The 57671-nt window shown below is 30.7% G+C and carries 54 protein-coding genes (1 of these 54 running past the window's edge); 28 read left to right on the top strand and 26 right to left on the bottom strand.

What is annotated here, in order from left to right; genetic code table 11:
- Together CX675_RS09800 and CX675_RS09795 are read left to right on the top strand one after the other, a co-directional pair.
- A protein-coding gene (locus CX675_RS09800; protein ID WP_130735056.1) for a DNA topoisomerase IV crosses the window boundary here: on the top strand, positions 1-87 show its final stretch. It extends 297 nt beyond the left edge of the window; the window shows 87 of its 384 coding nt (coding positions 298-384); its start codon lies off the left edge, out of view; the stop codon is at positions 85-87.
- A gap of 51 nt (positions 88-138) precedes the next feature.
- Positions 139-993: a TerC family protein gene (locus CX675_RS09795; RefSeq protein WP_130735055.1), complete on the top strand. Its 855-nt coding sequence runs from the start codon at positions 139-141 to the stop codon at positions 991-993.
- 53 nt (positions 994-1046) lie between these two features.
- On the opposite strand, the gene CX675_RS09790 is transcribed toward CX675_RS09795, so the two are convergent.
- The 9 genes from CX675_RS09790 to CX675_RS09750 form a co-directional block, all read right to left on the bottom strand.
- The gene (locus CX675_RS09790; RefSeq protein WP_130735054.1) at positions 1047-2825 is read right to left on the bottom strand and encodes a cytochrome-c peroxidase; all 1779 of its coding nucleotides are present in this window, start codon (positions 2823-2825) and stop codon (positions 1047-1049) included.
- Positions 2826-2844: 19 nt separating this feature from the next.
- Positions 2845-4290: an alkaline phosphatase PhoX gene (locus CX675_RS09785; protein WP_130735053.1), complete on the bottom strand. Its 1446-nt coding sequence runs from the start codon at positions 4288-4290 to the stop codon at positions 2845-2847.
- A 25-nt stretch (positions 4291-4315) separates the two neighbouring features.
- Positions 4316-5359: a M57 family metalloprotease gene (locus CX675_RS09780; protein WP_130735052.1), complete on the bottom strand. Its 1044-nt coding sequence runs from the start codon at positions 5357-5359 to the stop codon at positions 4316-4318.
- Between the two features lie 159 nt (positions 5360-5518).
- Positions 5519-7768 (bottom strand): multicopper oxidase domain-containing protein, encoded by a 2250-nt coding sequence (locus CX675_RS09775; protein ID WP_130735051.1) that lies wholly within the window; start codon positions 7766-7768, stop codon positions 5519-5521.
- Between the two features lie 4 nt (positions 7769-7772).
- Positions 7773-10286, bottom strand: coding sequence for a heavy metal translocating P-type ATPase (locus tag CX675_RS09770; RefSeq protein ID WP_130735050.1), 2514 nt, complete (start codon positions 10284-10286; stop codon positions 7773-7775).
- A 79-nt stretch (positions 10287-10365) separates the two neighbouring features.
- Entirely contained in the window at positions 10366-10929 is a 564-nt protein-coding gene (locus CX675_RS09765) for an AraC family transcriptional regulator (RefSeq protein WP_130735049.1), read from the bottom strand.
- Between the two features lie 3 nt (positions 10930-10932).
- On the bottom strand, positions 10933-11412 hold the full coding sequence (locus CX675_RS09760; RefSeq protein WP_205728622.1) for a DUF305 domain-containing protein: 480 nt from the start codon (positions 11410-11412) through the stop codon (positions 10933-10935).
- Between the two features lie 106 nt (positions 11413-11518).
- A complete protein-coding gene (locus CX675_RS09755) occupies positions 11519-12352 on the bottom strand; it encodes a DUF3347 domain-containing protein (RefSeq protein ID WP_130735048.1) in 834 nt (277 codons plus the stop codon).
- An 87-nt stretch (positions 12353-12439) separates the two neighbouring features.
- Positions 12440-12802 carry a hypothetical protein gene (locus tag CX675_RS09750; RefSeq protein WP_130735047.1) on the bottom strand — a complete coding sequence of 121 codons (363 nt, stop codon included), beginning with the start codon at positions 12800-12802 and terminating at the stop codon, positions 12440-12442.
- Positions 12803-13025: 223 nt separating this feature from the next.
- Between CX675_RS09750 and CX675_RS09745 the strand changes: the two genes are divergently transcribed.
- Positions 13026-14888, top strand: coding sequence for a serine hydrolase (locus CX675_RS09745; protein WP_130735046.1), 1863 nt, complete (start codon positions 13026-13028; stop codon positions 14886-14888).
- Between the two features lie 55 nt (positions 14889-14943).
- Here the strand turns inward: CX675_RS09745 and CX675_RS09740 are convergent, their stop codons facing one another.
- Both CX675_RS09740 and CX675_RS09735 read right to left on the bottom strand, forming a co-directional pair.
- On the bottom strand, positions 14944-17640 hold the full coding sequence (locus tag CX675_RS09740; protein ID WP_130735045.1) for a DNA gyrase/topoisomerase IV subunit A: 2697 nt from the start codon (positions 17638-17640) through the stop codon (positions 14944-14946).
- A 72-nt stretch (positions 17641-17712) separates the two neighbouring features.
- Complete coding sequence (locus CX675_RS09735) at positions 17713-19569, bottom strand: DNA topoisomerase IV subunit B (protein ID WP_130735044.1); 1857 nt, start codon at positions 19567-19569, stop codon at positions 17713-17715.
- A gap of 211 nt (positions 19570-19780) precedes the next feature.
- Between CX675_RS09735 and CX675_RS09730 the strand changes: the two genes are divergently transcribed.
- Both CX675_RS09730 and CX675_RS09725 read left to right on the top strand, forming a co-directional pair.
- Positions 19781-20020 carry a DnaJ domain-containing protein gene (locus CX675_RS09730; protein WP_130735043.1) on the top strand — a complete coding sequence of 80 codons (240 nt, stop codon included), beginning with the start codon at positions 19781-19783 and terminating at the stop codon, positions 20018-20020.
- 404 nt (positions 20021-20424) lie between these two features.
- On the top strand, positions 20425-21261 hold the full coding sequence (locus tag CX675_RS09725) for a zinc-ribbon domain-containing protein (protein WP_165396016.1): 837 nt from the start codon (positions 20425-20427) through the stop codon (positions 21259-21261).
- 74 nt (positions 21262-21335) lie between these two features.
- On the opposite strand, the gene CX675_RS09720 is transcribed toward CX675_RS09725, so the two are convergent.
- On the bottom strand, positions 21336-22262 hold the full coding sequence (locus CX675_RS09720; protein ID WP_130735041.1) for a winged helix-turn-helix domain-containing protein: 927 nt from the start codon (positions 22260-22262) through the stop codon (positions 21336-21338).
- Between the two features lie 115 nt (positions 22263-22377).
- Here CX675_RS09720 and CX675_RS09715 point away from each other — a divergent pair, with 115 nt between their 5' ends.
- A complete protein-coding gene (locus tag CX675_RS09715; RefSeq protein ID WP_130735040.1) occupies positions 22378-22947 on the top strand; it encodes a hypothetical protein in 570 nt (189 codons plus the stop codon).
- A gap of 8 nt (positions 22948-22955) precedes the next feature.
- On the opposite strand, the gene CX675_RS09710 is transcribed toward CX675_RS09715, so the two are convergent.
- From CX675_RS09710 to ychF, 7 genes are all read right to left on the bottom strand, one after another.
- On the bottom strand, positions 22956-23645 hold the full coding sequence (locus CX675_RS09710; RefSeq protein ID WP_240723618.1) for a TIGR02117 family protein: 690 nt from the start codon (positions 23643-23645) through the stop codon (positions 22956-22958).
- A gap of 40 nt (positions 23646-23685) precedes the next feature.
- Positions 23686-24162, bottom strand: coding sequence for a hypothetical protein (locus tag CX675_RS09705; RefSeq protein WP_130735039.1), 477 nt, complete (start codon positions 24160-24162; stop codon positions 23686-23688).
- Between the two features lie 45 nt (positions 24163-24207).
- Positions 24208-24690, bottom strand: coding sequence for a hypothetical protein (locus CX675_RS09700; RefSeq protein WP_130735038.1), 483 nt, complete (start codon positions 24688-24690; stop codon positions 24208-24210).
- 29 nt (positions 24691-24719) lie between these two features.
- The gene (locus CX675_RS09695) at positions 24720-25373 is read right to left on the bottom strand and encodes a hypothetical protein (RefSeq protein WP_130735037.1); all 654 of its coding nucleotides are present in this window, start codon (positions 25371-25373) and stop codon (positions 24720-24722) included.
- A gap of 8 nt (positions 25374-25381) precedes the next feature.
- Positions 25382-25855, bottom strand: coding sequence for a hypothetical protein (locus CX675_RS09690; RefSeq protein ID WP_130735036.1), 474 nt, complete (start codon positions 25853-25855; stop codon positions 25382-25384).
- Positions 25856-25924: 69 nt separating this feature from the next.
- A complete protein-coding gene (locus CX675_RS09685; RefSeq protein WP_130735035.1) occupies positions 25925-26584 on the bottom strand; it encodes a response regulator transcription factor in 660 nt (219 codons plus the stop codon).
- A gap of 100 nt (positions 26585-26684) precedes the next feature.
- Positions 26685-27779: a redox-regulated ATPase YchF gene (ychF, locus tag CX675_RS09680; RefSeq protein ID WP_130735034.1), complete on the bottom strand. Its 1095-nt coding sequence runs from the start codon at positions 27777-27779 to the stop codon at positions 26685-26687.
- 165 nt (positions 27780-27944) lie between these two features.
- Between ychF and CX675_RS09675 the strand changes: the two genes are divergently transcribed.
- Both CX675_RS09675 and CX675_RS09670 read left to right on the top strand, forming a co-directional pair.
- A complete protein-coding gene (locus tag CX675_RS09675) occupies positions 27945-30569 on the top strand; it encodes a TonB-dependent receptor domain-containing protein (RefSeq protein WP_130735033.1) in 2625 nt (874 codons plus the stop codon).
- Positions 30570-30712: 143 nt separating this feature from the next.
- The gene (locus tag CX675_RS09670; RefSeq protein ID WP_130735032.1) at positions 30713-31249 is read left to right on the top strand and encodes a hypothetical protein; all 537 of its coding nucleotides are present in this window, start codon (positions 30713-30715) and stop codon (positions 31247-31249) included.
- Between the two features lie 48 nt (positions 31250-31297).
- Here CX675_RS09670 and CX675_RS09665 read toward each other — a convergent pair whose 3' ends face one another.
- Positions 31298-32473, bottom strand: a complete 1176-nt coding sequence (locus CX675_RS09665; protein ID WP_130735031.1) for a hypothetical protein — start codon at positions 32471-32473, stop codon at positions 31298-31300.
- 249 nt (positions 32474-32722) lie between these two features.
- The gene (locus CX675_RS09660) at positions 32723-33073 is read right to left on the bottom strand and encodes a 4Fe-4S dicluster domain-containing protein (RefSeq protein ID WP_130735030.1); all 351 of its coding nucleotides are present in this window, start codon (positions 33071-33073) and stop codon (positions 32723-32725) included.
- Positions 33074-33188: 115 nt separating this feature from the next.
- On the opposite strand from CX675_RS09660, the gene CX675_RS09655 reads away from it, so the two are divergent.
- The 6 genes from CX675_RS09655 to CX675_RS09630 all read left to right on the top strand — a co-directional run bounded on the left by CX675_RS09655 (position 33189) and on the right by CX675_RS09630 (position 38000).
- Entirely contained in the window at positions 33189-34250 is a 1062-nt protein-coding gene (locus CX675_RS09655) for an acyl-CoA reductase (RefSeq protein ID WP_130735029.1), read from the top strand.
- 138 nt (positions 34251-34388) lie between these two features.
- On the top strand, positions 34389-35459 hold the full coding sequence (gene serC / locus CX675_RS09650; RefSeq protein ID WP_130735028.1) for a 3-phosphoserine/phosphohydroxythreonine transaminase: 1071 nt from the start codon (positions 34389-34391) through the stop codon (positions 35457-35459).
- 66 nt (positions 35460-35525) lie between these two features.
- Complete coding sequence (locus CX675_RS09645; RefSeq protein WP_130735027.1) at positions 35526-36482, top strand: D-2-hydroxyacid dehydrogenase; 957 nt, start codon at positions 35526-35528, stop codon at positions 36480-36482.
- Positions 36483-36524: 42 nt separating this feature from the next.
- Positions 36525-37157 (top strand): DUF937 domain-containing protein, encoded by a 633-nt coding sequence (locus tag CX675_RS09640; RefSeq protein ID WP_130735026.1) that lies wholly within the window; start codon positions 36525-36527, stop codon positions 37155-37157.
- A gap of 87 nt (positions 37158-37244) precedes the next feature.
- The gene (locus CX675_RS09635) at positions 37245-37670 is read left to right on the top strand and encodes a DUF6146 family protein (RefSeq protein WP_130735025.1); all 426 of its coding nucleotides are present in this window, start codon (positions 37245-37247) and stop codon (positions 37668-37670) included.
- A 6-nt stretch (positions 37671-37676) separates the two neighbouring features.
- Positions 37677-38000, top strand: a complete 324-nt coding sequence (locus CX675_RS09630; RefSeq protein ID WP_130735024.1) for a DUF6787 family protein — start codon at positions 37677-37679, stop codon at positions 37998-38000.
- A 29-nt stretch (positions 38001-38029) separates the two neighbouring features.
- Here CX675_RS09630 and CX675_RS09625 read toward each other — a convergent pair whose 3' ends face one another.
- From CX675_RS09625 to msrA, 3 genes are read right to left on the bottom strand one after another with little or no spacing between them, the layout of a single operon-like run.
- A complete protein-coding gene (locus CX675_RS09625; protein ID WP_130735023.1) occupies positions 38030-38332 on the bottom strand; it encodes a hypothetical protein in 303 nt (100 codons plus the stop codon).
- A gap of 52 nt (positions 38333-38384) precedes the next feature.
- Positions 38385-39053, bottom strand: a complete 669-nt coding sequence (gene folE, locus CX675_RS09620; protein WP_130735022.1) for a GTP cyclohydrolase I FolE — start codon at positions 39051-39053, stop codon at positions 38385-38387.
- A 13-nt stretch (positions 39054-39066) separates the two neighbouring features.
- Positions 39067-39606, bottom strand: a complete 540-nt coding sequence (msrA, locus tag CX675_RS09615; RefSeq protein ID WP_205728628.1) for a peptide-methionine (S)-S-oxide reductase MsrA — start codon at positions 39604-39606, stop codon at positions 39067-39069.
- A 252-nt stretch (positions 39607-39858) separates the two neighbouring features.
- On the opposite strand from msrA, the gene CX675_RS09610 reads away from it, so the two are divergent.
- The 3 genes from CX675_RS09610 to CX675_RS09600 all read left to right on the top strand — a co-directional run bounded on the left by CX675_RS09610 (position 39859) and on the right by CX675_RS09600 (position 41634).
- The gene (locus tag CX675_RS09610; protein ID WP_130735020.1) at positions 39859-40539 is read left to right on the top strand and encodes an ABC transporter ATP-binding protein; all 681 of its coding nucleotides are present in this window, start codon (positions 39859-39861) and stop codon (positions 40537-40539) included.
- A complete protein-coding gene (locus CX675_RS09605) occupies positions 40536-41300 on the top strand; it encodes a TIGR02757 family protein (RefSeq protein WP_130735019.1) in 765 nt (254 codons plus the stop codon). Before CX675_RS09610 ends, CX675_RS09605 begins: the two co-directional genes overlap by 4 nt.
- A 172-nt stretch (positions 41301-41472) precedes the next feature.
- Complete coding sequence (locus CX675_RS09600; protein WP_130735018.1) at positions 41473-41634, top strand: DUF1328 domain-containing protein; 162 nt, start codon at positions 41473-41475, stop codon at positions 41632-41634.
- 68 nt (positions 41635-41702) lie between these two features.
- Here the strand turns inward: CX675_RS09600 and CX675_RS09595 are convergent, their stop codons facing one another.
- Complete coding sequence (locus CX675_RS09595; protein ID WP_240723617.1) at positions 41703-42791, bottom strand: endonuclease/exonuclease/phosphatase family protein; 1089 nt, start codon at positions 42789-42791, stop codon at positions 41703-41705.
- Positions 42792-42935: 144 nt separating this feature from the next.
- On the opposite strand from CX675_RS09595, the gene CX675_RS09590 reads away from it, so the two are divergent.
- The 8 genes from CX675_RS09590 (at position 42936) to CX675_RS09555 (ending at position 53037) form a co-directional block, all read left to right on the top strand.
- Entirely contained in the window at positions 42936-43835 is a 900-nt protein-coding gene (locus CX675_RS09590) for an ABC transporter ATP-binding protein (RefSeq protein WP_130735017.1), read from the top strand.
- A 10-nt stretch (positions 43836-43845) separates the two neighbouring features.
- Positions 43846-44685 carry an ABC transporter permease gene (locus CX675_RS09585; RefSeq protein ID WP_130735016.1) on the top strand — a complete coding sequence of 280 codons (840 nt, stop codon included), beginning with the start codon at positions 43846-43848 and terminating at the stop codon, positions 44683-44685.
- Between the two features lie 28 nt (positions 44686-44713).
- A complete protein-coding gene (locus CX675_RS09580) occupies positions 44714-46711 on the top strand; it encodes a T9SS type B sorting domain-containing protein (protein ID WP_130735015.1) in 1998 nt (665 codons plus the stop codon).
- Between the two features lie 151 nt (positions 46712-46862).
- Positions 46863-48887, top strand: coding sequence for a T9SS type B sorting domain-containing protein (locus CX675_RS09575; RefSeq protein WP_130735014.1), 2025 nt, complete (start codon positions 46863-46865; stop codon positions 48885-48887).
- Between the two features lie 326 nt (positions 48888-49213).
- The gene (locus tag CX675_RS09570; protein WP_130735013.1) at positions 49214-50230 is read left to right on the top strand and encodes a bifunctional oligoribonuclease/PAP phosphatase NrnA; all 1017 of its coding nucleotides are present in this window, start codon (positions 49214-49216) and stop codon (positions 50228-50230) included.
- Entirely contained in the window at positions 50227-50775 is a 549-nt protein-coding gene (gldI, locus tag CX675_RS09565) for a gliding motility-associated peptidyl-prolyl isomerase GldI (RefSeq protein WP_130735012.1), read from the top strand. The genes CX675_RS09570 and gldI overlap by 4 nt, the downstream gene beginning before the upstream one ends.
- A 37-nt stretch (positions 50776-50812) precedes the next feature.
- A complete protein-coding gene (locus CX675_RS09560; RefSeq protein WP_130735011.1) occupies positions 50813-51922 on the top strand; it encodes a peptidylprolyl isomerase in 1110 nt (369 codons plus the stop codon).
- 11 nt (positions 51923-51933) lie between these two features.
- A complete protein-coding gene (locus tag CX675_RS09555) occupies positions 51934-53037 on the top strand; it encodes a peptidylprolyl isomerase (protein ID WP_130735010.1) in 1104 nt (367 codons plus the stop codon).
- A 49-nt stretch (positions 53038-53086) separates the two neighbouring features.
- On the opposite strand, the gene CX675_RS09550 is transcribed toward CX675_RS09555, so the two are convergent.
- The gene (locus CX675_RS09550; protein ID WP_130735009.1) at positions 53087-53608 is read right to left on the bottom strand and encodes a hypothetical protein; all 522 of its coding nucleotides are present in this window, start codon (positions 53606-53608) and stop codon (positions 53087-53089) included.
- A gap of 56 nt (positions 53609-53664) precedes the next feature.
- Here CX675_RS09550 and CX675_RS09545 point away from each other — a divergent pair, with 56 nt between their 5' ends.
- The 3 genes from CX675_RS09545 to CX675_RS09535 form a co-directional block, all read left to right on the top strand.
- Positions 53665-54114, top strand: coding sequence for a thioesterase family protein (locus CX675_RS09545; protein WP_240723616.1), 450 nt, complete (start codon positions 53665-53667; stop codon positions 54112-54114).
- A 140-nt stretch (positions 54115-54254) separates the two neighbouring features.
- On the top strand, positions 54255-57086 hold the full coding sequence (uvrA, locus tag CX675_RS09540) for an excinuclease ABC subunit UvrA (protein WP_130735008.1): 2832 nt from the start codon (positions 54255-54257) through the stop codon (positions 57084-57086).
- 33 nt (positions 57087-57119) lie between these two features.
- The coding region (locus CX675_RS09535) for a TIGR00730 family Rossman fold protein (protein WP_240723615.1) at positions 57120-57671 on the top strand (552 nt) is incomplete at its 3' end.

Genomic DNA, 57671 nt, shown 5'->3' with positions numbered 1-57671 from the left:
ACAACCAATGCAAAAGGTTATACATTTGAATATAACATTGTAGGTCAAACAAAAAAACAGCGTGGATCTGTAACAAAAAAGGAATAAATTACGTTTAACAACTTTAATTACAATTTACAACAAATAAATTAACTCACTATGGAGATTTTATCAAATCCAGATGCTTGGATTGCCCTGTTAACCTTAACTTTTTTAGAAATTATTTTAGGTATAGACAACATTGTATTTTTATCTATTGTTTCTGGAAAATTAAAAGCCGAAGAACAACCTAAAGCTAGAAGAATAGGATTATTATTAGCTATGGTTTTTAGAATTATTTTACTTTTTGGAATTACATGGGTCATGGGATTGAAAAAATCTTTTTACGACTTTGATTTTGGATTTTTCTCAGGAGGTATTTCGGGTCAGAGTTTGATTATTTTTGGAGGAGGTTTGTTTTTATTATACAAATCGGTTTCCGAAATACACCATAAATTAGAAGGTGAAGAAGAAAGCACAGCTGGAAAAGCAAGTAGCGGTTTATCTGCTGCCATAATTCAAATTGCATTATTAAATATTGTTTTCTCATTTGATAGTATTTTAACAGCAATCGGGTTAGTAAGTTCTGCTGAACCACCAGCTGGTTTTGGTTACGCAGGTTCCTTAGAAATTATGATAATGGCTATTATTCTTTCTATTGTTGTAATGTTAGCTTTTGCTGGACCCGTAAGTAAATTTGTTAATGAACATCCAACCATTCAAATATTAGGATTATCGTTTTTAATTCTTATTGGAGTAATGCTTTTAGCAGAAGGATCGCACTTGGCAAACTTCAAATTTGGTAACGATATTGAAGTACATAGTATTCCGAAAGGATATCTATATTTTGCGATCTTCTTCTCTTTATTTGTCGAATTCTTAAATTTAAAAATGAGAAAGAACAGAAAACCAGTACAATTGAAAAATAGTAAAATAATGGATGAAAAATTAACAAACGACGACTTTTTAGATTAAAACTATAAATCATATAAATAAAAAAACTCCCAAATTTGGGAGTTTTTTTATATTTAAAGCTTATCAGTAAGTGTTTTCATAAACAAGACCAAATCCTCTTTCTCTTGATTCGTTAAGTTGAGTTTATCGAAAGGCAAGGTTTGGTTTTCCAAAGTAAATCCTAAACCAAAACCTCCTCCTTTGTTATAAAAATCTACAATTTCTTCCAAAGTAGTATACACCCCATTATGCATATAAGGAGCCGTTTTTTCAATATTTCGTATGGTAGGCGTTTTGAAGAAATACTTTCTTTCTTCCGTTTTGTAAACACCATAACGTCCTAAATCGTCATCAAGAATTGCTTGTAAAGTATCTTTTGTTTTTGGTACACCAATGAGTTCTAATTCCGACTCTTTAAATGCTACAGGGACCAAACCATTGAATAAAGGTGCAAAATGACAAGTGGCACATTTTGCTTTCCCCATAAACAGATTAAAACCATTAATTTCATTCTTGGTTAAAGTATTTTCTTTGCCTTGCATGTTTAAATCAAACTTAGAATTAAACGGACTAAGTGACATAATATAAGAAGCTATAGCGTTACGAATTAAATGATTATCAATTCCTTTTGCATATACTTTTTTAAAAGTAGCCACATAATCTTCATTTTCTAATACTCTTTTCTCTAAATCATTTAAAGACAAATGAAACTCGTTTGGATTATTTACTACCTCAACAATTTGGCCTTCCAGACTGCCCGTTCTTTTATCATGAAAAAAACCTTTTTGTAAAGCTGCATAAAATAAAGTAGGTGAATTTCGAGTAGTTCCTGGAGATTTGATCAAACCATCCGTAAAATATAATTCCTGTTTATGGCAAGTTGCACAACTTATCGTTTTATTATGAGATAAAGTTTTATCTTCGAAAAGCATTTTCCCTAACTGTACTTTTTCTTCAGCTAAAGGGTTTTCTTTTTGATCGGTAAAATAATTAATGTTAAAAGTATTCTTTTCAAATAAATTGGTTACGTCATAATTAATTGGTTGCTTGAATGGAAAGGTAATATTCCAATCTGTTACGGTTTGGTTCCAAATTCCCAAAGCTTTATGTGTGTGTTCTTTGATAAAAGTATATCTATCAAACGTATTAAAATCTTTTTCTGCTAAAAAAGTAATACTACTTTCAATTTGCTTCATCCAATTGTGATACAAATCTTTATTTTGAAATTGACTTTCGTAAATAGACAGTATTTCTTTTAAAGAAGTGTAAACTATCTTGCTTTCTTCCAATGAATTGGTTAACACAGGAGAATCAAAACCTGTAATTCCAGTTAAAGCCACTCTGTTTAGGGCATCTCTGATAATCCATAAAATATGATGTTCTTTTAAATACTTCAAAGTGAGATTTTTATGTAATAATTTTAATCGCATAGAAGTTATTAACACATTCTGTTTTAGGAACTCAGTATCCAAGTTATCATTATTAAATAATAATTCTTCAATAACTTGAAGGCCTTGTGGTTCATCAATTTTTATATCTGTAAAATCTTCTTCATTAACCTTTATAATATTAGGTTGGTTCAAAAAATTATAATTACTTGCGTCTACAAAACTCAAAATAGGCTCGCATACCTTAAAATTCATTCGTGCTTTTAAATAATAACTGCGTTTATCCTTTATATTTTCAGAAGCATTCAAGGAATCTAAAGCTAAAGCAGTAATCCATAGATTATTTTTAAATTGTATCTCTAATTGTTGTAAAGGAGCAATTGTTTCATACACTTCTTTTTCTTTACAACTAAGACTCATAAATACCAAAAGGCTATATACAAATATAGCCTTTAAGTTTTTCATCTTCAATATTTTAACCATATTAACGTTCTAAACCTTTAATCAAATATAATTGACTTCCTTCTTTTCTAGTTGTATTTGTTATTGCATTTGGATCAACAAAACTATCATTATTCCAACCGTGATTTTGAGTACAAATTAAGAAAGACCCTTCTACCCCAATAATATCTGAAACATCAATCATACCTGTTAATTCCCACATTGAAGATGCGGAACCAATTCCTGCGTTTGCAGCTGCAATTTGATCACATTCTAAAACTACTTTTAATGTTTTTGTATTTAAATTATATTGGTATAAATAGGGAAAATGTGTTTTATCTCCTGTATCTGGATAACCGTTTGGATCTTCCATGATGTATGCATAATCTTTAGTTACCACAATGTTATCTGGGCTATGGAATTGTTTGGCAACACCTGTTAAGTTATCTCCATCTAAAACACAAGTAATAGTTGCTAAAGTTGGATTAGAAGCATCTAAAACTACTTTATAAATTCTACCGTAAAAAGTTCCTTTATCGGTTAAAGCTGTTGTTTTCTTTCCAGTAACAGCAAAATATATTTCTCTATTTGCGCTTCCCGAACCTTTTCTATAGTCAATATCCTCTACTCTAGAAAAACCCATAATTCCCTTATCTCTAGACTCTTGCTCTAAACCATCAAGTGTTCTTTCTGTATATTCTACAAATTCAGCTTGGTATGTAGTTCCTTCTTGCATATCCATTTCATAATTTATGCCAGCTGTTGTAACCTTTAATCCATATAACTCTCCACTTGCTAGATCACCTCTGTTACCAATATACATAGCTAATTGTCCAGATGGTAAATTATCATCACCTGTATCATCTCCTATAAATGCAACAGTTTTATTTGGATAAGCATCTTTACCAATAACTACTGCATTTTCAGTTGACCATTGTCCAAAAGCAGGAAGCATAGTAGCCAATTCCGCATTATCAGGGCTTTTAAATGGGTCAGTTGCAAAAACTCCTTGAGAAGAACCATTCCATTCTCCACCAGATAAAAATAAAGGACCAAACCCATGTTCCTCAGGAGTTATTAAAGATCCTGAACATTGAGCTGTACCTGTAGTTGCTAATGCATTTAAAATGTATTCTCCTTTAACTGGTTTGAACGTTTTGTCAAATGAAATTCTAGCGATAGAATAATGTGCTTCTATATTATTAATTAATGAATAGGTTCCATCACTTAATTTCATTAATCCCATTCCGTCAGCCATTGAACCATAAACAAAATTAGGAGATTCAGACAATTGATCCTCTGAACTTAATAAAGAATAAATTTCAAGACTTTCAAAACCTGTTTTTTTGGCTAAATAAGCAGGTGTTTGTGAATGGTTTTTTAAAGTAACAGATTCTTGTGTTTCTACTTCTTTAGTATCATCATCATTACAAGAGACTACTGTAATAGATAAAGCAAGTAAAAAAATGGATTTAAAATTTGTTTTCATAAAGCTAGATTGTTTGTTTATGTATTTAATCTTTATATAGGAAAAAGTTTACTGTATCGTTTAAAGATGGATTTGATTGTGAGTATATTTCAAACCTAACATCCCCATCATAAGTATTAGAGTTTAAATTATAAAAACCAACATTTTGATAACCCGTAATATTTTCAATTAAAACATTATCTAAATATATTTTGATATTAACTAGTTCGTTGCAAAAAAACATTGGTGACCATCTAACAGTTAATGTATATGCCGTATTATAACCCTCTTGTGGAAAAATAATAATATCATTGTTAATTGGATAAAGAGCCTCAATTGATTTCACATCAATTGCACTAAAACCTTGAAAACTCCAATTACTAGTACTTGAAATCATTACTGAATATGGATCTGACTCTGGTACATACGCAGCATATTGGATTGGATTATCTCCTGGTAGAGAACTCTCATTTTGAACTTTCCAGTCTGTGTGCCTAAAACCTATAGTATGTCCAAGTTCATGTACAATTGTAAACACTTTTTGTAATTCAGTAACATTAACATTATTACTATAATCTAAATTTATAGCTATATATGAACCTGGATTACAATTCCCTGGTGGTGTAGGCGCTCCAGCAACTACCCCATTTGGCAACATAGGACTCAAGAATGTATCACTTTTAATTGTAATATCTGCTACTCCACTTTGAATTAAAGTGAAACTTACTTTTGAATTTGTAATGTTATTCCAATGATTTATAGCAGTTGCAACAGCTGTATGCCAGCTATCAGTACCTGTTGTAGGAATAGAACTATCAATTATAACTTTTAAATTATTGATTTTTGTGTTAGAAACAAGATTATTAGTATAATAATTTCTCGAATAATTATCATTTTTATCAATAATCATATCTCCCTCAACTAGATAATATTCTTTCATATCAAGAATATTCTTTCCACCAAAATTAATTTGATTAAAACCTACATCAGAAATTTGATTATCATTTAATTTTGTTGTTTCATCATCATTACAAGAGACTACTGTAATAGATAAAGCAAGTAAAAAAATAGATTTAAAATTTGTTTTCATAATAATAAAAGGGTTGTTTATTTGTTGTCCAAAATTACCCCATGATTGTAAACAAAAAGTAAATCAAGTATTACTATACTTATAGGTGAAGTTTATCAAAACTTTACAAAAAGGTTAGTATCTTAATTTTTCATTAACCCAATGTGAATTTATTCTCTTTTAATAATTCAAATTCACTCCAAAACCAATTCCCATATCGCTGTCATAATGTGTTGTTATTCCAATATTTTTACCAGCAATGTATTTGAAACCTGCCATATATTCTTTATCTGTATTTACCATAAAAGCCATTCTCAAGCGTTTTGAAATAGGAATATCTTCACGCATAAGTTGCAGTCTGACATTGCCATCATGATACAATTCCGATTGAAAAATAATAAGCATGGGTAAGGTGTAAGCAAATCCAATACTGGCTTGTAATCGCTTGTCTTTTGTACTTGTTTGACCAAATAAATTTTCCTCAATTTCGCCATGATTCAATTTACGATATCGAGCATCGAAACCTATAAAAGGCATAAACCATTGATTTCTTCCAATATATCTTCCTATATGTGTTTCTGATTCATACCCATGGTGATCATTATATCCCAAACGCCATTCTGTAGCCAAACTCCAGCGCGTATTTTGTAACATCATTTGACCATCATTTCCATTGGTGGCAAAGTCATTTTCAGCCATAAAATGAAAACGATTACTTTCTGCTTGCAATTTTTTATATGCTTTTTCTTTATTCGTCAGATAAGGATTAGGATTAGAATTTTCATAACTAAAAACACGATTCATTCCTGCCATCATGTGATACAAAATATGGCAATGAAAAAACCAATCTCCATCAGCATTTGCTTCAAATTCGATGACATCTGTTTCCATAGGCATAATATCTAAAACATTCTTAAGTGGAGCATAATCGCCTTGTCCATTTAAAATTCTGAAATCGTGTCCGTGTAAATGCATGGGATGACGCATCATGGAATTATTATATAAAGTAATGCGAAGTATTTCTCCTTTTTTTATTAAAATTTTATCTGTTTCTGCCAGTACTTTATTATCCATACTCCAAACATAGCGGTTCATGTTTCCTGTTAATTCAAAATGCAATTCACGAACAGGTGCTTCTTTTGGTAATGTTGTTTTTGTAGGTGATTTCAACATCGCATAATTTAAGGTTACCCTTTTGGATTCCTTAGAAGGCATATTATGATTGCTATGGTTCATCTCCATTCCATTAGCATTCATTTTTTCCTGTTTATCCATTTTATTCCTCATAGAATTTCCTGCAATTTCAGGATACATTACCGTATTCATGTCCATTTTTTGAAAACTCATTTGCATACCCATATCATCCATAGTACCATCCATATGCATCATGCTGTTCATCATTTTCATACCTTCAAAATAGTTTAATTTACGCATTGGATTAGCCAATTGTTTTACTCCTTCCCCAATAAATATAGAGGTAGCATTAGTTCTATCTTCTGGTGTAGCTAAAAATTCATACGAAATATTTTCATTTGGAATCGTTACAATTACATCATAGGTTTCCGAAACTCCAATAATCAACCGATCCACCTCAACAGGTTCCACATCATTACCATCATTAGCTACCACTGTTATTTTCCCACCTGCATACTGTAACCAAAAATAAGAGGATGCACCACCATTTGCAATCCGTAGTCTCACCTTATCCCCTTTTGTAAATTGACTTAATTGACTTTCTTTTTTCCCATTTAACAAAAATGCATCGTAATAAACATCACTTACATCCATGGCTAACATTCTTTTCCATTCGTTTGTTAATTTCGTTTTAAAATGACCTTCTCGAATGGCTTCAGCATAACTTTGAGTTGTTCCTTTTTTAATAGCAAACCAGTCCGATGCATTATGCAACATACGGTGTACATTCTTCGGATTATAATTTGTCCATTCACTTAAAATAATTGGTATTTGAGGAATATCATCGATTCCTTTTCTGAATGTTGAATCGTCTATTTTTTTCTTTAAAATTAAAGAACCATACATTCCAATTTGTTCTTGCATACCGCTATGACTATGGTACCAATGGGTTCCAGACTGTACAATTGGAAAACGATAAACATGTTCTGTGCCAGGTTTGATAGGCAATTGTGTTAAATAAGGTACACCATCTTCTGGATTAGGTAAAAATAAACCGTGCCAATGTAATGAAGTTCCTTCTTCTAAATGATTATACACATGAATTTCTGCTAAATCACCTTCTGTAAAAGTTAAAGTTGGCATAGGAATTTGACCATTAACCGCTATCGCTCTTTTTTCTTTTCCAGAAAAAACAACAATTGTATCACGAATATGTAAGTCATACCGAACTATTTTTTGCGCGATAGTAGTTCCAGTAAGTAAGAGTATAGTTACTATATATATTATTTTTTTCATTATTTTAAATTTTTATCGTTCGTAATCGCAAAGCATTTGCAATAACAGAAACCGAACTAAAGCTCATGGCTAAAGCAGCTATCATAGGAGATAATAACATTCCGAAAAAAGGAAAAAGCAATCCAGCGGCAATTGGTATTCCAATAGCATTGTATACAAAGGCAAAAAACAAGTTCTGCTTTATATTTTTCATTACGGCATGACTTAATTGCTTCGCTTTTACAATTCCTTTTAAATCTCCTTTTACCAAAGTTATTTTAGCACTTTCAATGGCTACATCTGTACCCGTTCCCATTGCAATTCCAATATCTGCTTGTGCTAGTGCTGGGGCATCGTTAATTCCATCTCCAGCCATGGCTATAATTTTACCTTCTTGTTGTAGTTTTTTTATATAATTTAATTTGTCATTTGGTAAACAACCCGCTTTAAAATCGGAAACGGCTAATTCTGTAGCGACTGCTCTAGCTGTATTTTCATTGTCTCCAGTTAGCATTACAACAGTAACACCTTTCTCTTTTAATTTTTGGATGGCTTCCAAACTTGTTTTTTTAATAGCATCGGTTATAGTAATATATCCAACTACTTTTTTATTTATAGCAATGTAAGAAACTGTTTTGCCCTTCTCTTGTTCAACAATAACTTGTTTTTCAATATCTTCATAATCAAAAATGCGTTCCTGTTCTAATAACTTTTCATTTCCTAAAAGTATTTGGTCACCATTTATCTTGCCTCTCACACCTTTTCCTGTAACAGATTCAAAATCGGTTACTTTATAAAAATCTATTTTTTTCTTTTTGGCAAATGTAACTACTGCGTTAGCCAATGGATGCTCACTATTTTGATTTAAAGACGCTATTTTTTTTAAGATTTCATTTGAATCACTATGTGCTACTTTTATAGCTTCAACGGAGGGCTTCCCTTCTGTTAATGTGCCTGTTTTATCAGTTATCAAAACATCAATTTTGTTCATTTTTTCAATAGCTTCTGCATTTTTTATTAGCACACCTAATTGGGCTCCTTTTCCTACTCCAACCATAACCGACATTGGGGTTGCCAAACCTAAGGCACAAGGACAAGCAATAATTAAGACCGCAATGGCATTTACAAAACCATAAACTAATTTGGGCTCTGGTCCAAAAAGCCACCATAGGATAAAAGTAATAATGGAAATAATAACAACTATAGGTACAAAATATTTAGAAATTTTATCTACTAAATTTTGTATGGGCGCTCTTGATCTACTAGCATCTGAAACCATTTGAACAATTTGCGATAACAATGTTTCTGAACCTATTTTTTCTGCTACCATTAAAAAAGAATGGACACCATTAATCGTTCCTGATTTTACCTCATCTTCTTCTTTTTTATCTACAGGGATAGGTTCTCCAGAAATCATGGATTCATCAATGGTACTATTACCTTCAATTATTTTTCCGTCTACTGGTATTTTTTCACCTGGTTTTACTCTAATAGTATCTCCTTTTTGAATATCATGAATTGAAATCTTCTTTTCTTTACCATTAACTAAAATAGTTGCGTCAGTTGGAGCTAACTTCAATAATTCTTTAATAGCGCCACTTGTTTTACTATGTGCTTTCGCTTCTAAAAGTTGACCTAGTAATACTAATGTTAACACCACAGCTGTGGCTTCAAAATAAAGATGTACAGTTCCTTCTGCTGTTTTAAATTGGTTTGGAAAAAAATTTGGAAAAAGCATTCCTGTTATACTAAAAAGGAAAGCAACTCCTGTTCCAATACCTATTAAAGTAAACATATTTAAGTTCCAATTGACAATGGATTTCCAAGCTCTTTCAAAAAACATCCAACAAGCATAAAAAACAACCGGTAACGTTAGAAAAAATTGAACCCAATTCCACTTTTTTAAATCCATTAATTCATACAAAGGATTATTCGGAATCATTTCAGACATAGAGATAATAAAAACAAGAATACTAAATAGCAAAGCCACTTTCATTTTATGCCATAAAGCAACATAAGTTTGTTCTTCTTCAGAATTTGTAGGTTGCATAGGTACTAAATCCATACCGCATTTAGGACAGCTTCCTGGTTTGTCTTCCTCAACTTCTGGGTGCATTGGACAAGTGTATTTTGTTGCGAGACTTACTACTGGTTGTTTTACTAAATCCATACCACATACTGGACAATCACCAGGATTATCATATACTTTATCTCCTTCGCAATGCATGGGACAATAATATTTTCCTACTGGGTGATGATGATCTGGATATTGCTTGACTTCATTTGTAGTACAGCACCCTGAATGTTTTTCTTTTTTATCTGTTTGTTTACCAATAGAAATTTGGTATTTACTTTCTTTTCCACCAAGTGCATTCTGCAAAATTGGCAACTCTACATGCTTTGACATGGTAATGAGAGCTTCTTTTTCTTCTTTTGAAACAGTAACGTCTGTGATATTCTCTAGTTTTAGTAAATTTGATTTTACTGTAGCTTCACAGCCCGAACAAGTCATTCCTTCTATAGTATATTTGTGAGTCATAATTTAAATCTTTAGTATTACAAATTTCGGAATCTAAAAAACCAATTACTTACACAATTATGGATAGATTTTGCAAAATTTATAATTGATCCAACTCTTTTCGTTTAGTGTCTTTTAACTTTTTAAAATAGCTGGGAGAAAAACCAGTGTTTTTTTTAAATTGATTACTCAAATGCGCTACACTACTATAATTCAAAAGATGAGCAATTTCAGAAAGAGACAATTCATCATAAACAATTAATTCTTTTACTTTTTCAATTTTCAGGTTGATAAAATATTTTTCAATACTAATTCCTTCCACGTTAGAAAACAAATTGCTCAGTTTACTGTAATCTTGATGTAATTGTTGAACCAAAAAGTCTGACAAAGTCAATTTTAAAAGATTGTTTTTATATTGCACTAAATCAATCAATAACGTTTTTATTTTTTCGATTGTTTTGCTATTTGAATCATCTAAAATTTCAAAACCAAAGGTTCCCAAACGGTGCGCAATAGTCTCTTTTTCATTTTGAGAAATCTGTTTTTTTAAAACAACTTCTCCTAATTCTACTGAAACTAAAGAATAACCCAATTTTTCAAGTTCGGATGTAACAACCATAATACAACGGTTACAAACCATATTTTTAATATGAAGTTGCTTCATGTACTACTGTTTATTTTCTAAACGTTCTATCATTTTTTTCATTTGAGCAATTTCTCGTTCTTGAGCTTCAATGATATCTTGTGATAACTTTTTCACTTCTGGATCTTTAAATGTAGCCTTACTACTGGTCATAATAGCTGATGAATGGTGCGGAATCATGGCTTTCATATATTGAACATCATTAATTGGAGTTTGTGTTCTCAGTAAATATAAGGTTCCGAAAAAAACAATTGTTGAAAAACCAATGATTCCATAATTTACTTTTTTATTCGGATACATTTTCCACATAAATAACAACATAGAAATAGCCATTGTGGCAATCATCAAAGTAGTCATGTAAACTCGTGTTAAACTATTAAAAATATGATTGAATTCGGCAACATTCAAAAACATTACAGCATACATTAATACAAATGATACTGCCATAATCACTGCAAATTTTAAATAAGGTTTATTATTTTGGTGCATCTTTCTCATTTCCATAATGTTTATATTTTTAATAGACATAAAAATATAAATAAGTTTATATATGGCTATTTTAAAATTTAATGAGATTGTTATACAATTTACATAACAATCTCATTACAACTTATTTTAAAGTTTCAATTGTTTTACCACAGGATAACATCATACTTCCATAATATGGATTTTTAATTTCCTCTTCTTTGCTTAACCAATTCGCTCCTTTTCCATCATTAGCCATAGGGCAATGCTGATAGTAAATTGCATTGTTCAAATTAGAAGTTTTCATCAAAGCATACATATTTTCAGATAACTCTATGAAGTTTGCTCGTTGTCCTTCTAGTTTTTTTGAATTCGCAATAGTGGAAACGTTTTCTTTTAAGTGCATCTTTTTTTCCATCCAAAACCTATGTGTTTTTGCATCTAAAGAATGCATATCAACTTTTTCTATAAGGATTACTAAATCAGAAGCTAACTTTGACACCGATTTAGAATTGGAATCTACCAAAGCATCTTTTAATTCAAAATACGTTTCAAACACTTTTTCTAAATTTGTTTGAGTTCCTTCAGAATTTTCTTCATGCTTTGTATTTGATGGCATTACAACGCTTTCTTGCTTGTTTAATCTTTCATATTGACAACATTGAGGTAAATTATCATAGGCTTCCTTAGGCGCTAAATAGGAATTATTATCATAGCCTGCCAAAGCGATACGCTTTAATATGGCATCTTTACTTGTTTTTTTAGAATCGAAAGTAATGGTGGCTAATTTTGATTCTTTATCCCAATTTACGGAAGCTTCATTTTTTAAATTTCCAGCTTTTTCGATAGTTTTTTTACACATTCCGCAATTACCTGCTATTTTTTCTGTAATAGAAGTTTCATTTTTAATTTGTGCATTACATGATGTAAATGCTACTAATACAAATAGTAGCATCATTATTCTTTGAATTGATTTCATTGTTTATAAAGTTAATTTGTAAATAATAATACTTCTTTTTCTAAAAAAAGACAAAAAGCCACACTTATGGCTAGACAGTAGTATAAATTAACTTATTTTAGGAGGAGACCAAATGGAAAAATAAGGAATGGTATTTCTTTTTTCTAAATAACTAAAATTAGTCTTTCCATGTAAAAAGACTACATTATTTAACTTTATAGAATAGTTATTTGGTAAAATACTTGAAAAAGCAAGACTTACATTACAATTGCTATTATCACAATTTCCTTGACAGGATTTATTTTCTTCTTTATCGTCTGAACAGGTATGCTGTTTCTTTTGAAATTTATTTTTTGCAGAAGTACAGCATGTTTTTTCTGTAGCAACATTTTTCGAACAAGCATAGGTTTCATTTGGCTTCAATAAGAACCCAAGAAATACAAACACTAACATATAACGATACTGCTTCATAATCAAAACCAAATTTACAAAAAAAAAACATATTTTAATACTAAGTAGATGTTAATCAAAATATAAACTTTCAAGTAATAGACAAACCGTAAAAATACAGCAAAATAAACAGGGTATTTTACCCTAAAAAAACAGTATTACTACTCTTTATCAAAAAGTTATAGGAACTTACCTTTGTCAAACAAAAAATCAATTACCCAAACAGGTAAAAAAACAAAAAAAAATGAAACAATTATTTAAAAAAGAAAATTTAGTCGCGGTATTATTATTTATTACTGCAACAATGTCTGCTCAATTTGTAGCGAGACATGCAATGACTTCTGCTCAGTATCAAACTGAATTTAACAATTTAAATGCGAAAGGGTATCGCGTAACGTCTCTTTCTGGATACACTAGCAATGGAAAAGAATTATATGCTGCTATTTGGAAAAAAATAGCTGGTCCAGCTTGGGCTGCTAGACATGGTATGTCTTCTTCTGATTATCAAAAAGATTTTAATGACAAAGTAAGTAAAGGGTACAGACCTGTATGTTTATCAGGTTATGCTGTAGGTAATCAAGCAAAATTTGCCGCTATTTGGGATAAAAGAGCTGGTGGAGCTTGGAAAGCAAGACACAATATGACTTCGACTGATTATCAAAAAGCATTTGATGATTATGGCAAATTAGGTTACCAATTACAACAAGTGTGTGGTTATGTAGTAAATGGAAAAGAATATTTTTTAGCCTTTTGGGAAAAAAAATCAGGAGCTATTATTGCAAGACATAATCTTTCAGCAGCAGATTATCAAAAAGCATTTGATGACTGTACGAATAAAGGATACCATTTAAAATCAGTAAGCGGTTACCAAAAAGGAAATACCGATTTATATGCTGCAGTTTGGGAAAAATCGGCTACACCTGCATGGGCAGCCAGACATGGTTTAAGCAGAGTGAATTACCAACATACATTTGACAATATGTATTACCAAGGCTATGTTCCTGAATTTGTGAATGCTTTTGCTTCTGGTAGTGGTGATAAATACAACGCCTTTTGGACAAATACAGCGATGAGATCATCTGATTTAACTATTTTAGATAATGCGGCTAACAATTACATGAAAACCCAAGGTGTAGACGGCTTGTCATTTGCGGTTACCAAAAATGGAAAATTAGTTTTTGCTAAAGCTTATGGTTATGCAGATAAATCCAAAAACGAATACTTATCTCCAAATCATTCGATGCGAATTATGAGTATTTCTAAAGGAGTTACTGCTGCTGGAATAATGAAATTATTAGAGCAAAATAAAATTAGTATGAACCAAAAAGTATTTGGACCAAATAGCATTCTAGGTTCTAAATATCCAACACCTGCAGACAAAACTAAATTAAATCAAATTACGGTTTCGCAATTATTACATCATACATCAGGTTTACGTACTTGTAATGGAGAGGCAGAATTTTGGAATAAAGACAAAACTTATGATGATACCATGAAGATGCTATTAAAATCCTCTGATTTACTAAAATTTGATCCTAACACGAAATATTCTTATTCTAATACGGGTTATTTTATCTTAGCTTGTATAATCCAACAAATAAGCGGACAATCCTATGAGGCTTTTATTCGTAATAATGTATTGACTCCTTCTGGTGTAGGTTCAGGAATGTATGTTGGTTTAGCCAATGGAAGTGTAAAATCAAATGAAGCACATTATACTCCAGAAACCAAACAAAACATGCAATTATGGGCTGGTTTTGGTGGCTGGGTAGCGAGACCAATCGATTTAGTAAAATATTTAGGTAAAGTAGATGGAAGCGCAACTCCTCCAGATATTATCAAAGCAAGTACGCATACTATTTTAACTCAAGACACAACTTTATCACCGGGTTATGCATGCGGTTGGAGTGTTTCAGGAGACCGACAAAATCATAACGGTGCTCATGGCGGATCAAGATCTTGGTTGGCGGAAATAGGTGGTGGTTATAGTATTGCTATCATTGTGAATAACGCACCTTCTAATGATTCTAATTTAAGTAAAATGCTTAACGATTTATCCACAGCAGTGAAAAATGTATCGGCTTATCCTAATTATGATTTATTCTAAAATAAACATGAAAAAAAAATAAAAAAGCTGTATTTTTCAATACAGCTTTTTTTTATTAGTCTAAACTTAACGTAATTTGACCGTCATCTTCCAAATCGGTTTTTATATTTTCTGAAACCGACTCTTCATCGGTTACTTCCATTTTTTCTGGTTCAGGTTCTACTGGTTCTTCAAATGGTAAAGATTCTAATAAATTAATTTGTTTTATTTTATCTGCGGTTAATTGGTTACCCAATGCTTTAATGCCTTTTACGGCAATAAATTCTTCTAAATTAACCTGAATGGTTTCTTTTTGAACACCTTTTACTTTGGCAAAAACTACCTCAGCCATTGGTTTCCAATCGGTTGAAACAATTTCTAATTGTGATTTATCGTGTTCAGAAATAAAAATTTCTTCTTTATTTTCATTTTCAATCACAAATCGTTTTACGTAATAGCGTTCTTTTTCACCATCATAATAAATCGCTGAAATAGGCTTACTTGGTTTCCATTTTTCCAACACAATCATATCTTCTTCAAAATGAGTAGATAGTTCTGGAATAATCGTTTTTATTTTACCAGATTGATGGATAATAAGCAAACGATCATTGGGCTTAAATTCGCCCAATAATTCACCTCTTCCATCTACATTTAAGCGTTGCACGGTATCATCAAACCAAATCTTTCTAGGACGAAGGGTTGAAATTCCTTTTTCTTTTAATTCTATTTTTTTGATTGGATACTTAGAAACCGTATTTCCTTTAGAACCTCTTCCTTTGATTAAAATTTCAGAGAAATCTAAATCCCATTTCAGTTTTTTGATGCTTCCCACCTGACGTAAAAGTATGGTTACAACTTCTGCTTCACCATTTGGATTGTGTGAGAAATATAAAATTTGCGAACCTGGTTTTTCTTGGGTAATGTGGTATTCTTTATCTCTAGTTACACCCGAAACATTAAATCGTTTTATAAAGGTCGCCCCATTCTTTCCATCTCTATAAATTACATTATAAATGGTTCGTTTGTCATTTTTATCGAAAACAGCTATATGGATGATGTCTTTACCAATGAATTTCTTGTCGTCTACTTTAGTAATTACCATGCGACCATCTCTAAGGAAAACAATCACATCGTCTATATCAGAACAATCCGCAACATATTCGTCTTTTTTCAATCCTGTTCCAAGGAATCCTTCTTCTCTATTGACAAATAATTTGGTGTTTCTCAAGACTACTTTAGTCGCTTCTATCGTATCAAAACTTCTTAATTCGGTTTGTCTTTCACGACCTTTACCATATTTGTCTTTTAATTTGGTGAAGAAAGCGATTGTAAAATCGATAATATGTTCCAAATCGTGTTTTACTTGTTCCATTTCAGCTTCCAACTTAGCGATGGCTTCATCCGCTTTATCCGAATCGAAACGTGTAATACGAATCATTGGAATTTGCGTTAATTTTTGTAAATCCTCGTCATGAATATCGCGCACCAAATCTTTTTTAAACGGTTCGAAACGTTTGTACAAGTATTCATATAATGATTCTCTATCACCATACAATTTAAAATCGATGTACATTTCTTCACGAATAAAAATCTTCTCTAAGGTTGAAAAATGCCATTTGTTTTCCAATTCATCCAATTGGATTTCCAACTCTCTTTTTAACAAATCCACCGTTCTTTGCGTCGAAATTTTCAGCATGTCTGAAACTCCAATGAACAATGGTTTGTTATTTTCAATCACACAACCTAAAGGTGCAACAGAAGTTTCGCAAGCGGTAAACGCATATAATGCATCGATTGTTTTATCTGGAGAAACGCCTGCTGGAAGGTGAATTAAAATTTCTACTTCAGCCGCTGTATTATCTTCAATTCGTTTGATTTTAATCTTCCCTTTTTCATTGGCTTTCAAAATACTATCAATTAAGGTTGAAGTATTCGTTGAAAAAGGAATTTGAGAAATAACTAAAGTGGTTTTGTCTAACTGACTGATTTTGGCACGAACTCTTACACGACCGCCACGCATTCCATCGTTATAATTAGAAACATCCGCAATACCAGCTGTTGGAAAATCAGGATAAATGGTAAACGGTTTTCCTTTTAATATTTTAATGGAAGCATCAATTAGTTCGTTGAAATTGTGCGGCAATACTTTGGTTGACAAACCTACTGCAATACCTTCTGCTCCTTGTGCTAAAAGCAATGGGAATTTTACTGGTAAATTAATGGGTTCTGCTCTACGACCATCATAAGAAAGTCCCCATTCAGTAATTTTTGGTGAATATAAAATATCGTGACCTAACTTAGAAATTCGCGCTTCAATATAACGAGAAGCCGCAGCACTATCGCCTGTAAGAATGTTTCCCCAGTTTCCTTGCATATCAATCAACAAGTCTTTCTGACCTATTTGCACCATGGCATCACCAATACTCGCGTCTCCGTGCGGATGATACTGCATGGTATGTCCAACAATGTTCGCTACTTTATTGTAACGACCATCGTCTAACTCTTTCATGGAGTGCATAATTCTGCGTTGTACAGGTTTAAAACCGTCTTCAATAGCAGGAACAGCACGTTCTAAAATTACATAAGAAGCATAATCTAAAAACCAATCCTTGTACATACCCGTTACTTTTGTAATGGTATCTTCTGGATTTTCGTTGTTTTCGTAGAAATGATGTCCTGATGTTTTGATGTCATCAAAGCCTTCTGTTTCTTGAGATTCGTTTCCTAATTCGTTTTGCTCGTCTGGGTTTACGTTTTCTTCTTCGTCTTTCATTTATATTTTTGGTTAACGGTTAACAGTAAAAAGTTGACAGTAAAATGTACACTTAAAACTGTAAGCTGTGAACTATTCCTTTTCAATTACATCCAATTCCACTTTCAAATTATTGATAATAAAATCTTGTCGGTCTGGCGTGTTTTTACCCATATAAAACTCTAGCAAGGTTTCAATGGAAGTCGCTTTATCCAGCATAACAGGATCTAAACGAATATCGTCTCCTATAAAATGTTTGAACTCGTCTGGTGAAATTTCTCCCAATCCTTTGAATCGGGTAATTTCTGGTTTTGGTTTTAATTTTTCAATCGCATTGACCCTTTCTTCATCAGTATAACAATAAATCGTTTCTTTTTTGTTACGCACACGGAATAATGGCGTTTGTAAAATATACAAATGACCGTCTTTTATTAATTCGGGAAAGAACTGTAAAAAGAAGGTGATTAACAACAAGCGAATGTGCATTCCATCGACATCGGCATCGGTTGCAATAACAATATTATTATAACGCAAATCGCCCATATCTTCTTCAATGTTTAAAGCGGCTTGCAACAAATTGAATTCTTCGTTTTCGTAGACAATTTTTTTGGTCATTCCATACGAATTCAACGGTTTTCCGCGCAAACTAAAAACCGCTTGTGTGTTCACATCTCTTGATTTCGTAATTGATCCAGAAGCCGAATCTCCCTCCGTAATAAAAAGCGTGCTTTCTAAACTTCTTGGATTTTTAGCATCGGTTAAATGTACCCGACAATCGCGTAGTTTTTTATTATGCAAACTTGCTTTTTTAGCTCTGTCTTTGGCTAACTTACGAATACCAGAAAGTTCTTTTCTTTCGCGTTCTGCTTGTAAAATCTTACGCAATAAAGCATCTGCTGTTTCCGGATTTTTATGTAAGAAATTATCTAGTTTCGTTTTTACAAAATCATTGACAAACGTACGCACTGTAGGTCCTTTTGGTCCCACATCGGTAGAACCTAATTTGGTTTTGGTTTGGGATTCAAAAACCGGTTCTTCCACTTTTACAGAAATGGCAGAAACAATGGATTTTCGGATATCGGAAGCTTCAAAATTTTTATTATAAAACTCTTTAATCGTCTTTACAATCGCTTCCCGAAAAGCACCTAAATGCGTTCCTCCTTGCGTCGTATTTTGTCCGTTTACAAACGAATGATATTCTTCAGAATATTGTGATTTACTATGGGTTAAGGCGATTTCAATATCATTACCTTCCAGATGAATAATAGGATACACCATATCTTCTTCTGCAATGTTTTCCTCTAGCAAATCTTTTAATCCATGCTCCGATACAAATTTTTCTCCATTGTAATAAATCGTTAAACCGCGATTTAAATAACAATAGTTCTTAAGCATCTTAATGATGTATTCATTACGATACTTATAATTTTTAAAAATGGTCTCATCGGCAACAAAAGATACTTTGGTTCCTTTACGCTTCGTTGTTTCAATTACTTCTTCTTCCGTAGTTAAATTACCCGCTGAAAATTCTGCTGCTTTTTGTTGGTTATCACGTACCGATTCTACTCTAAAGTAGTTCGATAATGCATTTACCGCTTTGGTACCCACACCATTTAAACCAACTGATTTTTTAAAAGCTTTGGAATCGTATTTACCACCAGTATTCATTTTAGAAACTACGTCTACCACTTTCCCTAAAGGAATTCCACGACCATAATCGCGCACGGTCACTAATTTATCTTTTATGGTTACTTCAATGGTTTTTCCAGCACCCATAACAAATTCATCGATACAGTTGTCGATAACTTCTTTGAGTAAGATATAAATTCCGTCGTCTGGAGAGGAACCGTCTCCCAATTTTCCAATGTACATACCGGGACGCATACGAATATGCTCTTTCCAGTCGAGTGAACGAATATTGTCTTCGGTATATTGATTTTGCTCTAGCATAAACAGATTTTGGATTTTGTGCAATATACTATTTCTCTTTAAAAAATGAAAGTCTGTGTTTTATAAGTTATTGACAAAAGGGTTAAGAAGTTTTCTGTTGTTGGTTGTTTGTTGTGAGTTTGAGTTGAAAAAAGATAAAATTTGAGCTTTTTTTTTTGATATATTTGGTTAAGTGATTCTAAAAAAATTAAATATTTACTTTAACCGTAAAATGAGTAAAAATTATTATCAGATTTTAGGTTTAAAACAAAATTGTTCGAAAGAAGAAATAAAAAAAGCTTATAAGTTTAATGCTCTAAAGTTTCATCCAGATAAAAATAATAATGATCCATTTTATGAAGAACGTTTTAAAGAAATTAAAGAAGCCTATGAAATGTTAATGAAAGATTTCGAAAGCAATAAATTTCATAACTTGTATAAAGATTCATTTGTCCACAGATATAAATCATGAAGGTAATGATATTCCTATAATAACTGGAAAGAAAAAAATTATTAAAAGAATTTCATTACAACTAAATAAAGCATTAAATAATAGGTAAAAACTTCAAATTTATAATGTAAAAAAATTACAAAATTCAAATGAGAAAATATTGTCAATTTAATCAATCTCCAATTCATATCCTACACCATGAATATTAAGTAATTTAATTGATGCATCTTCTTTTAATTTAAGGCATAATTTAGAAATATTGGTATCTAAACTTTTTGCAAAAAACTAATCGACTTATTATTCATTTTTAACTTGAATATAATTTTGTCTTTTACTAGGCATACCCTTTTTGCATGTTACTTTTACAAATAAAAATTTTTTTGTACTATTTTTTTTCTATTTTAGCTAAAATTAAGCCCATATTTATGCTATTTCTTTTTGGAACTAGAGCTTCAAGAATTCACAGAAAAGCTCTTGAAGACAACACAGAATGTGTTAATTGCAATCATCAAAACACACTAGTTGCTACTACCTATTCGCGCTATTTTCATATTTTTTGGATTCCTTTTTTACCTGTTGGGAAAACTACCATTTTAGAATGTAGCCATTGCAAAAAATCGTATGCTGAATCAGATTTAAATGAAACTATTAAACAAAGTCTCGTTAAAAGTCAAGAAGCTGATCCACCAAAATCGCCAACTTGGCAAGGTTGCGGCTGTTTACTTATTTTTGCTTTTGTAGTTTTTTCACTACTATCTATGTTTATTGGTTATCTTTTCAACAAGGACGAAGTTGATGAATCTCTTGATGATGTTAGAACTGAATATTTAGAAGATGATATCTACAAAACAAGAAGTAAACCAGATAAAAAAACAGATTCTATTTCGTTCTATTTAAAAACCTGTATAGATCTTTCAATAGAAGGTGTAGATATGGATAAAATTAGATATTATTCTAAAATTAATGAGGATAAGTTACTTATTTTATTAAAAGTGGGTGATATGAAAAAAATTGAACCATCTTCTAGAAAAGAATTAGTATATGCGGTAGAAAAATGTCTTGATTTAATTGTAAAAGAGGAAAAATATCAAACTTACATAGGTGTTGATGGCAAATGGAATATGCTTTTAGTAAAAACACCCGAAGGATCTGATTTGAGCGGTAAATATGCTGATTCCGAATTACTATTGCCTTTTTATGACACCAAATTAAAGATAAAAGAAGCAAACGAAAAAACCAAGACCGAACAAACTGAGGAATAAAGCTAAATTTGTTTATCCTTTTCAAATATTAAAATACCTTTTCTAAAGTAATTAGAAAAAGGTATTTTAAATTTTTAATTTATTTCTAATTTATAACCTACACCATGAATATTGAGCAATTTAATAGAAGTATCTTCTTTTAATTTCATTCGTAATTTAGAAATATAAGTATCTAAACTTCTGCCTACAAAAACGCCATGATCTTCCCACACTTTTTTAGTTAATTCCTCTCTTTTAATAATTTCATTAGGTTTCGAAGTAAATAGAAGTAACAACTCACATTCCTTTTTAGAAAGGCTTACCGTTACAGTATTTTTAATGAGTTTGTTTTGCTCTGGATAAAACTTATATTTTCCAATAGGTATGCTAGTTGAAGATATTTCTTCTATAACTACAGATTTTGTTCGCTTCAATTTAAAATAAAAAAAGGCAGTTCCAAATAAAACTCCAACAAACAAAACATATAAAACCCAAACTGTCCCTGCTTTATTTGAAGTTGCTATTTTGTCAAAAAAATGAAAACGAATACTATAACATTCTTTTTTTAACTGTCTCCCACTGCAAGGAACTATCCCTTTTTCAATGTTTTGATTCATTTGATAACTATACGCTATTTCCATGTCTTCACATTGTTGTACTTCTACTAAATAATTAGAAGGCAAAGTCGCTTTTTGAAAACTACTCTTTACTAAAATATGTAAACTATCTGGATCAATTGCAATTTGATCTTCAAAGGATAATTCGTAATTAAAATCATCTATTTTTTTTACCGGTTTTACAATAGATATCGAATCTTTATTTATTAATAACAACTGATGACCAACTTCACGTATGGCTACTTTTACCAGACTGGAAGAAACTTCATTTGGTTTTTCAACACACGAAATGACACAGCAAAAGAATCCGTAAAAGAATACTGTTTTTAAAAAATAGGGCAACGTTACATTCATAATTAGTTGTAAATAACATACTTTTTCATGACATTTTACAACTATTGACATTTTTTTGACATTTTTTTGACATTTTTGGTTCCATTGAATTCTAGTTTTACATTGTCAAGTCAAATTATTGAAAATGGCTTGACGAATCATTCTATTAATACTAAAAAATGAAAAAATGAAAAATGTAATTTTCCCTTTTTGTTTCTTATTACTGATAAGCTGCAAAATAGATTCATCAAAAACAGAATCAACTTCAGACACTATTCTTAGTCAAAATTTAAAAAATGAGACTGAGAAATCATTACAGTACGGTCCAAATGTATCTGCTGAACCTTATGAAATGAAACTTGATATTCATGAAGTAAGTGATGCTGTTTATGATTTAGAAATTCAAATGTTGCTCTATAATAATGCTTATTATGCTTCTTCAAATAGTAAAAAAGATTTCAAGGGTAAGTTTACTTTTTTTATAGAGGACACTCCTTTCTTTACATTAAAAAACAATCTTATTGAGACACCACTTCTAATTAAACAAAGTGATTCTGAATCAGCTAATAATCCTTTACTAGATTGGATTCGTGTAAATACGTATTACAAACAACAGTTAGAAATAAAGACTTTAGAAGATTTTATGGTAAGGGGCTATATTCAGTTTACTATTGAACCTCGATGTACTTTAGAAAAAATACCCGTTATGATTAAATCAGAAAATAGTGTTGTAAAATTTGAAATAGATAGGTGTTAAAACAACTGTTATTCATAATGATAAAAAATACCTTTGTCTAAAACTGTCCAAAGAGCCGCTTTTTGATTTCCTGCCTTTAAGGCTTGGTTTGCCCAAGTGTTACAGGTGTAGAATAAACTATAACTCCCTTTGGCTTCGTAAAACACATCATATTTACCATAGGAATAAGTGCCAATGCGCTGTATCTTTTTTTCAGAATTTAATACAAAACTATTCTCTATGTAGGCAATTAATTGTCTATAATCTTTTTCTGTAATAAAGAACTTTTTACATTGTTTATTTTCATGTAATTCCTTATAAAAAGTAAGATGCATTGCAGAAGTACTTATTCCTGTTACCGCTTTAATAGCAGTAGAAGCTTTAAGGTCTGACCAAGTAGGAGTATCTAAATAAAAACCTTTATCTCCCCAACCAAAAGCTAATAATTTTCTCGTACTATCTTGTGCTTTGGTATGCAAATAAGAAATAGATGTAGACCAATCTTTAATATTGTTTTTTAATGGCAAAACCACATCTGTATGCACGCCATTAGAAAGAATATAAACAGGAATAGTATTATGAGCGCCTGTGGAAGTGTTTTTATTAACCGAAATAATTGAGGTAATAAAAACAACTAAGGCATAAATCAATATAAAAGCAGTTAATCCTAAAATGGTTTTTAAAATAATCTTAGTAGATTTCTTTATTATTCTTATCATACTCAACTAGCAATTTACAAAAAACTAAACTACAAAATATTCAGAGAAGATTAATTATCAATTTGCATTTTGGAAATCTTTTTTTCCAAATTTCTAAAACGGTTGAAGTTTCTTTAGGAATATCCACACGAATGGTTTCTAGTTTTGGAAATGTTTCTAATAATTTCTGAATACCTTGAATACTAACTTTTGTATTTTTGATATCTAAATTTTGTAACATACTAAAATGTAAAATCGCCTCTAGATTAGAATCATTTAATGGCAATTCCCTTAAATCTAGATAATGAATGCTTTTTATTTGCTTCAAATAAAACAACCCTTGTTCAGTTACAGTTGTACCTCCTAAAACAACGGTATTAATTTCAGAAACATAGCGCGTTATGAAATACAAATGTTCATCTGTAATAACTCCATCATGAGAACCAAATTGTAATAAAGAAGTAGGCAATCCTTTATTGTTTTTTGTTTTAAAATATTGTTGTAAAAAATATTTCTCTCTGCTTTTAGACAATCTCATACTTCTTTTTTTAAGAAATCATATTAATGAAACCAAATGTTACTTTTAATCAAACCAATATTCAGAAGTAATCGTATATCCTGCTTTTTTAAAAGCTTTTAGCATTTTTGCTTGTAAATCAGAATTATGTTGTTCTTTACAAATTTCTGTAAAAAACAAGTTTGAATGTTCTTGATAAGTATCAATTAATTCTTCTCTTTCATTATAAACTTGCACTTTTTTTATTACCATATTATTTTCGGTACTAAAAATAACATTAATATCTTTTATAAAACCTATTATTTCATTTAAAGCAACTTCAGAAGTAATTATTTCCTTTTGATTCAAATTAGGATTGTATTTTGCTACTTTAAAGCTAAGTTTTTTAGCTGTATCGATATGAAAAGGTTGTATAACCGTTAAAGAATCTTCATGCTCATAGTTCATAATTTCTGAAAGAAGTTGGTCATTTAACAAATTAAGAATTTTGTTTTCTTGAGACAAAGCAACTTTAAAAAAGAAAAGGAGTACAAAAGGAAAATATTTCATGTTGAGTTTTGAATTTACTTTTACAAAATTTATTTTAACACATAAGATGCATAATCTAAGTCTAATGATTTACAAAAATTAATGATATTTCTTTTACCTTGTTTGCTAAAACCGATTAAGCTATACTCGGTTATATCGTTTAGAATCATCTTTTTATGATTCATCGCTGGAATTTCTGTCGTTGCGATTAAATAATTACAATCTAAACAAATATCTATTTCAAAAATAGCTTTTTCGTTTTGGTAAAAAACAACACCTAAATGAGGTTGAAAACAAGACTTTGTACCTTCACCATAAGTTTCAGGTTTTGTTATAAAGTTAATGAATAGATTTATTTGTTCCAAAGTGAGTTCTTTTTGTCGCAACACTACAGGACTAAAATAATTACCTTTATCTACAACAACATGTAAATCCCCTTCTTCCATTCCATCAAAATCGTATGCAATAACTTTGTTAAATTTTAGACTATCAAATGGTGCTTTATACTTTGTATTGGTAATTACGAAAGAAGGTCGGTTTATAAGAAATTGTTGTAATTCTGATTCACTTAAATATTTAGAACTTACTTCGGAAACAAGAGTATCTTTAGAAACCGTTTGCCAATCTAAAACGGTACTATTTTCTTTTTGCTTACAAGAAAAAAATAGTACCAAAAGTAAGAGATAGGCTTTTTTAAGTTTCATTTTAATTCCTACTTAGATCCAAAATACAACACACAAATAACATTACTACTATCGACTGTTATAAACCGAAAAGGTGATACCGTTGTTTTAGCCCATCGCAAAGGATTTGCAAATTTCATAAATTCCATTTTCCTGCTTTGATATCCATTTTTGGAAAGTTGATTAACGGCGTCTAAAAATTGTTCTCTATTAAATTGAACATAAATCATTTTCAGCATTTCGGTTTCTTCAGAAAAATAAAACCGCATAAAATCTTCTTTTAAATCTACGGTTTCAGGTTTGATGAAATTTTTGTTGTAGACACTTTCAAAATTTCCAGCAAATTCATAATTAAAATTTTTCATCAATTCTGCTACATTATAATATGTAATTTCACTAATTATTCCTGTAGCTATTTCTAGTTTCCCATTAAAAGTTTCTTGAGCTTGAAATTGAAATTGAAAACTAAACAATAAAGTGGTAATAAGTAATTTTTTTCTCATATTGAATCATTTTATAATTAAATGTAAGTTTCAATATATTTTAAAACAATACCCACTAGTGATGATTTTTCATATCAATCGAAAAGCACTTGCATATTTATGCAATTCAATTGTAGTGTATGCATTTAACTTTTCTTTTATTTTTTTACGATGTGTTTTTGCTGTATTTATGGAAATAAATAACATTTTAGCAATTTCATCATTGGTTTTACCTAAGGCTAAAAGTTTTAAAACTTGCTTTTCTCTTTCACTTATAAGAGAAAATTTATGAAGGCTTTCTTTTAAGAATAAATGCTCTTCCATTAATTTATCTAAACGATTCACAACACTTGAAAGTTCGTTTACGGGTTGCGTTAACGTTAAAGTAAGTGAAGGTAATCCATTTTCTTGAAGTATAATTTTAGTAACAGAAAGATACCAAATCCAAGGTTCTTGAATATCTTTACGTACTTGTTGAAAATAAGTTAATGTTTTCGTTACATCATTTTGTTCCAAAAAGTGGAGATAATCGGGGTAGTTTTTATTAACTTCTTCTTCATTAAAATATTTGTAATAATAAGCAGTTCCTAAGGCATCTAATTCGTCTAAAGTAACCTTTAGAATATCCAAACCTCTTTTAGACATGTATACTACTTTTTGTGTTGCTACATCATTAATAGTTATCACTCCAGGAATAGCATCTGAAACTTTATGAATAGCTAAGATTATATTTTTCTGAATATTATTCATAACTTTAAAAAAGTGTAACAAATATAAAAAACCGTTGAATTTCTTCAACGGTTTATAGCTATTTTATTAAAAATATAAAGAAAAAAAGTTAATTGTTACATTATACGTTAAATCTAAAATGCATTACATCTCCATCCTTTACAATATATTCTTTTCCTTCTACTCTTAATTTACCTGCTTCTTTCACTTTAGCTTCTGAACCATAATTAGAATAATCATCAAAAGAAATTACTTCTGCTCTAATGAAACCTTTTTCAAAATCGGTATGAATTACTCCCGCTGCTTTAGGTGCTGTATCTCCAATTTTTATTGTCCACGCTCTTACTTCTTTAACACCTGCCGTAAAATAGGTTTGTAAATTTAATAATTTATAAGCTGCTCTAATTAATACGGCTGAACCAGGCTCGGTTAATCCCATATCTTGTAAAAACATTTGACGTTCTTCATAACTTTCTAATTCTGTAATATCAGCTTCAGCTCCTACAGAAAGAACAATTACCTCTGCATTTTCGTCTTTTACTAATTCTTTAACCTGCTCAACATATTTATTACCAGTAACTGCTGACGATTCGTCCACATTACACACATATAATACTGGTTTTAAAGTAATTAATTGAAATTCATCCATTAATTGCTCCTCATCTTGATTTTGAGCAACCACAGTTCGAGCCGATTTACCTTGTAACAAAGTTTCTCGAATTCTATCTAATAAAGCCTTTTCGGCTTGTGCTTCTTTATTTCCTGTTTTAGCAGCACGATTGGTTTTTTCTAATCTCTTTTCAACAGTTTCTAAATCTTTTAATTGTAATTCAATGTCTATCGTTTCTTTATCGCGAATAGGATTGACATTGCCATCAACATGCACAATATTATCGTTATCAAAACAACGCAATACATGAATAATAGCATTACATTCTCTAATATTTCCAAGAAATTGATTTCCTAATCCTTCCCCTTTACTAGCCCCTTTTACTAAACCTGCAATATCAACAATATCAACAGTAGCCATTTGCACACGTTCAGGTTTTACTAATTCTTCTAAACGAACAATTCTTGGATCAGGTACATTTACTACACCAATATTTGGTTCAATAGTACAAAATGGAAAGTTTGCACTTTGCGCTTTAGCGTTTGACAAACAATTAAATAGTGTTGATTTCCCAACATTTGGTAAGCCTACAATTCCTGCTTTCATAGTATATTATTTATAACTAATTCATTTTAAAGTTTGCAAATATACTTTAAAAGTTACAAAGTCTCAAAGCTGCTATTATTTTAGTGATTTATTATTTTAACTACAAAACAGAATTGTATTTTTTTTAACTTATATTTACACTTACAAACAAATAAACAGATTTTTATGAAAAAACTAACATTTTTACTAATGTTTACAGGATTTCAATTGCTTTTTTCTCAAAAAGAAGTAACAGGAACTGTAACAGACGAATTCGGAGAACCTATAATTGGAGTTAATGTAATTGAAAAAAATACTTCTAATGGAGTGGTTACAGATTTTAATGGAAAATATTCTATTACTGTAAACGAAAATGCCTTACTCGTTTTTAGTTACATTGGTTTTAAATCAACAGAACGAACTACAGAATCAACTACGATTGATGTGATACTAATCGAAGGACAACAATTACAAGAAGTTCAAATTGTGGGTTCTAGAAGTCCGAAAAGAACAGTTACCGATTCTCCTGTTGCTATTGATGTAATTGACATTAAGGAAGTAACAACACAAAGTGGAAAAATAGAAATCAATCAATTATTGCAATATGTTGCTCCCTCCTTTAATGCGAACAAACAATCGGGTTCTGATGGAGCAGACCATGTAGATCCAGCAACATTAAGAGGATTAGGTCCAGATCAAACATTAGTATTAATCAATGGAAAAAGAAGACATCAATCTTCATTAATTAATTTATTTGGAACTCGAGGACGCGGTAATACAGGTACCGATTTAAATGCGATTCCAGCAAATGCGATTAAGAAAATAGAAATTTTAAGAGATGGAGCCTCAGCACAATATGGTTCTGATGCCATAGCAGGAGTTATAAATATTGTTTTAAAAGATAATGATGAAGGCGTTTCTGGAAATATCACTTATGGTGCTTACAACACAAATGCAAAGGGCGATTTTTTGGAAGGCACTCCAAATACAGATGGTTATCGATTAGATCAAAATGGAAATGGAAATTCTTATGGCAAAGACCAAAAATTGGACGGCGGTTCTTTAAAAGTAGCTACAAATTATGGTGTTAAATTAGGCGAACAAGGTTTTGCTAATTTCACCTTAGAATATTTAGATAAAAATAAAACCTTACGTCCAGGTTATGATTTCAGAAAAGGTTTTGGTGAAGCCGAAATTAATGGATTTAATTTTTTTGGAAATATTGCCACTAAATTATCAGACAGAACAGAACTCTATGTTTTTGGGGGAAGAAATTACAGAAATACAGATGCCTATGCTTTTACACGAAATGATGGAGAACGAGTGGTAGAAAGCATTTATCCTGGTGGCTTTACTCCTAGAATTACTTCTGTTATTTTTGACACTTCTATTGCAGCAGGAATTAGAACAAAAACGAATAATGGATGGAATATAGATATTAGCAATACATTTGGTAAAAACTTATTTCATTACACCATAAAAGGAACTTTAAATGCTTCTTTAGAAGAAGCTTCACCAACAGAATTTGATGCCGGTGGTCATAGTCTAAGTCAAAACACCATGAATTTTGATTTTTCAAAAAATTATGATTCTATTTTAGAAGGGTTAAACTTTGCCTTTGGAGTTGAATATAGAACAGAACAATTTAGCATCTTTGCAGGAGAAGAAGCATCTTATGCAACATATGATGTGAACGGACAAGTGGTTACAGATCCTGCCAATCAAACTATTCCAGTAGATCCTATATCGGGTAATCCAAGACCAGGTGGTTCCCAAGGTTTTCCAGGGTATAGCTTAGCCAATGAATTAACCAAAAACAGGAGTAATATTTCCTTATATACAGATACTGAATTAGACATTACACCATCTCTTTTGGTAAGTGGTGCTGTTCGTTTTGAAAACTATAGTGATTTTGGTTCCACCATTAATGGAAAAATAGCAACACGAATAAAAGTAACCGATAAGATAAATTTGAGAGGCTCTATTAGTTCGGGATTTAGAGCACCTTCATTAGCACAAATATATTACAATTTAAGGTTTACCAATTTCAATTCTTCAGGCGCAACCGAGGTATTATTATCGCCAAATAATAGTCCGGTAACCCGAGCTTTTGGAATTGAAAAATTAAATCAAGAAAAAGCTTTAAACAGTTCTATAGGAATAACCGCTTCTTTTGGTGATTTTACGACCACTATAGATGGTTATTTTATAAAAGTAAAAGACCGTATCATTTTAACTGGTTATTTTGATGCATCAGCCTTAAACATAGGTGTTTCAGAAGCTCAGTTTTTTGCTAATGGTGTTGATACAAAAACAACAGGTTTAGATGTGGTTGTGGCTTGGAAAAAGAATATTGGAACTACTTCTTACTCGGCTACTTTAGTAGGAAATATTAATGATATGAAAATAGATCGCGTTAATAACGGTTCTTTAGACGAAGGTACTTTTTTCGGGAAAAGAGAGAAAGCGTTCTTACTTGCCTCTGCTCCTTCAAATAAATTTGGTTTAAATCTAAATTATAAGCGAAATAAATTTGATAGTGGACTAACCTTTACACGCTTTAGCAAAGTGGTGTTAGTTGACTATTCTGAAGCAGATGATGTATACGACGCTAAAATTGTAACAGATGTAACTTTGGGATACCAATTTACTAAAAATTTAAAATTGTCTATTGGAAGTAACAACTTATTGAATGTATATCCAGATAAACAAGATGAAATTGGTGATACTGAAGCAGGTGGTTATTGGGACTCTGTACAAATGGGTTTCAACGGAGCGTATTATTATGTCCGCTTAGGTTTTGACTTTTAATAAAAAAGGCTGTCAATTTTGACAGCCTTTTTACTTAACAAACGTATCCCATCTAAAAATTATGTAATAAGCCTGAAAAATGATGTAACACAAAGCCAAACTATTCCCAATACATTTGTACTATAACTTTTAAAACAAGAATCATGAAAAATGTATTATTAACATCGGTATTTTTAGTAGCCACTTTAACAATATCGGCTCAAAATAAAAATGTACAAAAAGAAACAGAAGTTGTAACAACAACCATTAAAGACTCTAAAGGGCAAAAGAAAATTGTAAAAACTGTTGAGAAAAAAGAAGTACAAAATGTAGAGCTTGAAATGGCTGAACAAAAAGGAATTAATATTCCAATGAAAGAAGAAGCTAAAGTAAACGTAACTACAACTACTAAAGTAAATGTGGATGGAGAGACAAAATATGTAGATGTAGATCGATCCGCTTATTACACTTCTGATGGAAAAAAATATCAAATCATTCAAAAAGGAAATGGATACACCATGTTAAACCCATCTCATACAGAAGCTGGAATTTTAAGAAAAACATCCAATAATAATTATATTTATAGAAGTGATGATAAAGTATCCTTTGGTTATTTTGACAAAGATGGAAATCTTATTTTAGAAACTTTTGATTATAAAAACGATAAAATTACTATGGAAAAATATGTTGTTGAAAGATAGAAACTTTTTTAAACAATAAAAAGAAGTTAACAGTTTGTTAGCTTCTTTTTATTCTTCATATACTGTTGTAAGACTATCAATAAAATCTTGTTCTTCTTGTGTTAAAACTAAACCTGAATCGATATTCCAAAAATCCGTTAAAATAGTATTATTTCTATTTAGCAATGTTTTTTCTTTAAAAATATCTTTCACATCGTAAGTAAACATTCTTTTGGTAAACTTATTGGTAACAAAATAATTTCTCACTTCAGTTTTTATCATTTCTTTATCTTGTTTGGCTAAAAAACCTATTTCCTCTTTAGCATAAACTAGATAATATTCTTCATTACCTTTAATTCTGTAAGTCATTTTAAAGGCAGATTTAAAAACATTTTTTTTACCTGAAATGGAATAATCAGAATTTTTTTCAGCTCTTTCTGGAGTAATAAAGTTATCAATCTCAACTATAATTCTCTTATTATGATCATACAATATCGTATAATTAAAAAGATAACCACTTTCTTCCTCCAAAGGTTTTACTAATAACTGATAATAATCTTCATTTTCAGGATACGATTTTATTTGAAAATCATATTTATTTTTTACTTTATTATCTAAAATCTCGTCAAGATATTTAAACTTATAATAATTTTCCATTAAATTATTCAGGTTGTAACCATAGACATCTTTATCTGTTTTTTCATTTAAAACACCTAAAACTCTATTTTGTTCTACCAAAATATCGGTTTTTATAGAAGATTTCTCTTTTAAAATTTGAAAATTAACTAAACCATCGTTGTATAAAATATTAGCTCCATTTTTCTTGAAAAACTCTCTTATATAAACCCTTAAATTAGAAGGCACGGATAATTTATTTCTCGAATTTTCTACAATACTTTTTAATATATCTTGTGGATGGTCTTTAGTTAATATTATTTCAGGAAGTTTATTAACTGTATTTTCCAGATATATTACATTCTCTTCTTCATTTAAGGTAATCGATTTTACAATAAATTTTTTATACGAGGAATGACTTACTTCTAAATAAGATGGTCTTTTTAAAATTACTTTCACCATTCCATCAGCATTTGAAATAAAACTTTCTTTGGTTCTTAGAATAGTAAGTGTTACCTCATCTACAGGCAATTGAGTTTCAATATCTCTAAATAAAATAGTGAGTTCTTTCTCTTGTGAAAAACTAAGGCAACTAAAAACAATCAAAAAAAGAAAACAAATTCTTCTCATCAGCAATAACAATTTTAACAAAAATATAAATATTTAACTTAATAGGGTGCTTTTAAGTGTAAAAACAACAAAATGTGACTTTTAGTATAGGGTAGTTAAACTAAAACTTTCTAAAGTTTCATTCTTAAAAGCGGTCATGAAACATTCTTTAAAACGTTTCACTGCATTATATAACAGAAGAAAGCTGAAATACCCTACATTTTAATTTACTTTTATAAATAAAAACTCCTCAAAACTGAGGAGTAAATTTTATTCGTTATGTAGAAAAGATTGCCTATTTAACAAAGTTTCTTCAGATTCTACATAATCTTCATCTGGCACACAACAATCTACAGGACAAACCGCAGCACATTGTGGCTCTTCATGAAAGCCTTTGCATTCAGTACACTTACCAGGAACAATATAATACACATCATCTGATAAAGGAGTTTGTGCAGCTTCAGCATCTACTTCTGTTCCATCTGGTAATACTATTTTTCCAGATAATTTAGTGCCATCTTTATATCTCCAATCGTCAGCTCCTTCATAAATTGCAGTATTTGGGCATTCAGGCTCACAAGCACCACAATTAATACACTCGTCTGTTATTTTTATCGCCATTGTTTTAAAGTTAAAAGTTACAGGTTATAAGTAGTAAGAAAATTTCTTTAACTTAAACCATTTACTTAATTTTGTGACGCAAAAATACAACGTAAACACTTAAAAGCAAAAACAAATGTTACAAAATGAAATAAAAGAATGTTTTATAGAATTAGGTCATTTTCTAAATCAGCTTACCAATGAAAATTATTTAAAAAATGACGCTGTAAAAAACAACTCTTTATTTTATAACCAAATGGTAGATTTAATCGATTTATCGCAATCGCATAATGGTTGGTTTACCAAAGAAAATGTTTGTTTTTCATTAGCTTCTTGGGCCAATGCACTAACCAGAGAAAATCTAGACAAATGGCTTATTTCTTATGATTTTTCATTGGTTACACCCAAAAACATCGGTTTAATTCTTGCAGGAAATATTCCATTAGTAGGTTTTCATGATTTTTTAAGTGTTTTAATTACGGGACATAATGTAATAGTTAAAACTTCAACTAATGATCAATATCTAATTCAATTTTTAGCAAAATATTTACTCAGTCTAGACCATCGTTTTCAGGATAAAATTACTTTCATAGAAGGCAAATTAGAAAATTTCGATGCCGTTATAGCCACAGGTAGTAACAATACTGCCCGCTATTTTGAATACTATTTCAAAGACAAACCAAGTATTATTAGAAAAAACAGAAATTCTGTTGCTATTTTAACTGGAGAAGAATCTCAAGAAGAATTAATCAACTTAGGTGAAGATATTTTTAGGTATTTTGGTTTAGGATGTAGAAATGTATCCAAAATCTTTATTCCCAAAGGATACCATTTTGATGCTTTTTTCAATGCTATGTTTAGCTATCAAGAAATCATTAAATATGATAAATATGCGAACAATTATGATTATAATAAAGCGGTGTATTTAATGAGTAATTATAAATTACTAGATAATGGTTTTTTAACATTAAAAGAAGATGAAAACTATGCTTCCCCTATTTCATCCGTATTTTATGAATATTATGAAAATATAGATGAAGTAACAGAAAAACTGAAAAAAGATGTAGATAAAATACAATGTGTGGTTAGTAAAAGTCATTTTCCAAATAGCATTAGATTTGGTCAAACCCAAAAACCAAATCTATGGGATTATGCCGATAATATTGACACTATCGCGTTTTTATTAACTTTACAATAGATTTACTACAACGTTATTGTTAATAACATTACATAATTAATAATAAAAACAAATACGTTTCTAAAGTCTATTTCCGAAATTTGCTATCACTATAAAATCACAACTATTTTCAATTTTTTTGAAATAAAATTATAACAAATGAAAAAACACAATTACAGTGCAGGTCCTTGCATTCTTCCTCAGGAAGTATTTGAAGAAGCTTCAAAATCAATTCTAAATTTTAATGATAGCGGTTTATCTATTTTAGAGATTTCCCATAGAAGTAAAGATTTCGTAGCTGTAATGGAAGAAGCAAGAGCTTTAGTACTCGAATTATTAAATTTAGAAGGTAAAGGATATCAGGCTTTATTTTTACAAGGTGGTGCCAGTTTAGAGTTTTTAAGAGTACCCTATAATCTAATGAAAACAAATGGAAAAGCTGCCTATTTAGACACAGGAACATGGGCAAGCGGTGCTATTAAAGAAGCAAAAGCCTTTGGTGAAACTCTAATTGTAGCTTCTTCCAAAGAAGCCAATTATAATTACATTCCGAAAGAATATTCAATTCCAACTGATGCAGATTATTTTCACTGCACATCTAACAACACTATTTTTGGAACTCAATTAAAATCGTTCCCTACTACTTCTATTCCAGTGGTGTGTGATATGAGTTCCGATATTTTTTCAAGAACAATCGATTTCTCTAAATTTGACTTAATTTATGCAGGTGCTCAAAAAAATATGGGACCAGCAGGTACAACATTAGTGGTTGTTAAAGAAGAGATTCTTGGAAAAACTGGAAGAACTATTCCTAATATCTTAAATTACGAACAACATATTGCTAAAGAAAGCATGTACAATACACCTGCTGTATTTGCCGTTTACACCTCGTTATTAACTTTAAAATGGTTGAAAAAGTTAGGAGGCATCAATGCTATTGAAAAAATAAATGAAGCAAAGGCAAATTTATTATATACTGAAATTGACAGAAACCCCTTATTTAAAGGAACAGTTGTAAAAGAAGATCGAAGTACTATGAATGCTACCTTTCTACTAGAAAACCAAGAGCATCAAGAACTTTTTGATAGTATGTGGAAAAAAACAGGGATTTCTGGAATTAACGGACATCGTTCAGTAGGTGGCTACAGAGCCTCTATGTATAATGCATTACCTTTAGAAAGCGTACAAGTTTTGGTAGACGTAATGAAAGAATTAGAAAAAAATAGTTAACAAATTATATAGTCGGTTTTTATTTTATTAACGAATAAAAATCACATTTTTTAAACAAAAACAACAATGAAAGTATTAGCGAATGACGGTATTTCTAAAGCAGGTATAAAGGTTTTAGAAAAAGCAGGATTTGAAGTAATTACTACAAAAGTAGCTCAGGAACAAGTAGCTACATTTATCAATACACACGACGTAAAAGTAATTTTGGTTCGTAGTGCAACAAAAGTAAGACAAGATATTATTGATTCCTGTCCTGGATTAAAAATTATAGGTCGTGGTGGCGTAGGGATGGATAATATTGATGTTGATTATGCCAGAAAACAAGGCATTCATGTGATTAATACACCTGCTTCCTCAAGCGAAAGTGTTGCCGAACTTGTTTTTGCTCATTTATTTACTGGAGTTCGTTTTTTACATGATTCCAACAGGAATATGCCTTTGGAAGGAGATACCAATTTTAATGGTTTGAAGAAAGCGTATGCCAATGGTATTGAATTAAAGGGAAAAACTCTTGGAATTATTGGTTTTGGAAGAATTGGTCAAGCAGTAGCAAAAATGGCTTTAGGCTTAGGAATGAAAGTAATTGCGTCTGATAAATATGTGGGTGAAGCTGTCATTCGTGTTGACTTCTATAACGGTCAATTTATCAATGTAGATATCAAAACAGAACCTATGGAAGAATTACTAAAACATTCTGATTTTATTACTTTACATGTACCCGCACAAGAAGGTTATGTTATTAGTAGAGAAGAATTAAAAGTAATGAAAGAAGAAGTAGGTATTGTCAATGCAGCTCGAGGTGGTGTAATTGATGAAGTGGCTTTAGTAGAAGCTTTAGACGAAGGAAAAGTCTTATTTGCAGGATTGGATGTTTTTGAAGAAGAACCTACTCCAGCCATGAAAGTATTAATGCACCCAAAAATTTCTTTAACTCCACATATTGGAGCGGCTACAATTGAAGCACAAGATAGAATTGGCACTGAATTAGCCGATCAAATTATAAGTTTATTGAAAAACAATTAAAAAAATCAGTAACTTTAGCATCCAACTCAAAAACAAACAATTATGGCTGGAATTTTAGATTTATTAAATAGTGATTTAGGAAAACAAATCATTAATAACGTAAGTGATAAAACAGGCATCAATCCTTCTCAGGCAAACGATGTTGTTTCATCTAGCTTGCCTGCATTATTAGGTGCTATGCAAGGAAATTTACTTTCTGGAAATGGTGCAGAAGGTCTTATTAATGCAGTAACCAGTGGAAAACACGATGGTAGTATCTTAGACAATTTAAGTGGTTTTATTAATGGAGGTGATTTTTCTGACGGTTCTAAAATTTTAGGTCATTTATTAGGTGATAAGTTAGGAGCTGTTGAGAATGGTATTAGTGAAAAAACCGGAGTTTCCAGCTCAATTATTACTAAAATATTACCTATGTTAGCACCTATTATTATGGGTTATTTAGGAAAACAAACTAAAAACGAAGGTGTTTCAGATGGTGCTGGTTTAGGAAGTATTTTAGGCAGTCTTCTAGGAGGAAGTTCTAGTGATAGTGGTTCACTTGGAGGCACTTTACTTACTTCTGTGCTGGATCAAAACAACGATGGCAAAGTAGATGTAAATGATGCTATTACAGCTGTTACTAAGAAAAAAGGTGGTTTAGGAGGTCTTCTAGGTAGTCTTTTTGGAAAAAAATAAAAAAGAATATTTCAAATATGTTAAAAGCATCGGCAAAGTCGGTGCTTTTTTTTATCTTTATATCACAAAATTGAAAAGTCAACTATTTTGAAACAGTATCTAATCATATTATTTAGTATCATAGGAATTGCCGTAGCTTGTGATTCCACGAAAGATATTGCCTCAAATGACAAACCAAAATTAGAAAGTGATACTGTTCGCATTGCAAATGATAAAGTAGAATATGAAGTTATTATAATTGATGGCGGATTTACTTCTTGGTTTAACACTAATGCCAGACCAAGATATTATTATTCTCAAAATTATTTAGAGACCAGAAATAGAGTTTGGACACTAGAATGGAATAGAAGATCAATTTTACCTCAATATGGTACTAATTTATATGACATGCAAATTAATTACGACTCGAATATAGATTATGGTTACGAAGTAAATTACATGATATACAATTATTTAGTCTATTTTCAATTAAAAAACAATCAAAAATTAGGAGGCTACATTGCTAGAATTTAATACTAAATGAACAAACTCAAACAACGCTGGAATATTACTTCAAACTGGCAATTAGTTATTATTTTTATTGTATTTGCCATAACTGGATCTACAGCTGCTTATATCTCCAAACCTATTACCAATACTTTAGGAATAACTAAAGAAAGTATGTCATTGTGGTTGTATTGGCCTTTACGATTAGTACTTATCTTCCCATTATACCAAATACTTTTGGTTTTAATTGGTGCATTATTTGGCCAATTTAAATTCTTTTGGGAATTTGAAAAAAAGATGCTTTACAAAATGAAACTGGGTTTTATTGCAGACTATTTTGATAAAAAATTACAATAAAAAAATCCCGAAATATTTTCGGGATTTTTTTATGCTTCTTTTTTTATAACGTATTGATAAATCCATGTTAAAGTAAAAGTGGGTATAAAATCTATAAAAGGAAACGCTTCTTCAATAAAACTGATAATACCTGCCACTTTACCGGTAATTCCTTTATACATAGCCATCATAATTAAACCAGATATAGGCGCCCAAACTACATCTGTTACTTCTGCAAACAGCGGAACGATATAAGAAAGCATTCCAATAATATCAAATAAAATACTTAATACTAGTTTCGTTTTCTTACTAGAATCTTTTGACTGTTCTATAATTTGCACCTCTTCGCTCATGATAAAAATTAAAAATTATTAGCTACAAGATAGCAAAATAAATGCCAAATAATTATTCTTTTTTAATTAATTGATAAAAATCGTCTCGATACTCTTGTTGTTCAAACACTCCTCCATATTGCAAGGTTGTCGTAAAACTGCTTTCATCTTTAATACCTCTGCTTGAAACACATAAATGTTTAGCCTCAATAACAACAATCACATTTTCAGTTTGAAGCACTGCTTTTAATTCATTAAAAATTTGCATAATCATGCGTTCCTGTACTTGAGGTCTTTTAGCAAAATAATCTACAATTCGATTCAATTTTGATAATCCAATTACTTTTCCAGAAGATACATAACCAATATGAGCTTTACCAACAATGGGAAGAAAATGATGCTCACAAGTTGAATTAAAACTAATATTAGCTTCTACTAACATTTTATCATAATGATAAGAATTATCAAAAACCGAAATTTTAGGTTTATTAGAAGGATTTAAACCAGAAAATATTTCTTTCACAAACATTTTAGCCACTCTATGAGGTGTACCACTCAAACTATCATCAGTAAGATCAAGTCCAAGTGTTTTCATTATGACTTCAAAATGGGTTTCAATAATTTCCATTTTAGCTTCATCCGTTATATCAAAAGCGTCTTGTCTAAGAGGTGTTTCAGCAGTCGTCATAAGATGATTGTCTCCTATATTTTCTATCCTTTCTTTTATAGTTACTGTATTCATACAATAGAAAAGTTTATTTTAATTTAGACTTATAGTATTTTCTTAATTTTTCTAATTTTGGTGCAATCACCATTTGACAATAACCTTGTAAAGAGTTTTGATTGTAATAATCTTGATGATACGCTTCTGCAGGATAAAATTCGGTAGCCGAGGTTACTTGTGTAACAATAGGATTTTTATATAACTTTTCTTTTTCAAGCAATGCAATATATCTTTCCGCTTTTTCTTTTTGTACTAAAGAATAATAAAAAACCTCACTTCTATATTGTGTACCAGCATCTGCTCCTTGCCTATTTAAGGTTGTTGGGTCATGCGTACCAAAGAAAATCTCTAACAAATCTTCATAAGCCACTTCATTTGGATTAAAAGTAATTTGAATGGCTTCAGCATGACCTGTAGCACCACTACATACTTCACTGTAAGTTGGATTTTTCGTTTTCCCACCAATGTAACCAGAAACTACTTTTTTTACACCTTTAACTTCTAAAAAAATCGCTTCTGTACACCAAAAACAACCACCTGCAAAAGTGGCAACTTCTAAATTTTCATTCATAGCAACTTGAATTGGTTCTTTATATTCTTTTGATTTAAATTTACCTTCTTGGGAATGACAAGATTGAAAAATAAATAGACTTAATAATAACAAATATCTCATTTAATCGTTATTTTTGTTTAACAAATATACTAAACAAGTTAAACATATTAATGGTTTTAACTTATATTTATTATTTACGGAATTAATTTGTATTCGGTTTAAAATTAAGAATTAGAAAAAAAACAGTTTCTTTGTAAAAATGTTTTTTTCATGATAAAAGCCACCAACATTCATAAATATTACGACACCTTACAGGTACTAAAGGGAGTTAATCTACATATTAAAAAAGGGGAAATTGTTTCTATTGTAGGCGCATCTGGAGCAGGAAAAACAACACTACTTCAAATTTTAGGAACATTAGATAAAGCCACACCAGAAGACGGAACTTGTTTAGAAATTAATGGTGAAGAAGTAACCAATATGAAAGACAAAAGTTTGTCTCGTTTTAGAAATCAACATTTAGGCTTTATTTTTCAATTCCATCAACTTTTGCCCGAATTTACAGCTCTTGAGAATGTTTATATTCCAGGTTTAATTGCGAAAAGAGATAAAAAAGAAGTTGAAACTGAAGCCAAAAAATTATTAGATTACCTTGGTTTGTCGCATCGATTACATCATAAACCAAGCGAATTATCTGGTGGGGAACAACAACGCGTTGCGGTAGCCAGAGCCTTAATAAACAAACCCGCAGTCATTTTTGCAGACGAACCTTCTGGAAATTTAGACACCCATACCGCAGAAAACTTACACCAATTATTTTTCAAATTACGAGATGAATTGGGTCAAACATTTGTTATCGTAACACACAATGAAGATTTAGCCAATATGGCAGATCGAAAACTAATCATGGTAGATGGAAACATTGTGTCTTCTAATGAAAACGAATCATGACAAAAGAAACACTAAAGGATTTTTTAGATGAAAAAGTAGATTTATACAACAATCCAAACTTCATTGAATCTGACCCAATTCAAATACCTCATAGTTTTAGCATAAAAGAGGACATTGAAATAGCTGGTTTTTTAGCCGCTACTATTGCGTGGGGAAATAGAAAAATGATTATCAATAGTGCTCAAAAATTAATGAATGCTATGGGTAACACTCCTTATGATTTTGTAATGACACATACTGATGATGATTTGAAGAAACTCGATCATTTTGTGCATCGAACGTTTAATGCTACTGATGCCATTACATTTATAAAAGCGTTACAAAACATTTATACCAAACATAAGGGATTAGAAGTTTTATTTGAAAAAAATGCAGAAGTAAATTCAATGCAAAAGAGTATTTCTGAATTTAAAAAGAACTTCTTTGAAATTCCACATCAAACTAGAACGACCAAACATATTTCTGACCCATTAAACAATTCTGCTGCAAAAAGAATCAACATGTTTTTAAGATGGATGGTTCGAAAAGATAATAAAGGTGTCGATTTTGGTATTTGGAAAAATATTCCAACAGCTGCCCTGTCTTGTCCATTAGATGTTCATTCTGGCAATATAGCTCGAAAACTAGGGTTATTAACCCGAAAACAAAACGATGCTAAAGCCTTATTAGAATTAGACACAAATCTCAGAGAACTCGATGCAATAGATCCTGTAAAGTATGATTTTGCATTGTTTGGGCTCGGTGTTTTTGAAAAATTTTAGCTTAATTACTATATATAAAAAGCTAAATAGCAATAACATGGCAATAGTATAAAGGTTTCAAAAAATCATATAATCCATACCTGTAACATAGTCTTTAACTTTGTAAAAGAAAATAAGAGGAAACACATTTCTCTTTCTATAAAAAACAATTACAAACTAAAAATTTATTATTATGTTACGATGGACTATTACATTCATTATTTTAGCAATAGTTGCTGGAATATTTGGCTTTGGAGGAATTGCAGCAGGTGCTGCTAGTATTGCAAAAATTTTATTCTTTATTTTTATAGTACTATTTATTTTATCACTAATTAGTGGGAGAAGAAGAATTTAAAAAAAGAAAAATATATACTGTCCTGTAGATAAAAACAATTATAAATTAAATTTATCCGCAGGATTTTTTTATGCTTTAGCAACTGCATCTCTACCACTTTCTTCTTTTTTGCCCTCATTAATCATCTCTTCAACTACTTCTTTTTCTTCTTGATTGATGGTTTCTTTTTCACTATTTTTTTCTAATTCCTCAATGTAAAATTGACAATACATCGGTAAATGATCAGAATCTATAGGTCCTAAAGTTTTAAACTTGGCAATACCAATGGTATCAGAATGAAAAAACAAATCAATAGGAAAACGCAATAATCTATACTTTGCGTGAAAAGTAGAAACGAACCCTCTTCCAATTCTTGGATCAATTAATTGAGACATTTTTTTAAACAGCACCGATGATTTTGCCCAAGCTACATTATTAAAATCGCCAGAAACAATAACTGGATTAGTAGTTTTTCTAACTTGCTTAGCAACTGATAATAATTCACCATCACGCTCTTTCGAATTTTCTTCTTCTGTTGGACTTGGCGGTGGTGGATGTACTCCAAAAAAAGTCAGTTTCTCATTTTCATTTGTCTCCAAAATAATTTCAAAACTAGGTATATCATCAGCTACGAAAAAATGAGTTGTTGCTTCTATAATCTTTAATTTAGAATAAAAATGCATTCCATAAGTATTTTCAAATGTAGCTTTATGAGTGTATAAATACTCTTTTTCTATGATTTGTAAATGCTGTTCCCAATCTGAATTCGATTCCATCGTTAAAACAATATCCGGACTTACCTCTTGTATCAAATTTATTAATTTATGATATGACTTATTAAACTGATATACATTCACAGAAATAATAGCAATAGGCTTATTTTGAAGTTTGGAAACAGTACTAACTTTATTTTTTTTATATAATGGGGTGTAAGGTAATAAAACACTACAATTATAAAATATCAATAGAACTAACATCGTCTGAATAATTCTATGAAATAGAAAATCGTTTCTAAAGAATGAAAAGCTAAAAAACAATACTATAATTAATAAAAAAAGGAGTTGTATTCTTCCAAAATCCCAAACTCTAAAAAACCAATGTTGATTAGGGATAAAAGGCAATACATTGACTAAAATACAAATACCAGAAACCATATAAAATATCACTTCCAAAATCATAGCTTATAATTTTTATAAAAATAAGAATATTACTATGGAATGAGATAAAAGATGAACAAAAAACACAATTATGCCTTTTCTGTTAAATTAACTTTTGTAACAAATTGGATTAAGTTTCGTCTACTTTAAATAAAAACATATATTTTGGAAACGATACTTACAATTACCAATCTTAATAAAATATTTAACAAAAGTGTACACGCTGTTAAAAATGTCTCTTTTGAAATTCAAAAAGGAAATGTTTATGGTATTTTAGGGCCAAATGGATCAGGAAAATCAACTACTTTAGGAATTGTCTTAAATGTGGTCAATAAAACTTCTGGGGATTATCAATGGTTTAATGGCAATTTACCTGTGCACGATGCTTTAAAAAAAGTAGGTGCTATTATTGAAAGGCCCAACTTTTATCCTTACATGACTGCCAAAGAAAACTTAGAGTTGGTGTGCAAAATAAAAGGAATTTCGTATTCAAAAGTTACCGAGAAATTAGAACTTGTAGGGTTATTAAAAAGACAAGACAGCAAATTTAGAACTTTTTCATTAGGTATGAAACAACGTTTAGCCATTGCTTCTGCCTTATTAAATGATCCTGAAATATTAATATTAGACGAACCAACCAATGGTTTAGATCCTCAAGGAATTAGACAAATTAGAGATTTAATCAAACTTATTGCAGCACAAGGCACTACTATTTTATTAGCGTCTCACTTATTGGATGAAGTAGAAAAAGTATGTACTCATGTGGTGGTTCTTAGATACGGAGAAACATTATATCATGGACCAGTAGAGGGCATGTTGGCTAACGAAGGCTTTTTCGAATTAAAATCGGAGAATAACCAACAACTAAAAGAATGTTTAGTAAATCATCCTACTGTAAAAAACATCAAAATGGAAGATGATAAATTATTAGTGTACCTAAACGATCATTTTGATGCACAAGAATTAAACAAATATGCGTTTGAAAAAGGAATTATTTTACAACATTTAGTAAAAAGGAGAAATAGCCTTGAAGAACAATTTTTAGAATTAACCAAAAACAACTAATACAAAGATAATGAAACGATTACTTTCTATAGAATTTCAGAAATTATTAAAAAATAAAGCCAGTAAGTTTTTAATATTAACCTATTTCATTTTATTGTCTTTCATAGCATTAATTGCTTCTATTAAATTTGAATTTGGAAATTTTAAATTACATATTGCAGAACAAGGCATTTTTAATTTCCCTTATATTTGGCATTTTAACACTTATATTGCGGGGTATTTTAAATTATTTTTAGCCATAGTTATTGTTTCAATGATGGCAAATGAATATACATATGGTACATTAAAACAAAATTTAATTGATGGCATGAGTAAAAAAGAATTCATTCTGTCAAAATTTTTAACCGTTATTACTTTTGCAGTTGCTTCTACTCTTTTCATCTTTCTTTTATCTCTTATTTTAGGCTATTCATTTTCTTCATATACCGAATTTAGTATTGTTTTTTCGGATTTAGAATACCTAATCGCTTTTTTGTTCAAACTCATCGGCTTCTTTTCTTTTTGTCTGTTTTTAGGAATACTAGTTAAAAGAAGTGCTTTTGCTTTAGGCTTTCTTTTAATCTGGTTTATTGGAGAATTTATAATATCTGGTCTTATGAGATGGCAATTTTTCCCAAACACCTCTATCTATGAAAAAATCAATCAGTTTTTTCCTTTAGAATCAATGAGTAATTTGATTAAACAACCTTTTTCAAGACTCTCTGCTATTAAAAACATAGAAACCACCATAACAGGTGAAGAAGTAGTAAGAGAATATGGTGTACATTTTACTGAAATAGCGATTGTATGTGTTTGGATTGTAATTTTCATTTATTCTTCTTATTATATATTGAAAAAAAGAGATTTGTAGTATCTTTGCCTCGCTTTAAAAGAAAAAAATGAGGCATTGTATTTTTATTGTTACTTTTTTGTTTTTACAAAATAGTAAAGCTCAAAGTATAACTGTAGATCAAAATTTTACGCCACAACAACTAGTGGAAGATATTTTAATTAATAGTGGTTGTGCTTCAGTAACCAATATAGTAGCGTCTGGAGGAAATTATTCATCAGGAGAAAAAACGTATGGTTATTTCAATCGAGATGGTTCTTCATTTCCCTTTGAAGATGGAATCATTTTAAGTACAGGTAGAATAATTAATGCTCCTGGACCAAATGATTATATTTCAGATGATGGTAATGGAATCGGTTGGAATGGTGATTCAGATTTAAATCAAGCTTTAAATATCTCAAACTCAATCAATGCTACTGTTTTAGAATTTGATTTTATCCCTCTAGGAAATCGTATTAGTTTTGATTATATATTCTCTTCCGAAGAATATCATGGTACAGCAACATGCCAATATTCTGATGGTTTTGCTTTTTTACTTCGCGAAGTAGGCACAACAACCTATCAAAACCTAGCATTAATTCCCAATACAAATACACCCGTAAAAGTAACCACAGTTCATCCTGATATTCCAGGTGCTTGTAATGCTCAAAACGAACAATATTTTGATTCTTTTAATGGTGTGAATCATCCTACTAATTTTAATGGCCAAACCAAAACACTTACCGCTCAAGCAAATGTTATTCCAGGTAATCAATATCATATTAAATTAGTAATTGCAGATGAAGGAAATTATAGATACGATTCAGCTATTTTTCTAAAAGCGGGTAGCTTTAATACCAATGTAAATTTAGGGGATGACAAAACAATAGCAAATGGCAACCCTGCATGTGGTAGCTCTTTTGTTTTAGATACTCAATTAACAGGTACGCATCAATGGTTTTTAGATGGAAATGAAATAGTAGGTGAAACTTCTTCTACTTTAACCGTTACACAAAACGGAACTTATGCTGTTGTGGTATCAATTCCTGGTTGTACTTCAGCACCCACGGATGAAATTATTATTGAGTTTGCTCCAGATTTAATACAAAGCTCCAATACCATTTTCTCACAATGTGATGACGATACAATTCAAGATGGCATTACAACTTTTGATTTAAGTGTAATTCTACCTCAGATAATTACTAATTTGCCATCTAATTATCAATTAAGTTTATTTGAAAATCCTTCTTCTACAAGTACGCTTTCAACATTATACCAAAATACAATTCCCTACCAACAAACATTATATGCTAAAGTAACGAACATTCCTAACTGTTATGACGGTATTGTATTTCCAATAACAATCGAAGTAAAAACTTTTACTGAAGATTATTCAGATGTAACTCTTAGCAACTGCGAAAACACCATAATTACTTTAGATGCTGGTAATGGATTTACATCGTATCTTTGGGATACAAATCCAAATCAAACGTCTCAAACTATATCAGTAAGTAACTCAGGTGAATACCATGTTCTTTTAGAAAATTCAGAAGGATGTTTTAAAACTAAGACTTTTACAATAATAGGTTCAGAAATAGCTACTTTAGAAGACATCATCATCAATGACTTTGCTGATAACAACACAGCCTCCATAATTGTTTCTGGCAGTGGTAACTATACATTTTCTTTAAACGGATTAGACTATCAAAATACAAATACTTTTGATAACTTACTTCCTGGAGAATACACGGCTTATATTAATGATATAAATGGCTGTGGTCTTATTACAAAATCATTTTATATTTTAGATTATCCAAAGTTTTTTACACCTAATGGAGACGGCTATAATGATATTTGGGAAATTAAAAACCTTGAAAAAAGAGGTTTAGAAAATAGTAAAATCTATATTCTTGACAGGTATGGCAAACTATTAAAACAAATTAATCCCCTAGGAAATGGTTGGAATGGCACTTTTAATGGGGAAGCATTACCATCAACAGATTATTGGTTTGTCCTAGAATTATCAAATGGAAAAACGATACGAAATCATTTCACACTTAAACGATAATATTTACTGTTCGACTCTTTTTTAAAAAACTAAAAACAAATCTAGTTCTTTTTTTGAAGTTTTTAACTTCTAAGCGTTGTAATTATTGATAAAACCAAAGTTTAAAAATACTTTTATAGTATATTTGCGACAACAAACGATTACAAACAAAATGAAGCACATTCTCACTTTTTTAGGCTTATTACTCTCTCAATCTATTGTTTCTCAATACATCACCATAGATGAAACGTACACAGCACAACAACTTATTGAAAATGTTTTGATTAATAGTGGTTGCGCTTCAGTGAGTAATGTATCTGTCTCTGGAGCTAACTTTTCAACTGGAGAATTATCTTATGGCTATTTTAATGGCTCAGGAACTACATTTCCTTTTCAAAATGGAATTATTCTAAGCACTGGAAAAGTTTCTGATGCGCCAGGACCAACAACCCCCACAGCAGATAATGGGAGTAATATGAATTGGAATGGCGATTCAGATTTAGATCAAATTTTAAATGTAAGCTCAACAAATGCCACCGTTTTAGAATTTGATTTTATTCCTTTGGGCAATAGAATAAGTTTTGATTATATATTTTCATCTGAAGAATACGAAGAAGACACAAACTACCCTTGTCAATACTCTGATGGTTTTGCTTTTCTATTAAAACCAGTAGGTGCATCAGCATATCAAAACCTAGCTTTAATTCCAAATACAAACACACCCGTTAAAGTAACTACAGTTCATCCATTAATAACTGCAAACGGAGGATGCCCAGCCCAAAACGAGCAGTATTTTGACCAATTTAATCCTGATGTATATCCTACGGTTTATAATGGTCAAACTGTTGTTTTAACAGCTGAATCAACAGTTGTGCCTGGCACACCATATCATATAAAATTAGTAATTGCTGATGAAAATGATGCTCGTTTTGATTCTGCCATTTTTCTAAAAGGAGGTAGTTTTAATTTAGGTATTAACTTAGGAGATGATCGAACTATTGCAAATAATAACGCAGTTTGCCCTACTGAAAATCTTGTCTTAGATGCAACTGCTACTGGAGCTTTAACCTACCAATGGTTTTTAAACAATAATCCTATAACAGTTCCATCTGCCGATCCACTACTAAACTTACCTGCACCTCATGATCCAGCCACACAAAATGGTATCTATTCTGTTGAAATAGTTTATAATACAACTTGTAGTACTACATCGGAAATAAAAATTGATTTTGCACCTGAGTTAACAATAAATCAAGACATATTTACCCTTTGTGACAATGATACAAATCAAGACGGCATTACTACCTTTGACCTAGCCACTATGGCAACACAAATCTTTCAAAATTTACCTAATGGTGACAGTGTGTTTTTTTACAATAGTCAAACAGCAAGTACATCTTTACCATTAAACTATACAAACACAACACCTTTCCAACAAACAATTTATGCACGTTCAAATCAATTTGGAAATTGCTATAATATTCCAATTACTTTAAACGTAAATACTTTTAATGAAGTTGCATTAGATCAAACTCAATTTTTATGTAGTGGTTCTACAATTATTTTAGATGCTGGTTCAGGATTTGCATCTTATTCTTGGAATACAACACCAGTTCAAAATACACAAACCATAACGGTTACAACAGGAGGAACTTATTTAGTTACACTTGAAAACGCTAACGGTTGCTTCAAAACAATAACTATTATTGTTAATGAATCTAATATTGCTACTATAGATCAGGTAATCATTAATGATATAGCAGACAATAATACTGCAACTGTAAATTATACTGGATTAGGCGACTATGTCTTCTCATTAAATGGCTTTAATTATCAAGAATCACCTGTTTTCCAAAATCTAATTGCAGGTGAATATACTGTTTTTGTTAAAGATAAAAACGGTTGTGGTATTGCTTCAGAATTATTTTATATTCTTGATTATCCAAAGTTTTTTACTCCAAATGGAGATGGATACAATGATACATGGCAAATTAAAAATTTAGATAAAAGAGGTTTGGAAAACAGTAAAATATATATCTTTGACAGGTTTGGAAAATTATTAAAACAAATTAATCCAATTGGAAACGGATGGAATGGAACTTTCAATGGGGAATTATTACCTTCCTCAGATTATTGGTTTGTTTTGGAATTATCTAATGGAAAAACAGTAAAAAGTCATTTTTCAATGAAACGATAAGTATGTCAAAAAACATTCTATTTATTACATCAAATAAGGTGCTTAGAAATAGCTTTTATAATTTATACAATAGATGTATTGACAAAATATATTTTGTAACTAATCAATTAATTAGGCTTCATAAAAACAATACAATAGACAATACTTTTAAACAACAATCAAGAAGAAAGGGCCTTTGTAGAAATTATACTTCTTTTTCTTTTATAAAATTAGAAGATTACAATCACTTACAATTCCCAAATTATATACTAACCCTATTCTATATCCTATTATCAATTCCTTGTTGGTATAGCTTTTGTAAGAATAGTATAATTTAATTAAATAAAATGTTTTCAGATAAAGCTATTAATGAATTAAAAGAAATACTTAGTTCTCCAAAAAAAATAACTATCATTTCGCATAGAAACCCAGATGGTGATGCAATGGGCTCCTCTTTAGGATTACTACATCTTTTAAAACAACTCCATCATCAAGTGGTGTTTATCTCCCCTAATGAATACCCTGATTTTTTAGCTTGGTTACCCAATGCTAGTCAAACTATTATATTTGAAAGAGAGTATGACAAAGCATTACCTATTTTACAAAATAGCGATTTCATATTTACATTAGATTTTAATGCCTTACACAGAACTGGTGATGCCATGCAAAAAACGTTGGAAACACTATCCAACACCATGATTATGATAGATCATCATCAATTACCTGATGCTTATTCTACCTTTACTTTTTCAGATGTAAGCTATGGTTCTACTAGTCAAATGATATATGACTTCATCAATGCAATAGGTTATAATCATCTCATAAATAAAGATATTGCAGCCTGTTTGTACACCGGAATAGTGACCGACTCTGGAAGTTTTCGTTTTCCTAAAACAACACCAGAAACACATCAATGTGTTGCCGATTTAATTTCAAAAGGGATTAACAATACAGAAATTCACAACCTACTTTTTGATAATTCTTCTTATGAAAGATTACAGTTACTAGGTAAAGCCTTACAAAATTTAAAAGTTTTACCGCAGTATAATGCTTCCTATATCACTTTAAGTCAAGACGAATTAAATCAATTCAATTACAAAAAAGGGGATACAGAAGGAATTGTAAACTATGGATTGAGCATTCAAGGCGTGATTGTCACAGCAATTTTTATTGAAAATAAAGAAGAAGGTATCATTAAAATATCATTCCGATCGCAAGGTAATTTTGATGTGAATGAGTTTGCAAGAAACCATTTTAATGGCGGAGGTCATATAAATGCGGCTGGAGGAAAATCTTTTTTAAGCTTAGACGAAACAGTCAATCAATTTATTGCTATTTTAGCAAAAGAAAAAAAACAACAATGAAAAGAATCTTTCAAATAATTACCCTACTAATTATTCTTACTAGTTGTTCTAAACAACAAGCAAGAAAACCTATTTCTGAAACCAATGGAAACTTTATAAAAGAATCAATTGAACGAAATAAAAAACTCATCGCAAATGAAGAATCTTTAATAGATGCCATTATCAAAAAAGATACTTTAAAAGAATATGTTGCTTCTAATAAAGGATATTGGTATAAATATATTACCAAGATTGAAGAAGAAACAAATTTACCAGCTAAAGGAGATATTGCTTATTTTGACTATGAAATTAAAGATATTAATAACAAAATAATTTATTCTAAAGAAGAGCTGAAACCACAACAATATCATGTAGACAAACAAAATATAATGATGGGATTAAGAGATGGAATTAAATTAATGAAAAAAGGAGAAACAATAACCTTTTTATTTCCATCACACATGGGGTTTGGTTATCACGGTGATGATAACAAAATACAGTCTAACACCCCATTAATTTGTACCGTTGAATTAAATGACATCAAAAAAGACACAACTCCTCAATAAAAATCTTGTATTAAAACAAACAACTAAAAACTATTATATGAAACATTTATTAATTTATTCATTACTATTACTTGCATTTTTCACATCTTGTAATGATAAATTTTCAAATTTAGGAGACGGAATGTATGCCGATATCGAAACAAATAAAGGCAATATCGTTGTCAAATTAGAATTTGAAAAAACACCTATTACTGTGGCAAATTTTGTAACATTATCTGAAGGAAAAAACCCTTTCGTAGCAGAAGAATACAAAAACAAACCTTTCTATGATGGACTAACTTTTCATAGAGTAGTTCCAAATTTTGTAATACAAGGTGGCGATCCTAATGGCGATGGCTCTGGAAATCCAGGCTATAAATTTAAAGATGAATTTCATCCCGATTTAAAACATGATAAAAAAGGGATTCTTTCAATGGCTAATGCTGGGCCAAATACAAATGGGTGTCAGTTTTTTATTTCTCATACTAGTTTACCTCAATTAGATAATAAACATTCGGTTTTTGGACAAGTAGTTCAAGGATTAGATGTGGTCGATTCAATTCAAATAAACGACAAGATTAATAAAGTTTCTATTATTAGAAAAGGAGTACAAGCTAAAAAATTTGATGCAGTAAAAGTATTTAAAGAATACTATAAAATAGCAGCTGAAGAACAAAAAAAGGAAGCAGAAGAGCAACGTTTGGCAGCTATAAAAATTGAAGAAACAAAAAAGATAAAAGCAGAGGAAATTGCTAAATTAAAAGAAGAAGGCACAAAAACTAAATCTGGAATAATCTATAAATTTATAACTAAAGGAGAAGGTTCAAAACCTCAAAAAGGAACTACTGTATATGTAAATTATGCAGGTTTTCTAGAAAATGGAGAGTTATTTGACTCCAATTATGAAGAGGTTTCCAAAACTTATGGAAAATTTGATCCTATTAGAGCTCAAAAGAAAGGTTATATCCCATTTCCATTTGAATTTGGTAACAAACAACGCTTAATTCCTGGTTTTACAGAAGGAATTGAGTTATTGTCTTTTGGAGATAAAATTATAGTATATATCCCATCCAATTTAGGATATGGTGCTCAAGGCGCTGGAAATGTTATTCCTCCAAATGCAGATATAATATTTGAAATAGAAATATTAGAAAATATGCCTAATTAATTATAATACCAATGAATACAAAAAAAATAGCATTATTTATTACATTACTATGTAGCACTTTTTATGCTGCAATAGCCCAAAAAAACGACGGATTATTTGCTGAACTAACAACTTCTAAAGGAAAAATTCTGTTACAGCTAGAATTTGAAAAAACACCTATTACTGTAGCAAATTTCGTTTCCCTAGCTGAAGGTAAAAATAAATCGGTAAAAGAAGCATTAAAAGGAAAACCATTTTATGATGGCCTTAAATTTCACCGTGTTATTGCCGATTTCATGATTCAAGGAGGTGATCCTGAAGGAACAGGTGGTGGAGATCCAGGTTATAAATTTGAAGACGAAATAGTTACTGAATTAAAACATGATAAAGCTGGTATTTTGTCTATGGCTAATGCTGGTCCTGCAACAAATGGAAGTCAGTTTTTTATTACCCATAAAGAAACACCTTGGTTAGATGGAAAGCATACTGTTTTTGGTCATGTTGTTGAAGGACAAGACGTAGTAAATACCATTGCTCAGAATGACGTTATTGAAAAAGTAACTATTATTAGGAATGGAAAATTAGCTAAAAAATTCAAAGCAGAAAAAGTTTTTGAAAATTACATGAAAGTAAAAGAAGAAAAAGATAAAATTGAAGCTCAAAAAAGAAAAGAATTTGAAGCTAAATTAACACAAATTGTAGCCGAGAAAAAAGCCTATTTTGATACTAAAAAACAAGAAGCCATCCAATTTCCATCAGGATTAAAATATGTTATCACTCAAAAAGGAAATAGTGTAAAACCAGAAACTGGTTCACAAGTTTATATTCATTATTCAGGTTATTATGAAGATGGAAAACTTTTTGATAGTAGCTATGAAGAAATTAGTAGAATGAATGGTAAATTTGATCAAAACAGAGCTAATCAAAATGGCTACGCTCCTTTCCCTTTTAAATATGGAGACAAAGGTGGTTTAATTCCGGGCTTTTTGGAAGGAGTTAACAACATGAGTATTGGGGAAAAAACAATTTTATTTATTCCTTCAGAATTAGGATATGGAAAAAATGGAGCAGGTAAATTAATTCCGCCAAATACAAATTTAATTTTTGAGATTGAATTATTAGACTCTCAAAACTAATAAAAAAAGCTCCAATTCTTAATTGGAGCTTTTTTTATGATTATCTATCTTATTTTGATTTCTCACCTACGAAATAATCGCTCTGATTCTTGAACAACACATTAAATGTAGTTAAACTTCCATAAATTCTAGTGATATATTGCTGTAAATCAATTTTTTCGTTTTGTTCTAAATTACTGGAATTTATCTTTTGTTCCATTACTCTTAACCTATCTCTTACCATAACAATTTTATTAAAAAAAGTATCAATAGGCACTTCTTTACTTTGTGTTTGTGTTCCTGGCTCTAAAATTAATTTGCCCCCTTTCCATTTATCTGCAATGGAAACTTTAGGTCCTACATCACTGTATTTCTCAAGTATTCCTTTTAACATCTTTTCAACTTCAAATAAACTAACCGTATCAACCTCATCTTCTACCGCTTCTATTATTTCAATGGTTTCATCTAAAGCAATAGTCTCTACTCCACTTTCTATAAAGGTTACCCAATAATATTTAGATGTTACATTAGTAACAACACCTACACCATACTCTTCGTGTTTAATTCTAGAACCTATTCCTAATAATTTCATAATATAAATAACTTTAAAACTCAAATATATTAAATTTGCAAGATAATTTTTATACAATGAGTACAATAAACACAACCGATTTCAGATTTTCAATGTCGCTTCCTATACGTTGGAACGATTTAGACCCATTAAATCATGTAAACAATGTATTTTATTTTGAATATTTTCAAGTAGGACGTGGTCATTATATGTTAAGTGCAAGTAAACAATGGGATTGGACAAAAAATATGTTTGTCATTGCTCACATTGAATGTGATTACTATAAAGAACTTAAATTAACTGCTAAAGAACCAACTATTAAATTACGTACTTCATCTATTGGTTCAAAAAGTTTTGAAATAGAATATTTAATAACTAGTTTAGACAAAGAGAATAACGAAATCATCCATGCGAAAGGAAAAAGCGTACAAGTTTTAGTGGACATTTCTGTTGGAAAATCAGTTGCCGTTCCAGATTGGTTACGAGAAGATTTAACTACTTATGAGCCTAGTTTAACCAATGCTTAATTTGATTTCATTTTATCAACAAAAGAATCAATCACAAAATGAAACAAATTTATCAGTCCGTAAGAACTGAATAGATAACCCATTTGCCTATTAGCTTTTATCCTAACAAATTGGTATCTTTGCGTTTTGCCAAAAAAATTATGCTAAATACAGAAGAAACTATAGAAATTATTGGTGCAAGAGCCCATAATCTTAAAAATATTGATGTTGTCATTCCTAGAGAAAAACTAGTTGTAATAACTGGTTTATCTGGTTCAGGAAAATCTTCCTTAGCTTTCGATACCATTTATGCCGAAGGTCAGAGAAGATATATAGAAACATTCTCAGCCTATGCTCGTCAATTTTTAGGCGGTTTAGAAAGACCCGATGTAGACAAAATAGATGGTCTTTCCCCTGTAATTGCAATTGAACAAAAAACAACCAGTAAAAGTCCGCGTTCTACCGTAGGCACTATTACAGAAATATATGATTTTCTGCGATTATTATATGCACGTGCAGCCGATGCTTACAGTTACAATACAGGAGAAAAAATGGTTTCCTATTCCGATGAACAAATTAAAGATTTGATTATTGAAGATTTTCAAGGCAAAAGAATCAATATTTTAGCACCAGTTATTCGTTCAAGAAAAGGACATTATAGAGAATTATTTGAACAAATTTCTAAACAAGGTTTTCTAAAAGTACGGGTTGATGGGCAAATTCGAGATTTAGAATTTGGTATGAAAGTCGATCGCTACAAAACCCACGATATCGAAATTGTAATTGATAGAATGGCGATTGAAAACAACGAAGAAACAGAAAAAAGATTAGCAGAAAGTATCAATACTGCTATGTATCATGGCGATGATGTTTTATTAGTAATAGAACAAGAAAGTCAAGAAGTACGCTTTTATAGTAGAAGTTTAATGTGCCCTTCATCTGGAATTTCATATCCAAATCCTGAACCCAATAATTTTTCGTTCAATTCTCCAAAAGGAGCATGTCCTACCTGTAATGGTTTAGGAATTATTAACGAAATTAATTTATCTAAAATTATCCCAAATCCAAAAGCATCTATCAAAAATGGTGGATTTGCTCCTTTAGGAGAATATAAAAACTCTTGGATTTTTAAACAGTTAGAAATTATTGCTCAAAAATTTAATTTTAAAATAACTGACCCCATAGAAACGATTCCACAAGAAGCCATGCAAATGATTTTACATGGTGGGAATGAAAAGTTTTCTGTAGTTTCAAAAGTAATGGGAATTACAAAAGATTATAAAATTGATTTTGAAGGGATATCAAATTTTATTAAAAATCAATATGACGAAAGTGGTTCCTCTTCCATAAGAAGATGGGCAAAAGAATTTATGGACGAAAATACTTGTCCAGAATGTGAAGGTTCACGATTAAAAAAAGAGTCTTTATATTTTAAAATAAATGATAAAAATATAGGCGATTTAGTCCAAATGGACATTTCTGAATTAGCGGCTTGGTTTATTGATTTACCAAAACATTTATCAGATAAACAAGCTACTATTGCTACAGAAATTTTAAAAGAAATTACAGCTCGACTTCAATTTTTATTAGATGTAGGACTTAATTATTTGTCCTTAAACAGAGGTTCAAAAACACTGTCTGGTGGTGAAGCGCAACGTATTCGTTTAGCCACTCAAATCGGTTCTCAATTAGTTGGTGTATTATATATTTTAGATGAGCCAAGTATTGGTTTACACCAAAGAGACAATGAACGACTTATCAAATCATTAGAAAGTTTACGCAATTTAGGGAATTCAGTAATTGTAGTGGAACATGATAAAGATATGATTCTGGTTGCTGACCATGTTATTGATATAGGTCCAAAAGCAGGTCGTTTTGGTGGTAAAATTATAAGCGAAGGTACGCCTGAAGAAATTTTGCAACATCAAACCATTACTGCACAATATTTAAATGGTAAAATGGCCATTGAAATTCCAGAAAAAAGAAGAGAAGGTAACGGAAAAGCATTAAAACTAACGGGGGCTTCAGGAAACAATTTAAAAAATGTGACCGTAGAATTTCCTCTAGGAAAACTAATTTGTGTAACAGGTGTTTCTGGTAGTGGTAAATCAACTTTAATTAATGAAACCTTATATCCTATTTTAAATGCTCATTTCTTCAATGCAGTAAAAAAACCACAACCTTATAAGAAAATTGAAGGCTTAGAACATATTGATAAAGTAATTGATATCGACCAAAGTCCGATTGGAAGAACACCTCGTAGCAACCCTGCAACATATACAGATGTCTTTTCAGAAATTAGAAACTTATTTACCTTAACCCCAGAAGCACAAATTAGAGGTTACAAACCAGGTCGTTTTAGCTTTAATGTAAAAGGTGGTCGCTGTGAAACTTGTGAAGGTTCAGGAGTAAGAACAATAGAAATGAGTTTCTTACCAGATGTATATGTAGAATGTGAAACCTGTCAGGGAAAACGCTTCAACAGAGAAACTTTGGAAATCCGATACAAAGGAAAATCAATTTCCGATGTATTAGATATGACAGTTGATGAGGCGGTTGATTTTTTCGAAAATATTCCAAAAATTTATCGTAAAGTAAAAACCATTCAAGACGTAGGTCTAGGCTACATTACTCTAGGACAACAAAGCACAACCTTATCTGGAGGTGAAGCACAACGGGTAAAACTAGCTACAGAATTATCTAAAAAAGACACGGGTAATACTTTTTATATCTTAGACGAACCTACCACGGGTTTGCATTTTGAAGACATTCGAGTTTTAATGGATGTGATTAACAAATTAGTCGATAAAGGCAATACAGTTTTAATTATTGAACACAATTTAGATGTGGTAAAATTAGCCGACCATGTCATTGATATTGGTTACGAAGGCGGAAAAGGTGGTGGTCAGCTAGTAGCGAAAGGAACACCTGAAGAAATTGTTACAAATAAAAAAAGCTACACTGCTCAATTCTTGAAAAAAGAATTATCTTAGCAAGCTTGTTTAATTTTAAAATATGAAAAGACGATGGCAATAGATCAATACGAAAATGAAGACCACAGAATACAAGAAAAGTTTAAACAAAAAACTTGGAACGAGATAAGAACAAATGATTCCTGGGCAATTTTTAAAATCATGTCTGAATTTGTTAACGGATATGAAGCTATGGGAAGAATAGGTCCTTGCGTATCTATATTTGGTTCAGCAAGAACAAAACCTGAAGATAAATACTATTTGTTAGCCGAAAAAATTGCATATAAAATTAGTAAAGGTGGATATGGCGTAATTACTGGTGGTGGTCCAGGTATTATGGAAGCAGGAAATAAAGGAGCTCATTATGGTGGTGGAACATCTGTAGGTTTAAATATCGATTTACCTTTTGAACAACATTTCAATCCATATATTGACCGAGATAAAAACTTAAATTTTGATTACTTTTTTGTTCGAAAAGTAATGTTTGTAAAATATTCGCAAGGTTTTGTAGTAATGCCAGGTGGTTTTGGAACATTAGACGAGTTATTTGAAGCAATTACTTTAATACAAACAAAAAAGATTGCTAAATTTCCTATTATCTTAGTA

The sequence above is a fragment of the Flavobacterium sp. J27 genome (genome assembly GCF_004303025.1).
GTDB lineage: Bacteria > Bacteroidota > Bacteroidia > Flavobacteriales > Flavobacteriaceae > Flavobacterium.
This window is presented reverse-complemented; position numbering and strand designations above follow the sequence as displayed.

Bases quoted from the DNA above. Each gene is read 5' to 3' on its own strand.
- CX675_RS09795 (WP_130735055.1), top strand. From the start codon at position 139: ATGGAGATTTTATCAAATCCAGATGCTTGGATTGCCCTGTTAACCTTA.
- CX675_RS09790 (WP_130735054.1), bottom strand. From the start codon at position 2,825: ATGAAAAACTTAAAGGCTATATTTGTATATAGCCTTTTGGTATTTATG.
- CX675_RS09785 (WP_130735053.1), bottom strand. From the start codon at position 4,290: ATGAAAACAAATTTTAAATCCATTTTTTTACTTGCTTTATCTATTACA.
- CX675_RS09780 (WP_130735052.1), bottom strand. From the start codon at position 5,359: ATGAAAACAAATTTTAAATCTATTTTTTTACTTGCTTTATCTATTACA.
- CX675_RS09775 (WP_130735051.1), bottom strand. From the start codon at position 7,768: ATGAAAAAAATAATATATATAGTAACTATACTCTTACTTACTGGAACT.
- CX675_RS09770 (WP_130735050.1), bottom strand. From the start codon at position 10,286: ATGACTCACAAATATACTATAGAAGGAATGACTTGTTCGGGCTGTGAA.
- CX675_RS09765 (WP_130735049.1), bottom strand. From the start codon at position 10,929: ATGAAGCAACTTCATATTAAAAATATGGTTTGTAACCGTTGTATTATG.
- CX675_RS09760 (WP_205728622.1), bottom strand. From the start codon at position 11,412: ATGGAAATGAGAAAGATGCACCAAAATAATAAACCTTATTTAAAATTT.
- CX675_RS09755 (WP_130735048.1), bottom strand. From the start codon at position 12,352: ATGAAATCAATTCAAAGAATAATGATGCTACTATTTGTATTAGTAGCA.
- CX675_RS09750 (WP_130735047.1), bottom strand. From the start codon at position 12,802: ATGAAGCAGTATCGTTATATGTTAGTGTTTGTATTTCTTGGGTTCTTA.
- CX675_RS09745 (WP_130735046.1), top strand. From the start codon at position 13,026: ATGAAACAATTATTTAAAAAAGAAAATTTAGTCGCGGTATTATTATTT.
- CX675_RS09740 (WP_130735045.1), bottom strand. From the start codon at position 17,640: ATGAAAGACGAAGAAGAAAACGTAAACCCAGACGAGCAAAACGAATTA.
- CX675_RS09735 (WP_130735044.1), bottom strand. From the start codon at position 19,569: ATGCTAGAGCAAAATCAATATACCGAAGACAATATTCGTTCACTCGAC.
- CX675_RS09730 (WP_130735043.1), top strand. From the start codon at position 19,781: ATGAGTAAAAATTATTATCAGATTTTAGGTTTAAAACAAAATTGTTCG.
- CX675_RS09725 (WP_165396016.1), top strand. From the start codon at position 20,425: ATGCTATTTCTTTTTGGAACTAGAGCTTCAAGAATTCACAGAAAAGCT.
- CX675_RS09720 (WP_130735041.1), bottom strand. From the start codon at position 22,262: ATGTCAATAGTTGTAAAATGTCATGAAAAAGTATGTTATTTACAACTA.
- CX675_RS09715 (WP_130735040.1), top strand. From the start codon at position 22,378: ATGAAAAATGTAATTTTCCCTTTTTGTTTCTTATTACTGATAAGCTGC.
- CX675_RS09710 (WP_240723618.1), bottom strand. From the start codon at position 23,645: ATGATAAGAATAATAAAGAAATCTACTAAGATTATTTTAAAAACCATT.
- CX675_RS09705 (WP_130735039.1), bottom strand. From the start codon at position 24,162: ATGAGATTGTCTAAAAGCAGAGAGAAATATTTTTTACAACAATATTTT.
- CX675_RS09700 (WP_130735038.1), bottom strand. From the start codon at position 24,690: ATGAAATATTTTCCTTTTGTACTCCTTTTCTTTTTTAAAGTTGCTTTG.
- CX675_RS09695 (WP_130735037.1), bottom strand. From the start codon at position 25,373: ATGAAACTTAAAAAAGCCTATCTCTTACTTTTGGTACTATTTTTTTCT.
- CX675_RS09690 (WP_130735036.1), bottom strand. From the start codon at position 25,855: ATGAGAAAAAAATTACTTATTACCACTTTATTGTTTAGTTTTCAATTT.
- CX675_RS09685 (WP_130735035.1), bottom strand. From the start codon at position 26,584: ATGAATAATATTCAGAAAAATATAATCTTAGCTATTCATAAAGTTTCA.
- ychF (WP_130735034.1), bottom strand. From the start codon at position 27,779: ATGAAAGCAGGAATTGTAGGCTTACCAAATGTTGGGAAATCAACACTA.
- CX675_RS09675 (WP_130735033.1), top strand. From the start codon at position 27,945: ATGAAAAAACTAACATTTTTACTAATGTTTACAGGATTTCAATTGCTT.
- CX675_RS09670 (WP_130735032.1), top strand. From the start codon at position 30,713: ATGAAAAATGTATTATTAACATCGGTATTTTTAGTAGCCACTTTAACA.
- CX675_RS09665 (WP_130735031.1), bottom strand. From the start codon at position 32,473: ATGAGAAGAATTTGTTTTCTTTTTTTGATTGTTTTTAGTTGCCTTAGT.
- CX675_RS09660 (WP_130735030.1), bottom strand. From the start codon at position 33,073: ATGGCGATAAAAATAACAGACGAGTGTATTAATTGTGGTGCTTGTGAG.
- CX675_RS09655 (WP_130735029.1), top strand. From the start codon at position 33,189: ATGTTACAAAATGAAATAAAAGAATGTTTTATAGAATTAGGTCATTTT.
- serC (WP_130735028.1), top strand. From the start codon at position 34,389: ATGAAAAAACACAATTACAGTGCAGGTCCTTGCATTCTTCCTCAGGAA.
- CX675_RS09645 (WP_130735027.1), top strand. From the start codon at position 35,526: ATGAAAGTATTAGCGAATGACGGTATTTCTAAAGCAGGTATAAAGGTT.
- CX675_RS09640 (WP_130735026.1), top strand. From the start codon at position 36,525: ATGGCTGGAATTTTAGATTTATTAAATAGTGATTTAGGAAAACAAATC.
- CX675_RS09630 (WP_130735024.1), top strand. From the start codon at position 37,677: ATGAACAAACTCAAACAACGCTGGAATATTACTTCAAACTGGCAATTA.
- CX675_RS09625 (WP_130735023.1), bottom strand. From the start codon at position 38,332: ATGAGCGAAGAGGTGCAAATTATAGAACAGTCAAAAGATTCTAGTAAG.
- folE (WP_130735022.1), bottom strand. From the start codon at position 39,053: ATGAATACAGTAACTATAAAAGAAAGGATAGAAAATATAGGAGACAAT.
- msrA (WP_205728628.1), bottom strand. From the start codon at position 39,606: ATGAATGAAAATTTAGAAGTTGCCACTTTTGCAGGTGGTTGTTTTTGG.
- CX675_RS09610 (WP_130735020.1), top strand. From the start codon at position 39,859: ATGATAAAAGCCACCAACATTCATAAATATTACGACACCTTACAGGTA.
- CX675_RS09605 (WP_130735019.1), top strand. From the start codon at position 40,536: ATGACAAAAGAAACACTAAAGGATTTTTTAGATGAAAAAGTAGATTTA.
- CX675_RS09600 (WP_130735018.1), top strand. From the start codon at position 41,473: ATGTTACGATGGACTATTACATTCATTATTTTAGCAATAGTTGCTGGA.
- CX675_RS09595 (WP_240723617.1), bottom strand. From the start codon at position 42,791: ATGATTTTGGAAGTGATATTTTATATGGTTTCTGGTATTTGTATTTTA.
- CX675_RS09585 (WP_130735016.1), top strand. From the start codon at position 43,846: ATGAAACGATTACTTTCTATAGAATTTCAGAAATTATTAAAAAATAAA.
- CX675_RS09580 (WP_130735015.1), top strand. From the start codon at position 44,714: ATGAGGCATTGTATTTTTATTGTTACTTTTTTGTTTTTACAAAATAGT.
- CX675_RS09575 (WP_130735014.1), top strand. From the start codon at position 46,863: ATGAAGCACATTCTCACTTTTTTAGGCTTATTACTCTCTCAATCTATT.
- CX675_RS09570 (WP_130735013.1), top strand. From the start codon at position 49,214: ATGTTTTCAGATAAAGCTATTAATGAATTAAAAGAAATACTTAGTTCT.
- gldI (WP_130735012.1), top strand. From the start codon at position 50,227: ATGAAAAGAATCTTTCAAATAATTACCCTACTAATTATTCTTACTAGT.
- CX675_RS09560 (WP_130735011.1), top strand. From the start codon at position 50,813: ATGAAACATTTATTAATTTATTCATTACTATTACTTGCATTTTTCACA.
- CX675_RS09555 (WP_130735010.1), top strand. From the start codon at position 51,934: ATGAATACAAAAAAAATAGCATTATTTATTACATTACTATGTAGCACT.
- CX675_RS09550 (WP_130735009.1), bottom strand. From the start codon at position 53,608: ATGAAATTATTAGGAATAGGTTCTAGAATTAAACACGAAGAGTATGGT.
- CX675_RS09545 (WP_240723616.1), top strand. From the start codon at position 53,665: ATGAGTACAATAAACACAACCGATTTCAGATTTTCAATGTCGCTTCCT.
- uvrA (WP_130735008.1), top strand. From the start codon at position 54,255: ATGCTAAATACAGAAGAAACTATAGAAATTATTGGTGCAAGAGCCCAT.